The organism is Methylobacterium sp. Leaf85, from assembly GCF_001422125.1.
Classification (GTDB): domain Bacteria; phylum Pseudomonadota; class Alphaproteobacteria; order Rhizobiales; family Beijerinckiaceae; genus Methylobacterium; species Methylobacterium bullatum.
This window is the reverse complement of the sequence record NZ_LMME01000005.1, coordinates 113,319-168,259: the sequence shown is the minus strand read 5'-3', so window position 1 is coordinate 168,259 and position 54,941 is coordinate 113,319. Positions and strand designations below refer to the sequence as shown.

General features: G+C 66.9%; 59 protein-coding genes, 1 tRNA gene, 2 pseudogenes and 1 other annotated feature (2 of these 63 cut by a window edge). Of the genes and pseudogenes, 31 read left to right on the top strand and 31 right to left on the bottom strand.

Features of this window, described 5'->3' with window-relative positions; genetic code table 11:
* From ASF08_RS05690 to ASF08_RS05680, 3 genes are all read right to left on the bottom strand, one after another.
* On the bottom strand, positions 1-805 hold the 5' portion of the coding sequence (locus ASF08_RS05690; RefSeq protein ID WP_156629470.1) for a TRAP transporter substrate-binding protein. It extends 293 nt beyond the left edge of the window; only the first 805 of its 1,098 coding nucleotides appear in the window; its start codon is at positions 803-805; its stop codon lies off the left edge, out of view.
* A gap of 121 nt (positions 806-926) precedes the next feature.
* Positions 927-2,018 carry a branched-chain amino acid ABC transporter substrate-binding protein gene (locus tag ASF08_RS05685; protein WP_018044054.1) on the bottom strand — a complete coding sequence of 364 codons (1,092 nt, stop codon included), beginning with the start codon at positions 2,016-2,018 and terminating at the stop codon, positions 927-929.
* 277 nt (positions 2,019-2,295) lie between these two features.
* Positions 2,296-3,465, bottom strand: a complete 1,170-nt coding sequence (locus ASF08_RS05680) for a polysaccharide biosynthesis/export family protein (protein WP_056142397.1) — start codon at positions 3,463-3,465, stop codon at positions 2,296-2,298.
* 290 nt (positions 3,466-3,755) lie between these two features.
* Between ASF08_RS05680 and ASF08_RS05675 the strand changes: the two genes are divergently transcribed.
* The 8 genes from ASF08_RS05675 to ASF08_RS05640 all read left to right on the top strand — a co-directional run bounded on the left by ASF08_RS05675 (position 3,756) and on the right by ASF08_RS05640 (position 10,889).
* Complete coding sequence (locus ASF08_RS05675) at positions 3,756-5,057, top strand: alpha/beta hydrolase (protein ID WP_443136803.1); 1,302 nt, start codon at positions 3,756-3,758, stop codon at positions 5,055-5,057.
* A gap of 41 nt (positions 5,058-5,098) precedes the next feature.
* Positions 5,099-5,611, top strand: a complete 513-nt coding sequence (locus tag ASF08_RS05670) for a gluconokinase (RefSeq protein WP_056142555.1) — start codon at positions 5,099-5,101, stop codon at positions 5,609-5,611.
* Entirely contained in the window at positions 5,611-6,435 is an 825-nt protein-coding gene (locus ASF08_RS05665) for a Cof-type HAD-IIB family hydrolase (protein ID WP_056142552.1), read from the top strand. Before ASF08_RS05670 ends, ASF08_RS05665 begins: the two co-directional genes overlap by 1 nt.
* 227 nt (positions 6,436-6,662) lie before the next feature.
* Entirely contained in the window at positions 6,663-7,574 is a 912-nt protein-coding gene (locus ASF08_RS05660; RefSeq protein WP_056142394.1) for a transglycosylase SLT domain-containing protein, read from the top strand.
* A gap of 435 nt (positions 7,575-8,009) precedes the next feature.
* Complete coding sequence (locus ASF08_RS05655; protein ID WP_081612664.1) at positions 8,010-8,966, top strand: helix-turn-helix transcriptional regulator; 957 nt, start codon at positions 8,010-8,012, stop codon at positions 8,964-8,966.
* Between the two features lie 217 nt (positions 8,967-9,183).
* Entirely contained in the window at positions 9,184-10,044 is an 861-nt protein-coding gene (gene cysE, locus ASF08_RS05650; RefSeq protein WP_018044046.1) for a serine O-acetyltransferase, read from the top strand.
* A gap of 121 nt (positions 10,045-10,165) precedes the next feature.
* Complete coding sequence (locus tag ASF08_RS05645) at positions 10,166-10,378, top strand: DUF3126 family protein (protein WP_018044045.1); 213 nt, start codon at positions 10,166-10,168, stop codon at positions 10,376-10,378.
* A gap of 184 nt (positions 10,379-10,562) precedes the next feature.
* Positions 10,563-10,889, top strand: coding sequence for a DUF6949 family protein (locus ASF08_RS05640; RefSeq protein WP_056142390.1), 327 nt, complete (start codon positions 10,563-10,565; stop codon positions 10,887-10,889).
* Positions 10,890-10,992: 103 nt separating this feature from the next.
* Here the strand turns inward: ASF08_RS05640 and ASF08_RS05635 are convergent, their stop codons facing one another.
* From ASF08_RS05635 to ASF08_RS05620, 4 genes are all read right to left on the bottom strand, one after another.
* A complete protein-coding gene (locus tag ASF08_RS05635; RefSeq protein ID WP_056142388.1) occupies positions 10,993-11,676 on the bottom strand; it encodes a transglutaminase-like cysteine peptidase in 684 nt (227 codons plus the stop codon).
* 153 nt (positions 11,677-11,829) lie between these two features.
* The gene (locus ASF08_RS05630) at positions 11,830-12,426 is read right to left on the bottom strand and encodes a transglutaminase-like cysteine peptidase (protein ID WP_147832148.1); all 597 of its coding nucleotides are present in this window, start codon (positions 12,424-12,426) and stop codon (positions 11,830-11,832) included.
* A gap of 420 nt (positions 12,427-12,846) precedes the next feature.
* On the bottom strand, positions 12,847-13,473 hold the full coding sequence (locus tag ASF08_RS05625; RefSeq protein WP_018044040.1) for a PilZ domain-containing protein: 627 nt from the start codon (positions 13,471-13,473) through the stop codon (positions 12,847-12,849).
* 112 nt (positions 13,474-13,585) lie between these two features.
* Positions 13,586-14,203, bottom strand: coding sequence for a PAS domain-containing protein (locus tag ASF08_RS05620; RefSeq protein ID WP_056142383.1), 618 nt, complete (start codon positions 14,201-14,203; stop codon positions 13,586-13,588).
* A 317-nt stretch (positions 14,204-14,520) separates the two neighbouring features.
* On the opposite strand from ASF08_RS05620, the gene ASF08_RS05615 reads away from it, so the two are divergent.
* On the top strand, positions 14,521-15,306 hold the full coding sequence (locus ASF08_RS05615) for a rhomboid family intramembrane serine protease (RefSeq protein ID WP_056142379.1): 786 nt from the start codon (positions 14,521-14,523) through the stop codon (positions 15,304-15,306).
* Between the two features lie 127 nt (positions 15,307-15,433).
* Positions 15,434-15,865 (top strand): CBS domain-containing protein, encoded by a 432-nt coding sequence (locus ASF08_RS05610; protein ID WP_026175981.1) that lies wholly within the window; start codon positions 15,434-15,436, stop codon positions 15,863-15,865.
* Positions 15,866-15,893: 28 nt separating this feature from the next.
* Here ASF08_RS05610 and ASF08_RS05605 read toward each other — a convergent pair whose 3' ends face one another.
* Genes ASF08_RS05605 through folE form a run of 3 tightly spaced genes read right to left on the bottom strand, consistent with a single transcriptional unit; the run spans position 15,894 to position 18,240 of the window.
* The gene (locus tag ASF08_RS05605) at positions 15,894-16,958 is read right to left on the bottom strand and encodes a patatin-like phospholipase family protein (protein ID WP_156629469.1); all 1,065 of its coding nucleotides are present in this window, start codon (positions 16,956-16,958) and stop codon (positions 15,894-15,896) included.
* Positions 16,955-17,395 carry a phosphoribosyl-AMP cyclohydrolase gene (hisI, locus tag ASF08_RS05600; RefSeq protein ID WP_018044035.1) on the bottom strand — a complete coding sequence of 147 codons (441 nt, stop codon included), beginning with the start codon at positions 17,393-17,395 and terminating at the stop codon, positions 16,955-16,957. The genes ASF08_RS05605 and hisI overlap by 4 nt, the downstream gene beginning before the upstream one ends.
* A gap of 17 nt (positions 17,396-17,412) precedes the next feature.
* Positions 17,413-18,240 (bottom strand): GTP cyclohydrolase I FolE, encoded by an 828-nt coding sequence (folE, locus tag ASF08_RS05595; protein ID WP_026175978.1) that lies wholly within the window; start codon positions 18,238-18,240, stop codon positions 17,413-17,415.
* A 222-nt stretch (positions 18,241-18,462) separates the two neighbouring features.
* On the opposite strand from folE, the gene ASF08_RS05590 reads away from it, so the two are divergent.
* Genes ASF08_RS05590 through ASF08_RS05580 form a run of 3 tightly spaced genes read left to right on the top strand, consistent with a single transcriptional unit; the run spans position 18,463 to position 19,754 of the window.
* A complete protein-coding gene (locus tag ASF08_RS05590; RefSeq protein ID WP_027173118.1) occupies positions 18,463-18,906 on the top strand; it encodes an iron-sulfur cluster assembly scaffold protein in 444 nt (147 codons plus the stop codon).
* A 4-nt stretch (positions 18,907-18,910) separates the two neighbouring features.
* Positions 18,911-19,243, top strand: a complete 333-nt coding sequence (yidD, locus tag ASF08_RS05585) for a membrane protein insertion efficiency factor YidD (RefSeq protein ID WP_056142375.1) — start codon at positions 18,911-18,913, stop codon at positions 19,241-19,243.
* Between the two features lie 40 nt (positions 19,244-19,283).
* Positions 19,284-19,754 (top strand): OsmC family protein, encoded by a 471-nt coding sequence (locus ASF08_RS05580; protein ID WP_056142372.1) that lies wholly within the window; start codon positions 19,284-19,286, stop codon positions 19,752-19,754.
* On the opposite strand, the gene ASF08_RS05575 is transcribed toward ASF08_RS05580, so the two are convergent.
* Positions 19,741-21,102, bottom strand: coding sequence for a 2-hydroxycarboxylate transporter family protein (locus ASF08_RS05575; protein ID WP_056142368.1), 1,362 nt, complete (start codon positions 21,100-21,102; stop codon positions 19,741-19,743). The genes ASF08_RS05580 and ASF08_RS05575 overlap by 14 nt on opposite strands.
* 350 nt (positions 21,103-21,452) lie before the next feature.
* Here ASF08_RS05575 and thrS point away from each other — a divergent pair, with 350 nt between their 5' ends.
* Entirely contained in the window at positions 21,453-23,480 is a 2,028-nt protein-coding gene (thrS, locus tag ASF08_RS05570) for a threonine--tRNA ligase (RefSeq protein WP_056142365.1), read from the top strand.
* Positions 23,481-23,775: 295 nt separating this feature from the next.
* Here the strand turns inward: thrS and ASF08_RS05565 are convergent, their stop codons facing one another.
* From ASF08_RS05565 to ASF08_RS05540, 6 genes are all read right to left on the bottom strand, one after another.
* Entirely contained in the window at positions 23,776-24,903 is a 1,128-nt protein-coding gene (locus ASF08_RS05565; RefSeq protein WP_373321233.1) for a branched-chain amino acid ABC transporter substrate-binding protein, read from the bottom strand.
* A gap of 70 nt (positions 24,904-24,973) precedes the next feature.
* Positions 24,974-25,330, bottom strand: coding sequence for a DUF6867 family protein (locus tag ASF08_RS05560; RefSeq protein ID WP_018044027.1), 357 nt, complete (start codon positions 25,328-25,330; stop codon positions 24,974-24,976).
* A gap of 190 nt (positions 25,331-25,520) precedes the next feature.
* On the bottom strand, positions 25,521-26,291 hold the full coding sequence (locus tag ASF08_RS05555) for an ABC transporter ATP-binding protein (RefSeq protein ID WP_056142363.1): 771 nt from the start codon (positions 26,289-26,291) through the stop codon (positions 25,521-25,523).
* Positions 26,288-27,100: an ABC transporter ATP-binding protein gene (locus ASF08_RS05550; protein WP_051074405.1), complete on the bottom strand. Its 813-nt coding sequence runs from the start codon at positions 27,098-27,100 to the stop codon at positions 26,288-26,290. The genes ASF08_RS05555 and ASF08_RS05550 overlap by 4 nt, the downstream gene beginning before the upstream one ends.
* A gap of 104 nt (positions 27,101-27,204) precedes the next feature.
* Positions 27,205-28,557, bottom strand: a complete 1,353-nt coding sequence (livM, locus tag ASF08_RS05545; protein ID WP_443136802.1) for a high-affinity branched-chain amino acid ABC transporter permease LivM — start codon at positions 28,555-28,557, stop codon at positions 27,205-27,207.
* 1 nt (position 28,558) lies between these two features.
* Entirely contained in the window at positions 28,559-29,476 is a 918-nt protein-coding gene (locus ASF08_RS05540) for a branched-chain amino acid ABC transporter permease (RefSeq protein WP_056142360.1), read from the bottom strand.
* A 314-nt stretch (positions 29,477-29,790) separates the two neighbouring features.
* On the opposite strand from ASF08_RS05540, the gene ASF08_RS05535 reads away from it, so the two are divergent.
* The 3 genes from ASF08_RS05535 (at position 29,791) to ASF08_RS05520 (ending at position 31,604) form a co-directional block, all read left to right on the top strand.
* Positions 29,791-30,417: an acyl-homoserine-lactone synthase gene (locus ASF08_RS05535; RefSeq protein WP_018044022.1), complete on the top strand. Its 627-nt coding sequence runs from the start codon at positions 29,791-29,793 to the stop codon at positions 30,415-30,417.
* 120 nt (positions 30,418-30,537) lie between these two features.
* Positions 30,538-30,687, top strand: coding sequence for a hypothetical protein (locus ASF08_RS05530; protein ID WP_244474465.1), 150 nt, complete (start codon positions 30,538-30,540; stop codon positions 30,685-30,687).
* 284 nt (positions 30,688-30,971) lie between these two features.
* Entirely contained in the window at positions 30,972-31,604 is a 633-nt protein-coding gene (locus tag ASF08_RS05520; RefSeq protein ID WP_056142354.1) for a PRC-barrel domain-containing protein, read from the top strand.
* Positions 31,605-31,873: 269 nt separating this feature from the next.
* On the opposite strand, the gene ASF08_RS05515 is transcribed toward ASF08_RS05520, so the two are convergent.
* Positions 31,874-31,958 (bottom strand) — tRNA-Leu (locus tag ASF08_RS05515).
* A gap of 115 nt (positions 31,959-32,073) precedes the next feature.
* Complete coding sequence (locus tag ASF08_RS05510) at positions 32,074-32,379, bottom strand: FliM/FliN family flagellar motor switch protein (RefSeq protein WP_018044018.1); 306 nt, start codon at positions 32,377-32,379, stop codon at positions 32,074-32,076.
* Between the two features lie 137 nt (positions 32,380-32,516).
* Between ASF08_RS05510 and lipB the strand changes: the two genes are divergently transcribed.
* Together lipB and ASF08_RS05500 are read left to right on the top strand one after the other, a co-directional pair.
* Positions 32,517-33,170 (top strand): lipoyl(octanoyl) transferase LipB, encoded by a 654-nt coding sequence (gene lipB, locus ASF08_RS05505; protein ID WP_056142350.1) that lies wholly within the window; start codon positions 32,517-32,519, stop codon positions 33,168-33,170.
* A 386-nt stretch (positions 33,171-33,556) separates the two neighbouring features.
* Entirely contained in the window at positions 33,557-34,717 is a 1,161-nt protein-coding gene (locus tag ASF08_RS05500; protein WP_056142348.1) for a PepSY-associated TM helix domain-containing protein, read from the top strand.
* 84 nt (positions 34,718-34,801) lie between these two features.
* Here ASF08_RS05500 and ASF08_RS26165 read toward each other — a convergent pair whose 3' ends face one another.
* Entirely contained in the window at positions 34,802-35,314 is a 513-nt protein-coding gene (locus ASF08_RS26165; protein ID WP_443136801.1) for a hypothetical protein, read from the bottom strand.
* A gap of 60 nt (positions 35,315-35,374) precedes the next feature.
* Here ASF08_RS26165 and ASF08_RS05495 point away from each other — a divergent pair, with 60 nt between their 5' ends.
* The 7 genes from ASF08_RS05495 to ASF08_RS05465 all read left to right on the top strand — a co-directional run bounded on the left by ASF08_RS05495 (position 35,375) and on the right by ASF08_RS05465 (position 42,380).
* On the top strand, positions 35,375-37,069 hold the full coding sequence (locus ASF08_RS05495; RefSeq protein WP_338011743.1) for an O-linked N-acetylglucosamine transferase, SPINDLY family protein: 1,695 nt from the start codon (positions 35,375-35,377) through the stop codon (positions 37,067-37,069).
* Complete coding sequence (locus ASF08_RS05490) at positions 37,050-38,351, top strand: DegT/DnrJ/EryC1/StrS family aminotransferase (RefSeq protein ID WP_244474464.1); 1,302 nt, start codon at positions 37,050-37,052, stop codon at positions 38,349-38,351. The genes ASF08_RS05495 and ASF08_RS05490 overlap by 20 nt, the downstream gene beginning before the upstream one ends.
* Positions 38,348-39,163 carry a WbqC family protein gene (locus ASF08_RS05485; protein WP_244474463.1) on the top strand — a complete coding sequence of 272 codons (816 nt, stop codon included), beginning with the start codon at positions 38,348-38,350 and terminating at the stop codon, positions 39,161-39,163. Before ASF08_RS05490 ends, ASF08_RS05485 begins: the two co-directional genes overlap by 4 nt.
* Positions 39,097-40,059, top strand: coding sequence for a hypothetical protein (locus ASF08_RS05480; protein WP_056142345.1), 963 nt, complete (start codon positions 39,097-39,099; stop codon positions 40,057-40,059). Before ASF08_RS05485 ends, ASF08_RS05480 begins: the two co-directional genes overlap by 67 nt.
* A gap of 282 nt (positions 40,060-40,341) precedes the next feature.
* On the top strand, positions 40,342-41,022 hold the full coding sequence (locus ASF08_RS05475) for a hypothetical protein (protein WP_244474462.1): 681 nt from the start codon (positions 40,342-40,344) through the stop codon (positions 41,020-41,022).
* 5 nt (positions 41,023-41,027) lie between these two features.
* A complete protein-coding gene (locus tag ASF08_RS05470; RefSeq protein WP_056142339.1) occupies positions 41,028-41,483 on the top strand; it encodes a GNAT family N-acetyltransferase in 456 nt (151 codons plus the stop codon).
* 141 nt (positions 41,484-41,624) lie between these two features.
* A complete protein-coding gene (locus ASF08_RS05465) occupies positions 41,625-42,380 on the top strand; it encodes a class I SAM-dependent methyltransferase (protein ID WP_056142337.1) in 756 nt (251 codons plus the stop codon).
* Between the two features lie 98 nt (positions 42,381-42,478).
* Positions 42,479-42,579, bottom strand: a sequence feature (AL1L pseudoknot).
* Here the strand turns inward: ASF08_RS05465 and ASF08_RS05460 are convergent.
* Positions 42,511-42,880, bottom strand: a pseudogene (locus ASF08_RS05460) (transposase); the annotation flags it as partial. It overlaps the preceding feature by 69 nt.
* A 292-nt stretch (positions 42,881-43,172) precedes the next feature.
* Here ASF08_RS05460 and ASF08_RS05455 point away from each other — a divergent pair.
* Positions 43,173-44,609: an 8'-apo-carotenoid 13,14-cleaving dioxygenase gene (locus ASF08_RS05455; protein WP_056142335.1), complete on the top strand. Its 1,437-nt coding sequence runs from the start codon at positions 43,173-43,175 to the stop codon at positions 44,607-44,609.
* 35 nt (positions 44,610-44,644) lie between these two features.
* On the opposite strand, the gene ASF08_RS05450 is transcribed toward ASF08_RS05455, so the two are convergent.
* Both ASF08_RS05450 and ASF08_RS05445 read right to left on the bottom strand, forming a co-directional pair.
* Entirely contained in the window at positions 44,645-46,120 is a 1,476-nt protein-coding gene (locus ASF08_RS05450) for a protein adenylyltransferase SelO (RefSeq protein ID WP_056142332.1), read from the bottom strand.
* Positions 46,121-46,284: 164 nt separating this feature from the next.
* Complete coding sequence (locus ASF08_RS05445; RefSeq protein WP_056142532.1) at positions 46,285-47,271, bottom strand: cation diffusion facilitator family transporter; 987 nt, start codon at positions 47,269-47,271, stop codon at positions 46,285-46,287.
* A 443-nt stretch (positions 47,272-47,714) separates the two neighbouring features.
* Between ASF08_RS05445 and ASF08_RS05440 the strand changes: the two genes are divergently transcribed.
* From ASF08_RS05440 to ASF08_RS05435, 4 genes and pseudogenes are all read left to right on the top strand, one after another.
* Positions 47,715-48,341, top strand: a complete 627-nt coding sequence (locus tag ASF08_RS05440; protein WP_056142329.1) for a hypothetical protein — start codon at positions 47,715-47,717, stop codon at positions 48,339-48,341.
* Positions 48,292-48,609: pseudogene (locus tag ASF08_RS23795) on the top strand (DUF3768 domain-containing protein); the annotation flags it as partial. The gene ASF08_RS05440 and the pseudogene ASF08_RS23795, both read left to right, overlap by 50 nt.
* 102 nt (positions 48,610-48,711) lie before the next feature.
* Complete coding sequence (locus ASF08_RS25150) at positions 48,712-48,858, top strand: SHOCT domain-containing protein (protein ID WP_162238941.1); 147 nt, start codon at positions 48,712-48,714, stop codon at positions 48,856-48,858.
* A complete protein-coding gene (locus ASF08_RS05435) occupies positions 48,855-49,112 on the top strand; it encodes a superinfection immunity protein (RefSeq protein ID WP_056142326.1) in 258 nt (85 codons plus the stop codon). Before ASF08_RS25150 ends, ASF08_RS05435 begins: the two co-directional genes overlap by 4 nt.
* 338 nt (positions 49,113-49,450) lie before the next feature.
* On the opposite strand, the gene ASF08_RS05430 is transcribed toward ASF08_RS05435, so the two are convergent.
* The 8 genes from ASF08_RS05430 to ASF08_RS05395 all read right to left on the bottom strand — a co-directional run.
* A complete protein-coding gene (locus ASF08_RS05430) occupies positions 49,451-50,125 on the bottom strand; it encodes a glutathione S-transferase family protein (RefSeq protein ID WP_056142323.1) in 675 nt (224 codons plus the stop codon).
* A 118-nt stretch (positions 50,126-50,243) separates the two neighbouring features.
* Positions 50,244-51,014, bottom strand: a complete 771-nt coding sequence (locus ASF08_RS05425) for a molybdopterin-dependent oxidoreductase (protein ID WP_056142319.1) — start codon at positions 51,012-51,014, stop codon at positions 50,244-50,246.
* Positions 51,011-51,655, bottom strand: coding sequence for a cytochrome b/b6 domain-containing protein (locus ASF08_RS05420; RefSeq protein WP_056142318.1), 645 nt, complete (start codon positions 51,653-51,655; stop codon positions 51,011-51,013). The genes ASF08_RS05425 and ASF08_RS05420 overlap by 4 nt, the downstream gene beginning before the upstream one ends.
* 60 nt (positions 51,656-51,715) lie before the next feature.
* Positions 51,716-52,192 (bottom strand): peptide-methionine (R)-S-oxide reductase MsrB, encoded by a 477-nt coding sequence (gene msrB, locus ASF08_RS05415; protein WP_056142529.1) that lies wholly within the window; start codon positions 52,190-52,192, stop codon positions 51,716-51,718.
* A 72-nt stretch (positions 52,193-52,264) separates the two neighbouring features.
* The gene (locus ASF08_RS05410; protein ID WP_056142315.1) at positions 52,265-52,978 is read right to left on the bottom strand and encodes an NrsF family protein; all 714 of its coding nucleotides are present in this window, start codon (positions 52,976-52,978) and stop codon (positions 52,265-52,267) included.
* On the bottom strand, positions 52,971-53,561 hold the full coding sequence (locus tag ASF08_RS05405; protein ID WP_056142526.1) for a sigma-70 family RNA polymerase sigma factor: 591 nt from the start codon (positions 53,559-53,561) through the stop codon (positions 52,971-52,973). The genes ASF08_RS05410 and ASF08_RS05405 overlap by 8 nt, the downstream gene beginning before the upstream one ends.
* Before the next feature lie 103 nt (positions 53,562-53,664).
* Positions 53,665-53,907: a pentapeptide MXKDX repeat protein gene (locus ASF08_RS05400; RefSeq protein ID WP_056142311.1), complete on the bottom strand. Its 243-nt coding sequence runs from the start codon at positions 53,905-53,907 to the stop codon at positions 53,665-53,667.
* Positions 53,908-53,989: 82 nt separating this feature from the next.
* On the bottom strand, positions 53,990-54,941 hold the 3' end of the coding sequence (locus ASF08_RS05395; RefSeq protein ID WP_162238942.1) for a protein-disulfide reductase DsbD family protein. It continues 1,070 nt past the right edge of the window; 952 of the gene's 2,022 nt are visible here — the last part of the coding sequence; its start codon lies off the right edge, out of view; the stop codon is at positions 53,990-53,992.

The window sequence follows — 54,941 nt, the reverse complement described above, 5'->3', positions numbered from 1 at the left end:
CCTGTATGATCGCGCGATAGGCCTTCGGCAGGGCCTTCCACGCCTCGGCGCCGATCCAGAAATGCAGCATCGCGCTACCCTCCCAGAAGCCGGGGTAATGGTAGGTCGGCGCCACCTTCTGCAAGCCGAGCTTTTCGTCGTCGTAGGGGCCGATCCATTCGGCCGCATCGAGGGCCTTCGATTCGAGGCCGGCATAGATCTCCGGCCCGGGCGTCGTCTGGGGCACCGCGCCGAACTTCGCCAGAACCTGACCCCCGAGACCCGCGATGCGGATCTTCATGCCCTGGAGGTCGGCGGCGCTCTTCACCTCGCGGCGGAACCAGCCGCCCATCTGGGCACCGGTATTGCCGCCGGGAAGGCTCACGAGACCGTGCTTGGTGAAGACCTCCGCGAACAGGTCGGCCGCGCCACCCTGGAGCCACCATGCATTCTGGCCGCGGGCATTGAGGCCGAAGGGAAGGGCGGAGGCGAGAGCGAAGGTCGGGTCCTTGCCGCTGCCGAGGGTGGCCGGCGCATGCCCCATCTCCACCGTCGCGGCCGAAACCGCATCGATCACGCCCTCGGCCGGCACCGGCTCGCCCGGCGGAAGCACCTGGATCTGGAAACGACCATCCGTCGCCTCGGCCACGAGACGCGCAAGCGTCTCCGGCGCACCGAACAGGACATCGAGGGATTTCGGGTAGTGGGAGGCCAGCCGCCAGCGCGTCTCGGGCATCGTCTCGGCTCTGGCCGCCCCCATCGACAGGGCGGCGGCACCGCCCAATCCGGCGGCGAGCAGGCTGCGGCGCGCTGGGTGTGAGGCCATGACAACTCGCTTCAAAAACTCGCTTCCCCCGTCTCTCGGTCCGTTCACGAACGGGGCAGGAGGCAAATCGATCCGATATTCCTTCGGGCGCCGTCGTTTCCGCTTCGCTGGCCGGTTTCCGTCAGGGAGGAGGCGCGTAGGTGAAGGTCCCGTCCTTCCAGACATAGAGCACGTAGCCCTGTGCGGTGACGTCGCCCTTGCCGTCGAAGCCGACCGAACCGAGGACGAGATCGAACCGCTCCGTGTGCAGGGCGGAGGCGATGCGGCGCGCATCCGTGCTGCGGGCGAAGTTCCCCGCCTCCACCAGGGCCTGGAGAGCGGCGTAGCCATAGATCGTCGAGCCCTCCACGTCGCCGCCCTGCGCCTTGAGCGCCTGGACCACGGCGGCCGCCTCCGGCTTGCGGCGCGGATCGAGGTAGAAGGTCATCAGCACGCCGTTGCTGGCCGGTCCCGCCGCGGTGGCGAAATCCTGCGTGGCGATGGCGGAGGTGCCGAACCATTGCGGCCGGAAGCCCCGCTCGGCCGAGATCCGCACGAGGCGGCCCATCTCCTGGGCGTCCCCGCCGTAATAGGCCACCGCGATCCCCGCCTCCTTCAGCCGGTCGGCGAGGGCCGCATCGTCCGCGTCGCTGGCGACGAAGGCGGTCGCCAGGGCTTCGTTGATGCCGATCCGGTTGAGATTGTCCTTGGTGGCGGCGGCGAGCGCCCGGGAGCCGGGGCTCTGGTCGTTGAGGATGGCGATCTTCTTGTCGCGGAAGCGCTCGGCCAGCACCGTGGCCGAGAGCTTGGCCTGATCGTCGTCGCGCCCGCAGACCCGGAACACGTTCGCCAGGCCGCGATCGGTGAGCTTGGCGGCGACGGACGCCGCGGTGACCATGGTCATGCCGTTGGCGGCATAGACTTCCGAGGCGGCGAGCGAGGCGTTGGAGCAGACATGGCCGACGACGAGGCGCACGTCGCTCAGGGCGTAGTGCTTGGCCACCGCCACGGCCTTGTTGGAATCGCAGGCATCGTCCTGGACATCGAGCTGGATGGTCTGGCCGGCGAGGCCGCCCTTGGCGTTGGCGTCCCGCACGGCGGCGCGGACCCCGCGAAGGACCTGCTCGCCGACGGCGACATACGCGCCCGATTGCGGCACCGCCACGCCGACCGTGACATCGGCTCGGGCGGAGGAAACGACGGAGAGGACGATCAGGAACCCGGAAGCGAGCATGCTCGGCGCGCCGCCCGTCCGCCCCGGCAGGGACCTCCGAACGCCCCCGCTCGCCGGCCCGAAGAAGCGGGCCACCCGTCTCATCCTCATGTCGCCCCGCCCCAACGCCCGTCCGGCCCACTGAAAGACAAGCGAGCCCCGCGAGTGCCCCCAGGCCCTCGTGGCATCGCGGATGCCGTGCGGCAAGGCCAGCGAGAACGCAAGTACCCCGGCCCTTCGGCCCGACCCGGCGGCTCCATCGAAGGGCCTATCCCGATCCGTGAGGATCGGGACGGCTTCAGTCAAACGCGCTGCCCACGCGGACGCCGGTCGTGATTGGCTGAGACGCGGCGGCGAAGACGGACAGGACCTTCTTGATCTCGGTGAACGGCGCATTCGAGACGTAGATCATGTCGCGGTTGCGCATGCGGAAGGCCTGGGTGAGGAACAGGCTGTTCGGGTCGCGCATGTCGACCCGGTAGACCACGGGGACGAGCGGCGTTCCGAGAAGGGGGCTTCCCGGCTTCAGGCGACGGACCACCGCCGCCGGCTCGAAGCGGAAGATGAATGTCCCGGTCGGGTCGGCATCGGCATCGCGCTGACCGCGCGCCTTGGCCAGTGCCTGCGCCAGGGTGATGCCCTCGGCCTGGAACGGGATTTCGGTCGCCTGCCCCAGCGCGCCCACCGCCAGGAAGGTCTGGGGATCGCGCACCAGGGTAAGGTTGTCGTTGGGACGCAGGTAGATGTTTTCCTTGGGGTTCGACACCACGGTGGTCAGCGGAACCGTCGCCGTCGTGCCGCCCCGCGACAGGCGCACGAAGGTCTCGTTGACGGGCGTCTTGACCCCGCCCGCGGTGGCGATGACGTCGAGAATGCGATCGCCCTGGGTGCCGAGCGGGACACGGGCACCGCCGATGGATTCACCACCGACCGTCACCGATTGCGAGACAGGCCGGGTCACGGTGACGATCACCTGAGGCTGGATCGCCTTGCCGGCGAGCTCGGTCTCGATCAGCGACTGGACGTCCTGCGTCCGCCGTCCGGCCACCTGGATCCGGCCGGCATAGGGCACCGAGATCGCGCCGTCGCGCGAGACGATCTGCTCGGGCAGCTGTGCCGCCTTCGAGCCGGCGGAGAACGAATTGACCGTGAGCGGGCCGGAGAACAGGCCGCCCGAACCGGCTTCGAACACCGAAACGGAGACGGCATCGCCGACGCCGATCACGGATTCGGCCGGAGCGCGACGATCGCCGAAGGATGCGAACAGGCTATCGAGGGAGCGCCCGCGCAGGGCCTCGACCACGGCGGAGTTCATGTCGATGAGTTCGTAGCGGGCGAAGGTCCCCTCGCTCGTCGCCTGATCCGCGCCGTCGACGACGGCCGAGGTCGACGGACCGGCGGCGGGCAGGAAGGCGCCGCATCCCGACACCGAAAGCGTGGTGATAAGGACGATAGGCAGAGTGCGCATGCAGTTTCGCCTGTCGGTTTCTCTCATCCGCTGCCTAAACCAAAGCCTTGTCACTGTCCGTGGCGGGTTGGACACAGTGCCGTCCCGTCGGGACGCGTGCAACGGATCGTCCCCGATACCCACATGCCGGCCTTCTGGACTTGCCGTCGTGGCTCCGCAACGGACGACGTACGGGGCTAATTGGCCGCATCCGCCTCGTCTTGCTGCCGAAATCGCTCGACGCTGGGCGGATCGGCATGCGAATTTCCCGACTTACGAGCAGGGGGCACCTGCGAGGACAGCCGAGCAGGATGCCTTTGTCTGACACGATCCCCGACCGCCCTCCCGGAGCGCGCGCAGCACGGACCCACGATGACGGCGCACGAGGCCCGGTGCGGCGCCGGCACGTCTTCTATGTGCCGGGCTACGATCCGGAAGGGCGCACCCGCTACCGCATGCTGTTCGTGCGGGAGCTGACGCTCCATGCCAAGAGGTTCGGTGAGCCCAAGCGCCGCCCCGGACGCGCGGTCATGGGAGCGGACGGGCTTTCCCAGCGCTGGACCGTGGCCGCCGAACCGGAAGTCGGCGGAGCGGAGACGAGCTACGACGTCCTGCTCTGGGACGACATCGTGCTCAAGGACTTCGCCCGCTGGCGCATCGTCAGCGTCCTCTTGCTGTTCGCCGGCAGCCTCCAGGCCATCGTCTCGGGCATGGCGGTCAAGTTCTACCGGCTGAACTGGAAATACGGCAACGTCATCCTCTATCCGCTCGGCCTCATCCTCCTCCTCACCCTCGTGAGCGGCCTGATCGCGCATCAGATCCATGCTCATCTGGGCGACGGGTTCGGGCACAGCATGCAATGGCCGACCTGGGTGACGGTGCCGCTGGGCCTCGTGGCCGGCCTCGTCTGGATCAAATCCCTCGATGTGCTGCTGGAACGCGCGTTCTTCTGGCAATTGCTCAACGACTGGGTCTTCAACTGGCAGCACGGCCAAGGCTGGCGGCGCGACTACGAAACCCGCGTCGACGCCTTCGCCGCCCTGGTGGTGGACCGCCTCGCGGCATTCCGGACAGAGGGCACCGAACTCGACGAAGTGCTCATCCTCGGCCATTCGACCGGCGCGCTCACGGCGGTGGAAGTCGCCGCCCGCGTGCTCGCCGCCGATCCGGTGATCGGCACGGGAACGACGGCCTTCTCCTTGCTGACCCTCGGCTCGGGCCTGCCCATCGTAGCATTGCAGAAGGAGGCGCGCCGGGTGCAATCGGACATCGCGAGCCTTGTCGTTTCGGAGCGGATCGTCTGGGTCGATTATTATGCTCCCCAGGACTGGATGAACTTTCCCGATTTCGATCCGGTGGAGCGCCTCCCCCTCGACCTCGGCGGCCGCCCCCCGCGCAACCCGCTGGTGCGCTCGGCCAAGTTCCGTGAGATCATCGACCCGGAGACCTACCTCAAGGTGCGATGGCGGCCGTTCCGGATGCATTTCCAGTTTCTCTTCGCCAACGATCGTCGCGGCGAGTACGATTTCTTCGCCATGGCGCTCGGTCCACAGCGCCTGGGGGAGCGGGTGACCGGACCCCGGATCGGCACCGCCACGGCGACCGGGCCTTGAGCGCGGAACCGGAGACGGGGCTGCCCCGAATCATCATCGTGATGGGCGTCTCGGGCTCGGGCAAGAGCACGGTCGCCGGCTTGCTGGCCGAGCGCCTCGGGTGGGATTTCGTCGATGGCGACGCTTTCCACAGCCCGGAACACGTGGCCAGGATGCGGGACGGCCACGCCCTCGACGATGCCGACCGCGCCCCCTGGCTGGCAGCGATGGCGGCCTGGATCGGCACCCGCCTTGAGACCGGCAAACCGGGCGTTCTCGCGTGCTCGGCCCTCAAGCGGGCCTATCGCGATGCGCTCATCCAGGGCCAGGCGGGCATTCGCATCGTCTATCTCGACGGCGACCGCGACCTGATCGCGGCCCGCATCGCCTGCCGGACCGGCCACTTCATGCCGGCCGCCCTCCTCGACAGCCAATTCGCCACGCTCGAACCGCCGCGTCCGGAGGAGGGGGCGCTGGCGGTGCCGATCGTCGGCAGCGCGGAGGCCATCGTGGCAACGATCCTGGACCGATCGGGTTTGCAGCCCGACGATCCCGTCAGACAGGACACGGCATGATGGCGGACCCTCCCTCCGGCGACCGGACGATCGCCTTCGTGATCTCCGACGTGGACGGAACCCTCGTCACCTCCGACAAGAGCCTGACACAGCGCAGCCGGGATGCGGTCCGGCGGCTCGACGCGGCCGGTATCGGCTTCACCATCGCGTCCGCCCGGCCGCCGATGGGGCTCACCTCGCTGATCGCCGACCTCGGCCTGCGTCATCCGATCGGCGCCTTCAACGGCAGCACCCTGCTCGCCCCGGATGGGCACATCCTCGCCGAACATCTCATCCCGGAAGAGACGGCCCGGCAGGCCGTGCGGCTCCTCGACGGGTTCGGTCTCGATATCTGGGTTTTCGCGCGGGGGCAGTGGAACCTGCGCGACCCCCATGGGTCTTACACCGATCTCGAACGCCGGACCCTCCAGGCCGAGCCCACCCGTGTCGAGGATCTCGGCCCCCTCCTCGTGGGCGCATCGAAGATCGTCGGCGTCAGCGCCGATACCGATCATCTGGCCGCATGTGAGAGCCGGGTCGCCGAGGCGCTGGGACACGGCGCCGACGTCCATCGCTCGCAGGCCTATTATCTCGACGTGACGCCGTACGGGCGGGGCAAGGGGACGTTCGTCGACGAGATCGCCCGTCGCCTCGGGATTCCCCGCGCGCGGATCGCGACCCTGGGCGACGCCGCCAACGACGTGGCGATGTTCGCGCGCAGCGGGTTCTCGGTGGCCATGGGCAATGCGACGGAGGCCGTGAAACGGGCCGCGTCGGCGGTCACGTCGGGAAATGACGACGACGGGTTCGCAAATGCGGTGGATGAATTTCTCTTGACGCGTTGACGGGCAAACTCCGCCGATCCTCGTCCCGTACAGCTCAGCTCCTTGGCATCGTTCGCGAATCTTTCGGGCCGACGCGCGGGCTCGCGTTCCGCGCCTGTGCCATGTGCGCCACAGCACGCGGAGAAACGGCTCCGCTTCCCCGCAATCATGGCAGTGGAGCCGCCTTCCGGCCTCAATTGGCCTCGACCCTGAGCGTCAGATCAAGAACGACGCCACCGGGTTTCCGAATGAATCAGCGCCTTCTGCTCCTCGCCGTGGTTGCGGCCGTCCTGCCGGGTCCCGTTCTCGGCCAGGGAACCCCGGCCCGCGACAACATCGATGCGCTGATCGAGGAGCAGGCAAAGGCAAACGGCGTCCCGGCGAGCTTCGTCCACCAGGTCGTCAAGCGGGAAAGCAACTACAATCCCAATGCGAAGGGCGGCAGCGCCCTCGGCCTGATGCAGATCAAGCATGCGACCGCACGCGGCATGGGATATCGCGGGGATGCGGCGGGTCTCTACGATCCGAAGATCAATCTCCGCTATGGCATTGCCTATCTCGCCGGCGCCTATCGCACCGCCAAGGGCAACACCCACCAAGCCTATACGTATTACAACCGGGGCTATTACTACGCCGGCAAGCGCCAGGGCACCCTGGTCGCCGGCCTCGAGGACACCACGGCCGCCTCGCCGCAATCGAGCGCGGCCTTCAGCGACGTGTTCACCCGTGGCTTCGGCACGCAGCGCAAGGCGCAGCCCGATGCGAACGTCACCGCTGCCGGAACGGCCCTGGCCTATGCTCCGAGCCTGACCACACCGCCTGTGCTGACCGAGCTGGTGGAAGTCCCGCTGCCGCCGCGCCGCCCGGCCGCCTTGTCCGGCCTCGCGCCCGCCGTGGCGGAGATCGGCCCCGCCCATGCGCCGGCCATGACCCCCCAGGCCACGGCTTTGGCCGCCCTGTCGGTCAATCCGGCAATGCCGCAGCCCGCCGCCGTTACGGCCGCCGCCGAATTCTCCGTGACGGAGAAAGTGGAAGTGCCGCTGCCGCCGCGTCGTCCCTCGGCCATCGTCCTCGCCTCGGTCGGCCGGCCGATCGTGGCCAAGAAGGCGCCGACACCCGGTACGATCATGGAAGCCTCGGCTCTTCCGCCGAGCCAGTAGGGTTCCCAAGGGTCCTCTGCACCCGACGCATCGCCTCACCGGGCCGGTCGATCCTCCCCACCCGAACCGGCTGTGTGTCTCAGACCCAGACAAGCGAATATCGTTTTTCGAAACCACGCCACGCAAAAGCTCCCTCGGCCACGCTGATTGCGGCAAAGCCAACACATGTTTCGCTTGCGTATGACGCAAGCCCACATCACATGGTGCAGTGCGGCATTCAGAGACCACGGTCTTGCAAGATCGGGCTTCCAACGTGAAGCGTGAAGTGCAAGTCTTGGACATCAAGCCCAACGCCGACGATAGTGAAGCGTAGTCGCGAGCCTGATCTTGGTCGAACGACCATGGAACAAAGGACCGCGACCGGCGCTCGGGAGCCCGCTGCAATCGATCTCGCCAGCACGAACTTCGTGCCGAGTGAGGATCGCGTGGCGGGATATGGTGAGGTCATCAGCCTCCGGGACGGTCAGGTCCGGGACGCGAACACGGAAGACGGACGACGGCATGGCCGGCGCGGCTGAACAAGAATCGATTTTCCTGGCCGAACTCGGTCGGCGTGTCAGGCACGCGCGGACGGTGCGTGGCCTTTCACGAAAACTCCTCTCCCAGACCTCGGGGCTGTCGGAGCGCTACATCGCCCAGCTCGAGAGCGGGCAGGGCAACGTCTCGATCATCCTGCTGCGCCGAGTGGCGGATGCGATGGGCGTGCGGCTCGACGACATGATCACCGTGCAGGACACCCCGCCGGACTGGCACGTGATCCGCGATCTCCTCGCGACCGCATCGGCGGAACAGATCACGCTGGCGAAGGGCATCCTGTCCGGCCACGCCACGGCCAACGGCGAGACCCCGATGCCGCGGGTGGCCCTGGTCGGCCTGCGCGGAGCGGGGAAATCGACCCTCGGCCGCCGGGTAGCCGAACGCCTGGGCTGGACTTTCATCGAGCTCAACGCCGAGATCGAGCGCGAGAATGCGCTGTCCGTGAAGGAGATCTTCGCGATCTATGGCCAGGAGGGGTATCGCCGCCTCGAACAGGCCGCCCTGCGGCGGCTGACCGAACATCCCGGCCCGATGATTCTCGCCACGAGCGGAGGCATCGTCGCCGAGCCCCTGACATACGACCTCCTCCTCCAGGCCTTCTTCACGGTCTGGCTTCGGGCCAAGCCCGAGGAGCACATGCAGCGCGTGCGCGACCAGGGAAAACTCGCCACCACGGGGGATCATGCCTCGGCCATGCAGGAGCTGCGCGCCGTGCTGCTCAGCCGCGAGCCGCTCTATGCCCGTGCCCCGGCGGTGGTGGACACATCCGACGTCGCCTTGGAAGAGATGATCGACCGGCTCGCCGCCGTGATCGACGCGCGTTTCGGATCGGCGGATTACCGGCGCAGTGCCTGACCGGCCATCGGTACGGGCGAGAACCCCTTGATACCGGGGATGCCTTTCCCCACGCTATGGGGAGAGCCCGAGGGAACGGAGTGCTCCGTCCGCCCTTGACCTCGGGGGAGAGCGTTCTCCCGTATCGGTTCCCGACAAGGCCGTCCGGGCCTGGACGAGGCGATCCAGCCGTCCGGGCCGCGCCGTTCGCCTCAGATTCCGCATTGCGGAGGAGTCCATGTCCGCCAGCCCACTCTCGAATCCCGCGATCGGACACGAATCCATCGCCGGGACCGTCGATCCGGTCTGGTCGCGCCTGCGCGGCGAGGCCGAAGCCGTGGTTCGCGAGGAGCCTCAACTCGCCTCGTTCATCGTGGCGACCATCCTCAACCAGGCGACGCTCGAAGCCGCCGTGTCCCACCGCGTCGCCGCGCGTCTCGGCCATCCCTCGCTGCCGGCGGAACTCGTGGCGCATGGCTTCCACGAGGCCATCGCCGCCGATCCACGCATCGGTGACAGCTTCCGCGCCGATATCGGGGCCGTGCTGGATCGCGACCCCGCGGCGGCGCGGGCCATAGAACCCGTCCTGTACTTCAAGGGCTTCCACGCCATCCAGGCCCATCGTCTCGCGCACTGGTACTGGACCAGCGGGCGCCGCGACCTCGCGCTCTACCTGCAGAGCCGCTCGTCCGAGGTCTTTCAGACCGACATTCATCCCGCCGCCCGCATCGGACGTGGTATCTTCCTCGATCACGCCACCGGCGTCGTCGTCGGCTCCACCGCCGTGATCGAGGACGACGTCTCGATCCTGCACGCCGTCACCCTCGGCGGCACCGGAAAGCAGGGCAGCGACCGCCACCCCAAGATCCGCCGCGGCGTCATGATCGGTGCCGGCGCCAAGATCCTGGGCAACATCGAAGTGGGCGAGTATGCCCGCGTGGCCGCCGGCTCCGTGGTCCTGCGCCCGGTTCCGGCCCATACCACGGTGGTGGGCGTGCCCGCCCGCGTGGTCGGCACCGCCGGCTGCGCCGAACCGGCCCGCGCCATGGACCAGTTCGTCAATATCGACCAGTTCATCCACATGGCCGAAGGCATCTGAACCCGTTTGCCCGCGCTTGCCCGGCGCGAAGCGGCATGGCAAGCGGTGCCCATCCCGAGGCGCTGGACCGCTCGAACCGGTCCCGCCTCCACCGACCACCGACGAAGCAAGAGGCGAAAGCGTGAACAAGACCGACATCGCGAAGGTCCAGGATTTTATGCGCCGGACGTTCGCCAACACGAATATCCGCCTCGTGGCCCGCCCCAAGAAGGACGATTCGGCCGAAGTCTATATCGGCGAAGAGTTCCTCGGTGTGGTCTCCGTCGACGACGAGGACGGCGATCGCTCGTTCAACTTCGCCATGGCGATTCTCGACATCGATCTCGAAGACTGAAGCTGGCCGGCCGAGAGGCCTCGCACCTCGATCGCGGGCTCTCCGGAGCCGCGATCCGCATGACGCTGGAATCCGCGTAGTTCTCCTTGTGCGTCGGCCAATCCTGACGCCGGGAAATCCTTAACAACTCGTAAACGCTCTGGCAGAGTGCACGCTCAATCCGTCGTCAACGGTCGAGCGCGCCATGGACATCAGCCCCTCCGCCATCGAATCGATTCGGACCCTGTGTGTCGGTCTCGCCTTGTCGGGCCTCCTCGCCAGCGCCTTCGAGCTCGTCTCCGACCGCCGCGCGAGCTTCAGCCTGCTGGAACGCGGCGGTGTCGGGGCGGTGGCGGCTCTGCCGATCCTGGCCTTCGGTGCTCCCTTCATCATCCTGCGCAACACCGTCCGCGGTCGCCGGATCGAGGGCCGTCCGATCCCCTTCGTCATGATCGCGACGATCATCGCCTGCGGCTGGAGCCTGCTCTCGGGCCGGATCGCCCTCAATCTCGCCCACATGATCACCGGTTGAGCGGAACGAGCCGCGCCAGCGGCTCAATGCGAGACGTCGCGGAGCCTCGCGTTTCGTCCGTCCGGGTCAGGACCAGCGAAGGGCGGATCGAGGCCACGATCGATCAGCGGTTGGCGGTGGCCACCGGCGAGGCGACGCCGTTGAGCGAGACCCAGGCCATGCTGTCCTGGCCCTCACGCTTGACGTAGGTGTAGCCGGTGCGGGGCGCGGACAGGATCGCGGTGGTCTTGTTGTCGAGGATGAGATCGCCCTTGTCGGTGCGGACCATCAGGACCGCATGGCCTTCGCCGATATCGTCGATGACGACGGTCATCCGTAGGGCACGACGGGGGAGGCCGCGCTCCACCAGCATCCTGCGCTTCAGAAGCTGGAAATCCTCGCAATCGCCGAAACCGTCATCGGGAAAGTCCCACCGGTCGACGACGCCCCAATGGGCCATGTCGGTGATCGGATGGATACGTGCGTTGACACGACGGTTGACGCTGGTGAGCGTACGCCAGATCGCCGGGTTGAGGGCGATGATCGCTGGCTGCGACGTGTCGACGATGCATTCGGCGGGGTATTTGGCGCAGAACCCGTTCCAGGCCGCCACCGGCCGGGCGCCGCCATTCTCGTTCACGGCCGGCGCATTGGGGAGGGCGGCGACCGGGCGCGCTTGCGTGGCGGCCCCGCCGAGGAGCAGGATGGAGCCCACCAGGGAGACCCTGGCCGCACGGCCGACCCGTCTCAACAGCCCGCTTCCCGAGAAGCTTCCGCCGTCGACGCCTCGCAGAATCGCGTGCCGCATTCCGGTCGCCCTGCCATTCGTTGCCGAAGGCAAGAAACTGGCACGCCCTGAGCTGGGGCTCAATCCAAAAGTTAAACCGGAATTAACTTCCCACTGGCTCGGGAGTTCCAGGGCAGAAATGTGATGTTTTCCGGCAACCCCGGAGAATCCGGTTCAGCGGTTCGCGGTGGTCACCGGAGACGTGACGCCGCCCAGGGACACCCAGGCCACGGAATCCTGGCTCTCGCGTTTGATGAAGACGTAACCGGTCCGATACCAGGGCAGGATCTCGCTGGTCTTGTTGTCGAGGATGAAGTCGCCACGGTCGGTCAGGAGCGTCAACACGGCATGGCCCTCGCCCTTCTCGTCGATGACCACGGTCATCCGCATGGCGCGGCGGGACAGGCCGGCATCGGCGAGGCGCTTGCGCTTGACGAGCTGGAAATCCTCGCAATCTCCCATTCCGTCCTCGGCGAGGTCCCAGCGGTCGGCTTCGCCCCAATGCTCTGAATCGGTGACGGCGCGCAGACCGGTATTCACCCGACGGTTGACCGAGACGATCAAGCTCCAAGTGGCGGGGGTGAGGGCGATACGGGACGGCTCATTCGCGTCGATGGCGCATTCGGCCGGGTAACGCTGGCAAAACGACACCCAGCCGACGATGGGGCGGGCGGCACCGAGAACATCGGCGGATTGCGAGGGCGAGGGCAGGGCGGCCATGGTCTGGGCCTGTGACGCCCCGGCGCCGAACATCGCCAGCGCCGCGAGCATCCCCAGCAAGAATGTTTTCGTCCGTGCCATCGCGACCACCTCGTCCAACGAGGACCACGATGCCGCCACGCTTCCTGTGCTGCGCTGAAACGGATCGGCGCAATTTTATCGATCCGACCTCGAAGCCTAGCCGCTGGCGGACAAAGCCAACCGGCGGCTGAACCAAGGACTCGCATTGGCGCGATCGCGTCAGGCAAACCGTAACCATGACGAGGCGGATGCGATCGGCGAGGATCTCATCCCCACCTTGCCCGGGCGCCGTGGATGTCGGAACGAACGACGAGGAAAGCCGGCACGGCCATCCCGAGCCGGGAGGATCCGACCTGTTGGACCGTATCTCGCCGACGCCAGGACGACCGAACTGTCGGCAGAACCCGAAGAGGCGGCGCTCTCAAGCCGAGGCGAGGCGGGGGGACGCTCTCAGAGCGTCAGGCCCTCATGGAACAGGTCGGGCGAGATCGGGAGCATGAAACCCACGCCGATGCCGCCCTCGAAGTAGCGCACCACGCGACCCGGCGTCCGCCCCACCATGACGCTTGTTCCAATCGGTGGCTGCGCCTGGGTCGAGAGGGCGACGCCGGACAGGGAGACGTCGATGATACGGGCGGCGACCTCGCGCCCGCCCTCGAGCTTCACCGTCACCCCGGTTTCCTGGGGCGTGAGACGCTCGTGGTTGCGCCCTTCGGGCAGGCCGAGGGCCTCGCGGTTGGAGATCCAGGTGAGCTGGGACGCGATCTTGTCGCGCTTGCGTTGAGTCGCATTCAGGCGAACCGCGATGCCGCCGCTGGGGAACCGGGCGATGGTCCCCTCGATGCGGCCGATACTCTCGAGATACAGCACGACGCGCTCGTCGAGTTCTCCCAGTACCGCGCAGGTCAGGCGGACGCCGCCCGGTGACATGTCGACGGTCTGGCAGGGAAATTCGCGGCGGTCGGCCAGCATGTAACGGCCGAGGAGGGCGACCTTGACCCGCTGATGACGACGCAGATCCGACGGCCGCAGCAAGCGAACCGGCTTCGCTTCAGTCTGCGCGAGAGCCTCGATCATCGCGGAATCCGCACTCGGGTTGGATCGTCGTCAGCACAATCGTACAGGTCTCTTGGTTACGAAAATCTTTGCCGGGATAGACGCGTCCCACGCACCATCCGTCAAAAGCCGATCAGACCCGCCCGCCGGGATGCACCATCAGGTGGCCGCGACGCACCGGCAGGCTGTCATTGGCGGGTTGCGGCAGGTTCCTGAGATTTGACGCGGCGTCGCTCCTGGCGAGGTCGATGACGTCGTAAGTCGGATCGAGGACGCGCAGGGACACGGATTCGAGCCGTTCCACGGGGCGCAGCCCCAGCCATTGCGGAACCACCTTGGGGCTGAGCGCTCCGAGCAAGCGGACCTGGGTTTGCCCACGGTGGCGCAGGGGAAGGAGCAGGAGTTCGAGGTCGATCTGCTCGTCCCGCTGCGTTATCCCGCGCAGACCCGCGACGATCCCGACCGTATCGACCGCCACCGTCTCCACGAGACGCCAGGGATCGGCCTGCCCCTCGCCCCAGATGGCGGCGAAGGCGCTGCCGCGCAATTCACGCCCGAACAACGCGCAGACGCGGGTTCCCGCAAGCCTGACCGTCGCGGCGGAACGCGCCATGTCGAGTTCCAGAATGAGGCTCTCGGACAGGAGGTTGCGGATCTCGCCGGGCTCGATCTCGCTCCTCTCGGGCGCGGCCCGCGTACCACGAAGCCGGTCCCAGTAATGGTAGAGCATACGGCTGGTCGGATGCTTCATGGTGTCCCGTCGTGGCACGGCCCCCGGGGGGACCTGTTCGAAATCGGCCCGATCCGCGCAGCGCTGGACACAGCGGACGGTTCGGTTAACAAGCCTGCGCACACCTTATGCCCGTCCAAGGCGGCACGCTCGCTTAAGCTTTGATTAGGGTTAACGCGCCAGGCTCACGCTGCCGCCGGGCAGCCATCGCGGCGATGTCCAGCAGGGTCGAAGCGTTCGGGTAGGGTCGGCGCTTCGCCCAAATCGCGCGCCGCTCGCCTGAATTTGCATGGACCGAGGGCTTGCGGCGGCAGCATCCGCGCCGACATGGTGACGCCATGGATGCCATGCCCGATCTGCCGCGCCAAAACCGCGTCCCCGTCTTCAACATGCCCGGCGCGGTGACGGCATCGATCGCCCTCCTGCTCGGCCTCCATGCCCTACGGGACTTCGTCCTGCCGGACGAATGGGACATCAGGCTTCTCCTGGACCTGGCCCTGATCCCAGGGCGCTGGCTGGCCTCGGTAGACCCGGATCGGGTCGCGGAGATCCTGTCTAAGGCAGCTCCCGCCTCCGCTGATGCGGTGGTCAATCCTTCGGCGAGCCTTTGGACCTTCGCCACATATGCGTTGCTGCATGACTCGTGGATGCATGTCATCATCAACGTGGTCTGGCTCGCCGCCTTCGGCTCCCCCGTGGCGCGGCGATGCGGCCCCTGGCGCTATGGTCTGCTCGGACTCATCGGCGCGGTGGCCGGAGGCATCCTGCACGTAGCCATCGATCCGCTCAGCACCGCCCCGCTGATCGGCGCCTCGGCCGGGGTCTCGGCCATGATGGCCGCCGCCGCGCGCTTCGTGTTCCAACCGCCTCCATCCTTCCTTGCCGGCCACCCCTGGCAGCGCGTGGCACATCCGCCCCTTCAGACCATTCCCGAATTGCTGAGGAACCGCACGGCGGTGATGTTCCTGGGTATCTGGCTCGTCACCAACTTCGTCTTCGGGATCATTTCACTGCCGCTGGGAGCCGAATCCTCCACGGTGGCGTGGGACGCCCATCTGGGCGGGTTCTTGGCAGGATTTTTCCTCTTTCCGATGCTTGACCGATCAAGAGGCGCAAAAGCGTAATTTTTCCGCATGTTTCGGCATCGGAAGGGCGGTCCCGTGGGTTGTCACGTCAGAGATGACGTCACACAATTCCGTGATGCGCCGGGATCAACCCGGCCCGCGTAACAGCCTATGGGAGATCATGGTCATGACCGTCGCACGCATCCTTTCCGAGAAGGGCGGCTCAGTCGTCACTGTGGAGCCGAACCGGACCTTGGACGACGCCATCCATCTCCTCGCCGAGAAGCGGATCGGCGCCATCGTCGTGAGCAATGACGAGGGTGCGGTCCTCGGCATCCTGTCCGAGCGGGACATCATCCGGGCTCTGTCCCGCCAGGGCGCGGGGGCGTTCGATGCGCCGATCTCGCAGCACATGACGGCGTCCGTGACCACCTGCACCCGGTCGAGCACCGTCGAGGAGGTCATGCAGCTGATGACCGACGGGCGCTTCCGCCACGTGCCGGTGGTCGAGGATGGGCGGCTCGCCGGCCTCGTCTCCATCGGTGACGTGGTCAAGCGCCGGATCGCCGCCGTGGAGGCGGAGCATCAGGCCATGCGCGACTACATCACCATGGCCTGACGCGGCGTCGATCGCGCCAGCTGGGGTCTCAGACCCGTTCGGCCGCAAGGGCCACGAGTTCCCTGATGCGCGGCAGCGCGGCCTTGGCCGCGTCCCGCCCGAGAAGGATCGCCTCTTCGGCGCGGTGGAACTCGAACAAGCCCATCTCCGCGAGGCGTGGGGACAGCATGAGATCCGGCGGGTCCCGCTCCAGCCTCGCCCGCGAGATCCGGTCCTGGGTGATGTTGAACGCGTCGAACATGACCCGCCCCATGCCGGGAGGGCCGGGTTCGCGGGGCGGGGCAGGGCGTGGCGCCGGCCCGCGCCGACCGGTGCCGCGCATGCGGTTCAGCAGGTTCCACCCCCGGCGCGACGTGGTGAGGGGCAGGGCCGGCGAGGCGGCCCCGTCGCCGTCGGGCCCGATCACCAGACCGGGCTCGGTCCGCGGATCGCCGTTGAGGTTCACGCAGATCACCAGTTCGGCCCCGAGCCCGCGCGCGAGCTTGACCGGCACCGGATTCACCAGCGTTCCGTCCATCATCAGGCGCCCGTCGAGACGCACCGGGGGAAACAGGCCGGGGAGGGCGTAGGAGGCCCGGATCGCCTCCACCAGGGAGCCACGGGTCAGCCAGACCTCGTCGCCCGAGCCGAGATCCGTCGCGACGCTGGCAAAGCGAATCGGCAGGTTCTCCACCCGCCGCGTGCCGAGATCGCCTTCGAGGCGGCGCTTCAACCGCTCGCCGGCGATGAGGCCAGACCCCAGGCGCAGGTCGAGGAGCCCCATGACCCGCCGCCGCGTCAGCGACAGGGCGAAATCCTTGAGCAGATCGAGCTTGCCGGCGGCGTAGCATCCCCCCACGACGGCACCGATGGAGCAGCCGGCCACCATGTCGGGGTGGATGCCGGCCTCTTCCAACACCTCGATGACGCCGATATGCGCCCAGCCTCGCGCGGAACCGCCGCCCAGAGCGAGGCCGATTCGCGGTCGCGGCGGCGGCTGTTCGGCTACGGGCTCGACATTGCCCCGTGGAAAGACCGGCTTCTGCGACAGGGTAGACAGCATGCCCTGGCGGTAGAGGGCGACCCCGCGAAAGGACAGCCCATCCCAGGTCACGGCCCGGCGGGTCCGAGCAGGGCCTCGCCGGATACCGGATCGAGGGAGACGGCGCGGTAGAAGCAGGAGCGTCGCCCGGTATGGCAACATCCGCCGTCGCCCCCGACCTCCACCGAGATCAGGAGCGCGTCCTGGTCGCAATCGACCCGCATCTCGACGACGCGCTGGACCTGCCCGCTCGTGGCGCCCTTGTGCCAAAGCTCGCTCCGCGAGCGCGACCAGTACCAGGCCTCGCCGGTCTCGAGGGTGAGCCGCAGGGATTCGGCGTTCATGTGGGCGAGCATCAGAACCCGGCCGTCATGGGCATCGACGGCGATGCAGGCGACGAGACCGTTCGCGTCGAAGCGCGGGGTCAGCGTTCCGCCTTCCTCCACATCCTTGCGCGAACCGGGCAGGGAGAACCCACCGGGCGCGGCGGAAGCTTGGCTCACCGTCATCGCGTGGAATGCCCGCGTCAGTTCTTGTTGTTGCGGACGAGGGTCAGGAACCGGACCTGCTCGTTGGCATCGTCCTTGAACACGCCGCGGAACTGCGTGGTCAGGGTAGAGACGCCGGCCTTCTGCACGCCGCGCATGGCCATGCAGAGATGCTCGGCCTCCACCATCACGGCGATGCCGCGCGGCTTGAGGATGCTCTCGATCACGTCGGCGATCTGGGCCGTCATGGTCTCCTGCGTCTGCAGGCGGCGGGCGAAGGTGTCGACCACGCGGGCGAGCTTCGACAGGCCGACCACGCCCTTGGTGGGGTAATAGGCGATATGGGCGAGGCCCATGAACGGCACCATGTGGTGCTCGCAATGGGAATAGAACGGGATGTCGCGCACGAGGACGATGTCGGAATAGCCCTCGACCTCTTCGAACACGCGCTCGAGCAGGGCATCGGCATCCTGCTCGTAGCCGCCGAAGAGCTGGCCATAGGCCTTCGCCACACGGGCGGGCGTGTCCTTGAGACCCTCACGACTCGGGTCGTCACCGGCCCAGCGCAGCAGGGTGCGCACGGCGGCCTCGGCCTCCTCCCGGCTCGGGCGGCCGGTGGCCACGGCATCGGGCACGCGCTTGGCCGAAGCGGGCAGGGGGGCGACCTCGGCGGGGGCCTCCACGGGGCGGGAATTGTCGTTGCGCATCCCGTTCAGGGGCGCGGGTACAGCCTTGGCAGTCGGGTCCATTCCCTGATGATCCGTCTCGGTCAGCCGGTAGGAAAGGGATTTGAGCGCGGCATCCATGGCATCTCCCGCACGGGCGACACGTGCGTTCATCGTCGAACTATCTGGTTTTGCGTACATCGTCGAACCATCTCGGTCGCGTTTTCAGCCGCGTTGCCGCAGGCCGGCGCCCGAACGATGAGAATTTCCTTGGCCGTGGGCGCGACCCTGGTCGACGAACCGCCTCCTCGCGAAACGGTACGCTGGCGCCTATATCGTCGTTATCGCGCCGCCGCGCAATGCGGGGAATGCGGATCAGACCATCGTGATCGGAAGCCGGCTCCATCCGGCAGGACGCCCCCCATGCTCGACGATATCTACAACCGCCGCATTCTCGAACTCGCCGCCGACATCCCGCGTCTTGGCCGGCTCGACGCACCGGATGCCAGCGCCACCGCCCATTCCAAGCTCTGCGGCTCCACCGTCACCGTCGATCTCTCGGTCAAGGACGGCACGGTGACGGACTTCGCCCATGAGGTGAAGGCCTGCGCCCTGGGCCAGGCGTCATCCTCGCTCATGGCCCGCCACGTGGTCGGCGCAAAGGCGGACGAGTTGCGGGAGGTGCGCGACACGGTGCGGCGCATGCTCAAGGAGAACGGGCCGGCACCGCAGGGCGAGTGGGCCGACCTCGCCGTGCTCGAGCCGGTGCGGGACTTCAAGGCGCGCCACGCCTCGACCCTCCTTACCTTCGATGCCGTGGTGAATGCCCTCGATCAGGTCGCCGCCAAGGCCCAGGCCGCCGAATAGAGCCATGGTCCGCCGCGCGGCCCATTGGGCGATCCGGGGCTACCAGCTCACCCTGTCGGGCCTGATCGGCCGGCAATGCCGGCACTGGCCGTCCTGTTCGGACTACACCGACGAGGCGATCCGCCGGCACGGATTGTGGCCGGGCGGCTGGATCGGGTTCTCGCGCATCTGCCGCTGCGGCCCGTTCGGCACGCATGGCATCGACATCGTGCCCGAGACCCTGCCGCCGCGCTCGGCCTGGTACGCCCCCTGGACCTATGGGCGCTGGCGCGGAGTGAACGCGCCGCCATCGCCGTTTGCGTGCGAGGCGGTGGAAGACGAGCGCGCGGGAGGGTAGCGTTGCCCCATCACCGGCGATGCGACGGAAGAAACACTGCATGTCGACCCATATCGCGGATGTCGCCTGGGCCCTGAAGCCCGGGGAGGATTTCGCCGCCGGGCGTTACGGCCGGGGGCACACAGTGACGTTCGATGGCGGCGTGACGCTCGCCGGCACCGCATCGGAGCACGTGGTCGGGAAATGGGCCGCTCGCGAGGCCGTCGACCCGGAGGAGATGCTGGTCGCGGCGCTGTCGAGCTGCCACATGCTGACCCTCCTCCATCTCGCGCGCCTCGCCGGATTCGGCGTCACCGCCTATCGGGACCATGCCGAGGGCGTGCTGGAGGAGACGAGGCCCGGACGTCGTGCGGTGACGCGGGTCACGCTCCGCCCGGACATCGACTGGGCCGGCACCGCCCCGGATGCCGAACGGCTCGCGGCGCTCCACGAGGCCGCGCATGAGGAGTGCTTCATCGCGAATTCGGTAAGGACGGAGGTCGTCGTGGCCGCTCCCCTCAGCCCCCGCTGACCCAGCGCATCACCACCAGCGTCCCCGTCACCGTCAGCGCGCCGCCGATGCGGGTGGCGATCTGGGCGAAGGGCATCAACGCCATGCGGTTGGCGGCGGTGAGGATCGCCACGTCCCCGGTGCCGCCCTGGCCGCTGTGGCAGGCATTCACGATGGCGGTCTCGATCGGGTACATGCCGAGGCGGCGTCCCACCAGGAAGCCGGTGGCCATCAGCGTCACCACCGTCGAGACGATGGTGATGAGGTTCGCCAGCGTGAACGCCGCCACCAGCTTGTCCCAGGGGGTCATCGACACGCCGATGGCGAAGAGCAGCGGATAGGTCATGCTGATCTGGACGAACTTGTAGGCGACGAAGCCGCCGGCCTGGAGGCGTGGCGAGACGGCGCTGGCGAGCTTGGCGAGCACGGCGAGGAACAGCATCGCCACGGGAGCGGGGAGCCCGGTGAGGTGGTGCATCATCACGCCGAGGAGGTAGAGCGTCACGGCGGTGAGCGCGGCCGCTCCCACTGTCGCCGCATCCACGGGCGCGTCCTCGACCTTGGCGGCGGTGACGTCGTTGTCCCGGTCCGGCTGGAGCCGGCCCTCGCCGGTGAGATGCGGCATCCGCTTGCCCACGGCATTGAGGGTGCCGGCCAGCACGATCGCCGTCAGGCTGCCGAGCATGACGGGAGGCAGAACCTGCGCGAACACGTCGCCCTGGCCCTGGCCGAGGATGGCGGCGTAGCCGATGGAGAGCGGGATCGCCCCTTCGCCGACGCCGCCGGCCATGATCGGCACGACGATGAAGAAGAAGGTGTGATAGGCGCCGAGGCCGAGCAGGGTGCCGACCAGCGTGCCCACGCAGGCCGCCGCCACGGAGCCGGCCGCCAGGGGCACGAAGATCTTCAGGAAGCCCTTGATCAGCACGTCCCGGTCCATCCCCAGGATGCTGCCGACGATGATCGTGGCGATATACAGGTAGAGGAAGTTTGTGAACTTGGTGAAATCCGTGATCGCCTTCACCAGCGGCGTCGGGATCAGCATGTAATAGACCAGGGCCGAGGGGATGAAGGTCGCGAAGATCGCGCCCGCCCCGATATTCTTCAGGACCGGCAGCCGCTTGCCGATCTCGGCGCAGGTGAAGCCGCCGAGCGCCAGCACCGCGATCATCGTCGGCGCATCGGGCTTGATCTCGCCCTCCGAGGTCAGGACGGCGAGGAGGGCGACGAGGATGAGATAGACCGGCAGGGGAATGATGCCGATCTTGACATCGACGATCCGCCACCAGCCCTGCGGCCAGAACCGGCGCGCGGGCGTCTCCGCCGCCGGGACGGGCTCGGCGGCAGCGGCGGAAGCTGGATTCGCCATCGATACTCTCCCTTCGGCCGGTCGCCTTTCGGGCCGGCCTGCTTGATCGGACCTTCTCGGCGAACCGGCACGAGCATCCGCCCGCTGCCGGCCATCCCGGTTCCGTGATGCGTGAATGGGCGGATGGGGCCGGAAGCTTGTCAATCGCAGCTTGTATCAACCGACCCGGATCGTCTCGGAAGTGCGTTCACGTCCGCGAGAGCCCGTAAAAGGCCGGTCGATGGCCCGCGCGGATTTCTTCCTCCTGCGAAACGGTCTAGACCGCGCCCCTCGCGCCGAGCGCGCGCCATCCGAACACCAGCCGCTTACCTGCCTCGTTCGCAGGAGTGAGCGCAAGGAGACCCGATCCGATGCCCATCCTGACATTCCCAGACGGCAACACCCGCAGCTACGACGCCGCGGTGACCGGCCGTACCGTGGTCGAGGGCATTGCCAAGAGCCTCGCCAAGCGCACCGTGGCGATGGCCCTCGACGGGCGCGTCCGCGATCTCGACGACCTGATCGATTCGGACGTGCGCATCGAGTTCCTCGACCGCGCCGACCCGCGCAGCCTGGAACTGATCCGGCACGATTGCGCCCACGTCCTGGCGGAGGCCGTGCAATCCCTGTGGCCGGAGACCCAGGTCACCATCGGCCCGGTGATCGAGAACGGGTTCTACTACGATTTCGCCCGCGACCAGCCGTTCACGCCCGAGGACTTCCCCAAGATCGAGGCGAAGATGCGCGAGCTCATCGCCCGCGACGCCCCCTTCACCAAGGAGGTGTGGAAGCGCGACGACGTGCGGGCGCTGTTCGAGTCGAAAGCCGAACGGTACAAGGTCGAGCTCGTCGACGCGATCCCACCCGGCGAGGACCTGAACATCTATCGCCAGGGCGAATGGTTCGACCTCTGCCGCGGCCCGCACATGACCTCGACGGGCAAGGTCGGCACCGCCTTCAAGCTGATGAAGGTGGCGGGCGCCTATTGGCGCGGCGATTCCAACAACCCGATGCTGACCCGCATCTACGGCACCGCCTGGGCCACGAAGGAAGACCTCGACGCCTATCTCCACCGGCTCGAGGAGGCCGAGCGCCGCGACCACCGGCGCCTGGGCCGCGAGATGGACCTGTTCCACTTCCAGGAGGAGGGGCCGGGCGTCGTGTTCTGGCACGCCAAGGGCTGGACCATCTTTCAGGAGCTCATCGCCTATATGCGCCGGCGCCTGAAGGGCGATTACGCCGAGGTGAACGCGCCGCAGATCCTCGACAAGTCGCTCTGGGAGACCTCCGGCCACTGGGACTGGTACCGGGAGAACATGTTCGCCGCGCAAAGTGCGGGCGACGAGGCTGAGGACAAGCGCTGGTTCGCGCTCAAACCCATGAACTGCCCCGGCCATGTGATGATCTTCAAGCACGGCCTGAAATCCTACCGCGACCTGCCCCTGCGCATGGCCGAGTTCGGCATCGTCCACCGCTACGAGGCCTCGGGCGCCATGCACGGGCTGATGCGCGTGCGCGGGTTCACCCAGGACGATGCCCACGTCTTCTGCACCGAGGACCAGCTCGCCGACGAATGCCTCAAGATCAACGACCTGATCCTCTCGACCTACAGCGATTTCGGCTTCGGCGACATCGTGGTGAAGCTCTCGACCCGGCCCGAGAAGCGGGTCGGTTCGGATGCCCTGTGGGACCATGCCGAGGAGGTGATGACCCGCGTCCTGGCACAGATCGAGGAGCAGTCGGGCGGCCGGATCAAGACCGAGATCAGCCCGGGCGAGGGCGCCTTCTACGGGCCGAAATTCGAATACGTGCTCCACGACGCCATCGGCCGCGATTGGCAGTGCGGCACGACCCAGGTGGATTTCAACCTGCCGGAGCGCTTCGGGGCGTTCTACGTCGATGCCGACAGCCAGAAGAAGGCTCCGGTCATGGTCCACCGGGCGATCTGCGGCTCGCTGGAGCGTTTCACCGGCATCCTGATCGAGCATTTCGCCGGCCATTTCCCGCTCTGGCTCGCGCCGGTTCAGGTGGTGGTGGCGACGATCACGCAAGATGCCGACGGCTACGCCCGCGAGGTGGTGGCCGCGCTCAACCGCGCCGGGCTCCGGGTCGAGTCGGACCTGCGCAACGAGAAGATCAATTACAAGGTCCGCGAGCATTCCCTGGCCAAGGTGCCGGTCATGCTCGTGGTCGGCCGCAAGGAAGGCGAGGAGCGCACCGTCTCGATCCGGCGGCTCGGCAGCCAGCAGACCCGCACCGCCGCCCTCGACACGGCTCTCGCCGACCTCCTCGCGGAAGCGACCTCACCGGACATCCGCCGGGCGCAGGCCGTGAACGAGAGCGTGCCCAGCGCCGACGTGGCGCTCGACGGCCAGCACGGGGAAAGCCCGACGCCTTGAGGCAGTCTCGGTGAGCACTGCCTTTCCCCGCACGCGGGGAGAGGCGGAAGACTATGCCCTACGGGTTCTGTTCCGAAAGGCCGGCGCGCACTCCCTCTCCCCGCACGCGGGGAGAGGGAAGCGACACCCCTGTCGTCAGCGCGGCGAGGCGGCAGCCGACGGTGAGGGGGCTTGGCTGGAGGAGCCATACCCGGAGTCACCCCCTCACCCTCGCCCTGCCGGGCTCACGCCGCCTCCCGACAAGGGGAGGACGACGTCCTCTCCCCGCCCGGCGGGGAGAGGGGTAAGCGTAGTTCTACGGGACCTCGTTGCCAGCGTAGTTGATGGCGCCGTCGGCGCCCTTCTTCCACATGTACATGACGTAGTCGGGCCGGGTGATGTCGCCCTTCTTGTCGTAGGAGATGTCGCCGATCACGGTGTCAAACGGCTTGCCCTGCTGCATGTAGGTGGCGATCTTCTGCCCGTCGCTCGACTTCGTCGCCTCCATCGCCTGTTTCAGGATCTGCACGGCGGCGTAGGAATAGAGCGTGTAGCCCTCGGGATCGAAGTTCATAGCCTTGAAGGAGTCGATGGTGGCCTTGGCCTTCGGGTTCTTGCGGGCGTCGGGCGAGAAGGTCATCAGGGTGCCGTCCGAACCGGGACCGCCGACCTGAGAGAATTCCCGGTCGGCGATGCCGTCGCCACCCATGAGCGGGGCGGCGAGGCCCTGGTCGCGCATCTGGCGGATCAGGAGCCCGGCCTCGGTATAGAGGCCGCCGAAATAGACCACGTCGATGCCGGCCTGCTTCAGCTTCGAGACGAGGGAGGAGAAGTCCTTCTCGCCGGGGTTGATGCCCTCGAAGATAACGTTGGTGCCGCCCTTGGCCTTGAGCGCCTTCAGGGTCTCGTCGGCCAGCCCGCGTCCGTAGGGGGTCTTGTCATGGACGAAGGCGATCTTCTTGCCCTTGAACTTGTCGGCGAGGTAGGCGCCCGCCACCGCGCCCTGCTGGTCGTCGCGACCGCAGGTGCGGAACGTGTTCCAGTTGCCGCGCTCGGTATACTTGATCGCCGTCGAGGCGGGGCTGATCTCGATGATGCCGGCCTCCTGCAGCACGTCGGAGACCGGAATCGAGACGCCGGAATTGAACGCGCCGACCACGGCCTTCACGCCCTCGGAAGCGAACTTGTTGGCCACCGACACGCCCTGCTTGGGATCGGAGGCGTCGTCGCCCACGGTCATGACGAGCTTCTCGCCGTTGACGCCACCGGCCTTGTTGATATCGGCGATCGCCTGGGTCGCGCCGGTCTTGATCTGCGCGCCGAAGGCCGCGTTGGGGCCGGTGACCGGGACGACCACGCCGATCTTGATCTCGGCCTGCGCGGCACCCGCCAGCATCAGCGCACCCAGCGCCACGCTCATCGCCATCAGTGTCTTCATGGTCATTTCCCCTCGATCAGCGCGGCGGATTGAACGTGTCCCGCTTGGCGCATGGTTGCACGAAGATGTGTCGGGCTCACGTCCCTTGCCGGTCCCGCCAGGATAGCGGGCCGGTGCGCTCGTAGAGCCAGCGATACTGGGTGGTCATCTGCCGGGTGCGGGTGACCCGGTAGCCGAGCGCGCCGATGGCGAGGATCACCACCGCGTCGAGGGCGTAGCCGGCCGGCGAGAGTAGCGTACCCGAGAACAGGGCGTAATGCAGGAAGCGCGAGACCGCAGCGATGGCGAGCCCCGCCAGCACGCACTGCCAGAACGGACGCCATCCCCTGGCGAAGCTGCTGCCCGCCATCCAGGCCGCGCCCCCGCCCATCGCCAGGGTGACGAGGAGGAAGATGCCGAGATTGGGCGTGTCGAGGGACAGGGTCTCGGTCATGATGCCTTGCCTACCGATGCCATCCGAAGCGGGACGCGCTTTCCCTCCCCCCTCAGCGGGGGAGGGTGGCCCGCGAAGCGGGTCGGGAGAGGGGAGCGACGGCTCCGGAGAGGGCGCCCCCTCTCCCGCCTGCTCCGCAGGCACCCTCTCCCGCAGGGGGGAGAGGGTGGGGGCGTCATTGCCGACCCGCTCAATGCTGGCCCCCTTCGAGATAGGCGGCCTTCACCTGCGGGTTGTCGAGGAGTTCGCGGCCCGTGCCGCTCATCGTCACCGCGCCCGTCACCATGACGTAGCCGCGATGGGCCAGCTTGAGGGCGTGATAGGCGTTCTGCTCGACGATGAAGACGGTGAGCCCCTCGCGCTCGTTGAGCTCCCGCACGGCCGAGAAGATCTGCTTCACGATGAGCGGGGCGAGGCCGAGCGACGGCTCGTCGAGCATGAGGAGCTTCGGGCGGCTCATCAGGGCGCGGGCGATGGCCAGCATCTGCTGCTCGCCGCCGGACATGGTGCCGCCGCGCTGGTCGAGCCGCTCCTTCAGGCGCGGGAACAAGACGCACATGCGCTCGAGATCCTCGGCGAAATAGCGCCCGTCATGCAGGGCCGCGCCCATCTGCAGGTTCTCGCGCACGCTCATGCGGGAGAAGATGCGCCGCCCCTCCGGCGACTGGGCGATGTTGAGGCGCGCGATCTCGTGCGTCGCCATGCGGGTGATGTCGCGGCCCGCATAGGTGATGCTGCCGGTCCGTGCCTGCGGCTGGCCGAAGATCGTCATCATCAGGGTCGACTTGCCGGCCCCGTTGGCGCCGATCAGGGCGACGATCTCGCCCTCGTTCACGTGCAGATCGACGCCCTTCAGGGCCTGGATGCTGCCATAATAGGCAGAGACGCCGCGCACATCGAGGAGCGGCGCCTGAAGCGCGCGGGTCTCCTCCACGAGGACGTTGATGCCGGCGACACTCATGCTTGCGTTCCCGTCAGGCCGACCTCGGCCTCCACCGCCGCCACCTCCTCGTCGTCGACGCCGAGATAGGCGGCGATGACGCGGGTATCGGTGCGGATGTCGTCGGGCGTGCCGTCGGCGATCTTGGTGCCGTAATCGAGCACGACGATCCGGTCGGAGATCTGCATCACCACCGACATGTCGTGTTCGATGAGGAGGACGGAGGTGTCGTACTCGTCCCGGATCAGCCGCAGCAGGGTGTTCAGCTCCGAGGATTCGCGCGGGTTGAGGCCGGCGGCGGGCTCGTCGAGGCAGAGCAGCACCGGATCGGTGCACATGGCCCTGGCGATTTCGAGCCGGCGCTGATCGCCGTAGGGCAGGTCGCCGGCGGCATCGTCGGCCCGCGCCGTGAGACCGATCCGGTCGAGCCAGGCGGCGGCCTTCTCGATTCCCGCCTTCTCCGCGCTGCGATAGGCCGGCAGGCCGAGAATGCCGAGGATCGAGAAACCCGAGGCGCGCATCAGCGGCTTGTGCATGGCCACCAGCAGGTTCTCCAGCACGGTCATGCGCGGGAACAGGCGGATGTTCTGGAAGGTGCGGGCGACGCGGGCGAGCCGGTTCACGTCATGGCCGGGCAGGCGCTCGAGGAGGTAGGTCTCCCCGCCCTTCTGCACTAGGCGGATCATGCCCTCGCTCGGCTTGTAGAAGCCCGTGATGCAGTTGAAGACCGTGGTCTTGCCCGCGCCGTTGGGGCCGATCAGGGCCGTGATGTCGCCGCGCCCGACCTTGAACGAGAGGTCGTTGACGGCGGTGAGGCCGCCGAACCGCATGGTCAGGTGGTCGACGATCAGCACCGGATCGGCGGGGCCGCCGGGAATGGCGGCGGGGGGCTCGTCCTGCACCGTCGCGAGCCGGTTGATGCCTGTGGCGAGGGTCATCGGCCGCGCTCCGCGATGGTGACGGAGGGCGTTCGCTCGGAGATGAGGCCGCGCGGGCGGAACACCATCATCGCCACCATGGCGAGGCCGAACAGCAGAAGGCGGTACTCGTTGGGGTCGAACCCTTCGCCGAACACGGCCTTGAGGAAGCCGAGATTGCGCAGGAGTTCGGGGCCGCCGATCATGACGATGGCGGCGATGGCGACGCCGATCTGGCTGCCCATGCCGCCAAGCACGACGATGGCCAGGATGATGGCGCTCTCCAGGAAGTTGAAGCTCTCCGGCGAGACGAAGGCCTGCCGCACGGCGAAGAACGATCCGGCGAAGCCCGCGAACATCGCCCCCAGGGCGAAGGCGGTGAGCTTGGTGATGGTGGTGTCGATGCCGAGCGAGCGGCAGGCGATCTCGTCCTCGCGCAGCGCTTCCCAGGCCCGCCCGAGGGGCAGGCGCCGCATGCGCAGGGTCACGAGGTTGGTGACGAGCGCCAGGACCAGGATCAGGTAATACAGGAAGACCAGCCGGTGCATGGCGTTGAAGCTGAGCCCGAACGTGGCGGCGAACCCGTTCTCACCCGCCGTGAAGGGCAGGCCGAAGAAGCTGACGCGCGGGATCGAGGAAATGCCGGCCGCGCCCCCCGAGAAGTCCGTCCAGTTGATGAGGACGAGGCGGATGATCTCGCCGAAGGCCAGGGTCACGATGGCGAGGTAATCGCCCCGGAGCCTGAGGACGGGAAAGCCCAGCAGCACGCCGAAGGCGGCGGCGAACAGGCCGGCGAGGGGCAGGCAGATCCAGAAGGACAGGCCGAACACCGTGGAGAGCAGGGCGTAGGAATAGGCCCCCACCGCGTAGAAGGCGACGTAGCCGAGGTCGAGGAGGCCGGCGAGGCCGACCACGATGTTGAGCCCCCATCCGAGCATGACGTAGGTCAGGATCAGGATGCCGAGATCGATCCAGTAGCGGCCCTCGCCGAGGGACCCGGTGAGGAGGCTGGCGAGGAGCGGCAGGGCGAGGGCGACCACGAGGGTGATGGGCGCGAGGATCGCGGCGAGGCGGCTCGCCCCTTCCACCACCGGCGCACGGGCGGCCCGCCGCCGCGCCCGCCCGGTGAGGTAGAGCTGCTGCACGAGGCGCAGGACGAAGATGGCGGCGCAGAGGGCGAAGACGGTGCCCCAGCGGCTGGTGATGACAAGGCCGATGCCCTGGCCGAGATCGGTGCGGTAGCTGACGATGGGCACGCACAGGCCCAGCGTCACCAGGGCGAACAGCCCGGCATCCTTGATCAGGCCGGGCAGGGGAGAGGCCTCGGCGCGGGCGGTCGCGGCGATGGGGGTGGTCGAACCGGATGCCACGTCAGACCTTCTCCACTTCGGGCCGGCCGAGGATGCCCGAAGGCTTGAAGATGAGCACGACGATGAGGATCAAGAAAGCGGCCACATCCTTGTACTCGATGGAGAAATAGGCCGACCAGAAGGTCTCGATCAGCCCGATGATGATCCCGCCTATGACGGCGCCGGGAAGCGAGCCGATGCCGCCGAGCACGGCGGCCGTGAAGGCCTTCACGCCGGGCACGAACCCGTCCGAGAACGAGACCACGCCGTAATAGAGCAGGTAGAGCGTGCCCGCGACGGCGGCCAGGGCGGCGCCGAGGACGAAGGTCAGGGAGATCGTGCGGTCGACGTTGATGCCGAGCAGCGCCGCCATGCGCCGGTCCTGCTCCACGGCGCGCTGCGCGCGGCCGAAAGGCGTCTTCTGAACGAGGTACCAGAAACCTGCGAGCAGCACGGCCGTGGTGATCATGATGATCGCCTGCTTGTAGGACAGGGTCACCGTGTACTGCTCGTTCTGGTAGAGCACGACAACATCGCGAACGAGGGGCGGCACCGGCTTGTTGCGGGCGCCCTGCACCACCTGGACGAAGTTCGACAGGAAGATCGACACGCCGATCGCCGAGATCAGCGGTGCGAGGCGGAACGAGCCGCGCAGGGGCCGGTAGGCCACCCGTTCGATCGCCCATCCCCACAGGGCGGTCAGCGCCATGGCGATGACGAGCACGATCAGGAAGACCAGGGCCACCGAGGACAGGCCGAGCCAGGTGGTGAGGATGAGGAACGCGATGAGCGCGATGAAGGCCGAGACCATGAAGACGTCGCCGTGGGCGAAATTCACCATGCCGATGATGCCGAAGACCATCGTGTAGCCGATGGCGATCAGGCCGTAGATCGACCCGAGGGTCAGGCCGTTGATGAATTGCTGGGCGAAGAATTCCATCGATGGGCTTTCGCGAATGGCATGCCAGATGGCCGCCCGGGGCTTTCCCGCGGCGGCCCACCGCCAGGATCGAGCGTGTTCGGCGCGGGCGAGTGTCTGCAAGAACGCTTCGGGGTCAATGCGGAAATCGCCACGGTCCGAAGGGATTGTCAGCCCTCGTCACGGTGCCGTCCCCGGAAAACGACGGCACGAAGAGACGAATACGCTCCGCCAGCACCCTGGCGTGGAGCAACTCGCCATCGACCCTACGGTTTCCCGTAGTACGCAGCGTCGCCCGGCACTGCCAGACATGCTCCGAAGACGGAGAGGCTGGCATGATCCACATCGTTACACCCGCCAACGAGACCATGTATCGCGACGAGATGGAACAGGCTTGGCGCCTGCGCCACGACATCTTCGTGACCGAGAAGGGATGGACGGACCTCGCCAAGCCGGATCGTCGCGAGATCGATCAATTCGATACGCCGCATGCCATCCATTTTCTGGCGATCGAGGAGAGCAGAGTCATCGGCTATAGTCGGCTTCTCCCGACGACACGCCCGCACCTGCTGTCGGACATCATGCCCCAACTGTGCGAAGGCGAACTCCCGCGCGGCAGCGATTGCTGGGAATGGACGCGGCAGGCGGTGGCGCGCTCGCACCGGGCGCGGGGCAAGGCGGTCAACCCGGTCTCCCTCGCTCTCCTCACCGGCATCGTCGAATGGGGGATGCATCACGGTGTGAACCGTCTCGTGCTGCAGATGCCGACGCTTTACCTGCTGCATGTGGTGCAGCTGCATTTCCGCGCCCGCCCGCTCGGCCTGCCCCACGCGATCAGCGGCGAGGACATCATCGCGGCGACCGCGGAATTCGACGAGCGCACCCTGGCGCGCCTGCGCAACGTCAGCGGCAATCCGGATTCGGTGCTCGCGCCGGCCTCCTATGCCTATCTCGCCGCCTGAGCGAAGGCCGCTGGCCGAACCATCCAGACCATTTCGAAGAGGGGGCTCTTCGATAAGAGAAGAACAAGGGCTGACATCATGTACGCATCGGTGATCGAGAGAGACGAAAGTCTCGACTCGTTGGCAGGACATTGCATCGCGGCACGGACCATCATCGAGGCTTCGGGCACATCGGTGATGCGCCAATTGATCGACCTCCTTCTCTTCGAGATCGGCGTGGCCATGGCGAAGGCGACGGAGACCGAACAGCAGCCGGCACGCAGCAACTGACGCGGTGGAGGGTACGATCCCGCTCGGATTCGTGCCGTCTTGGTCCCGGCATCTCGAACCTGCTCCCTCGAACGAGGCGAGGACTCTGCCGACGGGCGCGGCCTCGCCATCGACATGGGGGACATGCGCACGGGCCCACCGCTCTCCTGGCGGAGCAATACCGACCGCATCCATGCCGGCGAAGGCGAGGGCGCCATCGTCGGGGGCAGGGCAGGGATGAACCAGTATCCGTCCGCGCGTGTTGAGCCCCGGTAGATCGCTCCGGATCGCACGGAAGAACCCACATGCCGACACTAGCCCGCACCCTTGCGCTCATCCTCGCAGTCTCCGCGGCGCCGGCACTCGCGCAGGAGGGACAGGCGGCCGAGGGGCGGCAGGCGGCAAAGCCTGCCTTCCTCACGCAGGCTCCGCTGGGTAGCGTCAAGGTGTCCAGGATCATCGGCCTGCGCGTGGTCGGCCAGGATCACGTCAAGGTCGGTGCGATCGAGGACGTGATGGTGGACGGCAGCGGCCGCGCTCAGGCCGTGGTGATCGATGTCGGCGGCTTCCTCGGGGTCGGTGGCAAGAAGGTCGCGGTGCCCTTCGACCAATTGGTGTGGAACAGCCACGCGAAGGCGGGGCAGGCACCGGACCCCTCCATCGTCAAGCCGAAGGACGCCCCATCCGAGGCCCGGGCGGCCGAGGTGACCCCGGAGACCATGCCCGGCGCAAAGTCCGGCAACGCCGTCCTCAACGCGGAGACCACCGGCGACACCAACCAGGCCACCGGCCCAGCCGGCGCCGCCGTCACGACCGATGCCACGAAGGACCGGGCGACGGTCCAGATCGGAGAGCCGGTCGAGGCAGAGATCCGCCGCACGAAGGCGGAGCTGGAGGCAGCACCGGTCTTCACCTATCCGACACAGACGGCGCCGTGATGCGTGGTTCGGGAATGGCCGCGACGATGTGGTCCGCTGGTTGAGGCACCCGTTTGAGGCGCAACGGGAAGCCTCCGGTCAGTCACGACCGGGCGCCATGCGGGTCAGACCGCCCGTAGAATCTCGCGAAGCGCGCCCGACATCATCGGCCCCTAGCCGGGATCGAGTCAGCGCAGCGATATTCAGACCGATTTCGATGTAACGAGCCCGGAGGCACTCGAGCCTTCATCGGGCATCAGACGCTTCGGGGTACATCAACTCGAAAGAGTTGGTGCGGCCAAGAGGACTCGAACCTCCACCCCTTGCAGGACTAGCACCTCAAGCTAGCGCGTCTACCAATTCCGCCATGGCCGCATCGGTACCACCCGTTCCGCCGCGCTCTCCGCCGGAGGGCGGTGCGGGGCGTTTCGTGTGGCGCGGCGCAGCGGATAACAGATCGAATCTGCCACGACAAGCGCCGTCATGCGTCTCAGATGAGATCCACCGGTCCATCGAGGATCTGGACCGCCCCGTCGCCGATGGTCACGCCGGGCGTGCGCACCACTTCCGCCTTGCGGATCAGTTCGGTGATCTCAACCGAAATCCGGTTTCCCGTCACGACGATCTGGCCGCGGGCGATCGGGTGGTCGTTGGCGAGAATCTCGACCATATCGGTTTCCGTGGATTCGAGTTCGATCACGGCGCCGCGTCCCATGCGCAGCAGCATGTGGAGCGGCATGTGGCTGCGCCCGAGCACGACCGAGAGATCGACCTTGAGGTCTTCGAAAACTGCCACGCGCCACGAACTCCATCGGCCCATATCGGGCCTCACTCGACAGAGTGTTCCTGAGATATGGTGAAGCCTTGGTAAACGATGCCCCCCGCAGCGCCCGGCTTTCCGCCTCGACGGCCGATTTTCGACCGCGATCCGGCATGCGGCCGGTCCTGTGGCGGATCAGCGACACCCTCGTCCCCTACGACGAGGCGGTGGCGGCAATGGAAGCACATGCCGGGCGGATCGCGACCGGGGAGGCGGCCGAGATGGTCTGGCTGCTCGAACACCCGCCGCTCTACACCGCCGGCACCTCGGCAAAGACCGCAGATCTCGTCGAGCCCGACCGGTTCCCGGTCCACGCCACGGGGCGGGGCGGCCAGTACACTTATCACGGGCCGGGGCAGCGGGTGGCCTATGTGATGCTCGACCTCAACCGGCGCAGACCGGACCTGCGCGCCTACGTTTCCGCCTTGGAAGCCTGGATCATCGCCACCCTCGGCGCCTTCAACGTGCGCGGCGAACGGCGCGAGGACCGCGTCGGCGTCTGGGTGCGCCGGCCCGAGAAAGGGGAGGGGGTGGAGGACAAGATCGCAGCGATCGGTATCCGCGTGCGGCGCTGGGTGAGCTTCCACGGCATCAGCCTCAATGTGGAGCCCGACCTGTCGCATTTCACCGGCATCGTCCCCTGCGGCATCAGCGGCCACGGCGTGACCAGCCTCGTCGATCTCGGCCAGATCGTCACCCTGCCCGAAGTGGACATGGCGCTGCGTGCCTCGTTCGAAGCGATATTCGGAGAGACGCAAGACGGATGAGAGCGTGTGCAACACGGACACAGGGCCCGACATGGGATCGACGGGGGTTGCGAAATACTGCTTTTCGCCGATTCAATGCCCCGGCGATCCAGCCAACATATTGAATTATAATTTGTTTTATCGGATCGTCGCCGACAAAGCCTTCAGATAATGACCGTCGGCGCCCGGGCCAACACAATAAAACCATTCTCAATCAAGCATCGATTCGCTGTGACTTGACGACGGACAATTGACAGGCCCGTGGTCGCGTTTGTAGCCCCTGACTGAGCGTGGTCAGGCAGAGCGGCGATCCGTCTCGCGTAGCGCCACCCGGCTCCGGTATCGAGCGTTGGGCGATCCGTTCCACGCGATCGTGACCGCACGGCTGTTCTGATAGGCGCCCGCTCATGACGATCCGCACCGTTCTGTTCCGCCTGCATTGGCTGCTCGGCCTCACGGCCGGACTGGTCCTCGCCCTCGTTGGCGTGACCGGCGCGATGCTGAGCTATGAAGAAGCACTGACGGAATGGGCGAACGGCGACCGCGCCTTCGTCGCCGCGAGCGATGCGCCCCGCCTCTCGCCGGCCGCCCTCAAGGAAAGGGTCGAGACGCAGCGGCCAGGCCTCACGGTGAGTTCCCTGATTCTTTGGGCCGATCCGGAGCGAAGCCCGCGCATCCGCTTCGCTGGCGATGCCAAGCTGAGCGTGCGACCGCCGACACTCTATCTCGACCCCGTCGACGGCCGCGAACTCGGCGAGATGCGGCTGGAGGGCGCTTTCGCCACGATCCGCAAGCTGCATCGCTGGCTGCTCCTGCCGGGGGACGGCAAGGGCTGGGGCCGCAGCATCACCGGCATCTGCACCATCGCCCTGCTCCTATTCCTGGGAACGGGGCTCTACCTGCGCTGGCCCAGGATCCATTCCTGGAAAATCTGGCTGAAGCCCTTCCTCAAGCGGCCCGGTCGGCCGCGCTGGTGGTCGCTACACAGCATCGCCGGGACCTGGCTCATTCCGTTCTACGCCGCCATCGCCCTGACCGGGCTATGGTGGTCCTACGACGCCTATCGAAACGCCGCGACCTGGCTGCTCACCGGCGAAACCCGAGCCGCACGGGCGCCGCGCAGTCCGGGCGCACCCCCGCAGGTCCACGCGTCGGCCCTGGATATGGCCTGGGCGACCTTCAGCGCCGGGGAGGGGGCGGGCGCTCACATGGCGCTCATCGCACTCCCTGGGCCGGAACTGGCGACGATCCGCATCCGCTTCCTCGCCGCTTCCTCGGATCTGCCGAAGGCGCGCGACGAAGCGACGTTCGATCCCGTCACCGGCGCCCGCCTCTCTCAGACCCGATTCTCCGACAAGCCTTTGGGCCAGCAGATGGCCGAGAACATGCTGGAGGTGCATCGCGGGCGTTTCTTCGGCGGCATCGTCGCCTTCCTGTTCTTCACCGCGGCCCTGGCGATGCCGCTCTTCGCGGTCACCGGCCTGGTCCTCTACGTCCTGCGCCGCGGCGCCCGGCGCCGTAGATCGATGGCCGCGGCACCTGCCGGCGCAACGACGAGTCGCGCCTGAGCTGATGGCTGGTCCCGGCGCGGTGGCCTGCAGAGGATCTCTGCGTCCGTTTCACCGACACCGGGGTTCCGATTTCACGGGGCACTAAGAGGCATCGCTCAGGTCATATCCACGTCTGACAGATCCTGGCAGGCACTTGCACTTTAACGAGTTGTTAACTGCGAGCTTCATATCCTCCCCCCATGTGAAGGGGTGGATATGCTCGAACATCGCAGGATGCGCACGGTCGAGAGCCCTCGCTCCATGGAGCCCATCGGGCGCTAAGTTGCCAAGGCGGCCACGCATATCGCTGCCGGCCGCTTCCAGAAAGCGCATCTCAATCTTCAACGCGCCCTGGAATTGGCACCCGCCGATGCGAGTGTGCATTACCAGTTCGGTCTCCTGACCTGTAAAGTCGATGCCCCGGGGCCGGCGATTCCGCACTTTATAAACGCTCTCAGGGCAGCCCCCGAACGATCCGCCTATTGGTTCGCCCTCGCGGGTGCGCTCCTGGAGGTCGACCGGATCGGAGAAGCGCGTGCGCTGATGGAGCGTTTCCGGGATCGAGGCGTGTCCGACGAGGAATCGCGCGCCGCCCTCAAAGACGTCGTCGACCACGCATTCTCCCTCGCACAGGCACGTTTCAAGGAGGGCGCCTTCCCAGTTGCGGAAGCATCGTTGGACCTCATCCTCTTCCTCGATGAGACGCATTCCGGCGCGACCTATCTCGCGGCCGCCATCGCCGCCCAGACCGGCCGCCTTCAGCAGGCGTTCGATCTCTTCAGCATCGTGATCGACCGGGAGCCGGACAACGCCACCTACTTCGCCAGCCTCGGCGCACTCCTGATGACAATGGGGGATAACGGGGGGGCCGTCTGGGCGCTGGAGAAGTCGGTCGGCCTCGACCCGGATCTCGCCATCGCTCATTCGAACCTGTCCGGCGTACTCCAGAAAGTCTCCCGACATGGCCTGGCGATGAGCCATGCGCAGCAGGCCATCGCGCTCGATCCCGCCTGCGTCGGCGCTCACATCAATCTCGGCTGCAGCCAGAAAAGCCTCGGCCAACTGACCGACGCGATTCGGAGCTTCGACCGGGCGCTCGCTCTCCAGCCCCTCAACGTAATCGCCTATTCCAACCGGCTGTTCGCGAAGCTCTATGCCGAGGCCATTCCGGCCGCCGATTACGTCTCGGACGCCCGGATGTTCGGTACGCGCTTCGCCGATCCGCTCCTGCGGCTGCGGCCATTCGCCAAAGACCGGGATCCCGAGCGCCGGCTGCGGATCGGGCTCGTCTCCGGCGATCTCTGCACCCATGCCGTCGCCCGGTTCATCGAGCCTTTCCTGGAGCATCTGGACCGCTCCTCGATGGATGTCTACGCCTACATGACCCATGCTCATGAGGACGACGTATCGAGACGCCTGAGCACCATGTTGGACGGCTGGCGCAACATCTCCGGCCTGGACGACGACGCGGCGGCCGACCTCATCGAGGCGGACGCGATCGACGTTCTCGTCGATCTGTCGGGCCACAGTTCCGGCCACAGGCTGCTGCTCTTCGCTCGCAAGCCGGCACCCGTTCAGGTGACATGGATCGGCCATCCCGCAACGACGGGCCTGCGTGCCATCGACTACCGTCTGACCGACGCCGTGCACGACCTGCCCGGCGTGTCGGAGGATCTGCACACCGAGACAGTGTGGCGCTTGCCGGGTGTATCGGCGACGTATCAGGCGCGCGGCGACATTCCCGCGGTTCGGGGCCGTCCGCCTTTCGAGGATAACGGATACGTGACCTTCGGAGTCTTGAACCGCTTCGAGAAGATCAGCGACCTTGCCCTGGAGACATGGGCCGGCATCCTTCATACCCTTCCCGATGCGCGACTGTTCATGGTTGTCGCCGATGTCGGCGAGTCCGACATCCTAGCGCAGGTCGAGGAACGCCTCGCGAGAGCAGGGTTACCCCTCGATCGGATTCGCCTGCACCCGCGCGTCTCGACGGGCTACTTCGAGCTTTATCACCAGATCGACATCGCCCTCGATTCCTTTCCCTACAACGGCGGAACCACGAGCTGCGACACACTCTACATGGGGGTTCCCTTCGTCGCCCTGCAGGGCGCGAGCGCGGTCGCGCGCACGGGGGTTGCTGTGCTGACGGCCGTTGGGCTCGAGGAATTGGCGGCCGAGACGCCGGAGGCATACGCGGCCTGCGCACTGTCCCTCGCGCGTGATCCAGATCGGTTGCGAGAGGTCCGATCGGGGCTGCGGGAACGCATGATCGCCAGCCCTCTCATGGATCACGCGCGCTTGGCCGCCCATGTCGGCGAAGCCTTTCGCACCATGTGGAGGCGTTGGGTCGATGCGAGTCGCGCTGCATAATTCCCCACCCGATCCCGACGGTGTCGCTGAGCCCGTTCCCCAGGACACGGGGAACGCTTCAGTGCTCGCGACCCTGCAACGGCTCGATCAGGAATTCGCCCGCATCCTCGACATACCCGCGGATACCTCCACCGCAGCGGAGGAGCTTGGGCAATGCGGTGACATCGGGACGGCGGCAGCCGAACCGATCTTCGTCACGCGACCATTCCTACCGCCGTTCGAGGAGTTCGAACCGCTCCTGCGGCGCATCTGGCAGACCCGGATCCTAACCAATGGCGGCCCCTTCCACCAGGAATTGGAGGCGCGCCTCCGCGGCCATCTCGGCGTCCCGCAGGTGGCCCTTTTCAACAATGCCACCACGGCACTGATGGTAGCGCTACGGTCGCTGGACCTGTCGGGTGAAGTGATCACGACGCCCTACTCCTTCGTTGCCACGTCCCATGCCCTGCTCTGGAGCGGGCTCACCCCCGTCTTCGTGGACGTCGATCCGCGGACGCTGAACCTCGATCCCGCCCGCATCGAAGCCGCCATCACGCCGCGCACGACTGCGATCCTGCCCGTCCACTGCTACGGGCATCCCTGCGATGTCGAGGCCATTGACGCGATCGCCCGGAAGCACGGGTTGAAGGTCATTTACGACGCGGCCCATGCCTTCGGCGTGCGCTACAAGGGCCGTAGCGTCCTGAATGACGGCGATCTCTCGGTCCTGAGCTTTCACGCCACGAAGGTGTTCAATACCTTCGAGGGTGGTGCCATCATCTGCGCCGACCCGGTTCAAAAGGACCGGATCGACAAGCTCAAGAACTTCGGCCACGACGGCGAAACGTCAGTGATGGAGGTGGGCCTCAACGGCAAGATGAGCGAGATGAACGCCGCCCTCGGCCTCGTGCAGCTCAATTACGTCGATGCGGCCCATGCACGTCGGCGGGACATCGATGCAGCCTATCGGAAAGGGCTGCGCGAAGTCCCCGGTGTCCGCTGTCTGGAAAATTGCGGCGAGGATACCGCCAATTACGCGTACTTTCCGATCCTCCTCGGTCCCGACTACCCGATCAGCCGGGACGCGCTCAACGAAGCGCTCAAACGCGACGGAATCCATCCGCGGCGCTACTTCTACCCCCTCATCTCCGAACATCCGATGTATCGGACACTACCGTCCGCTCTGCGCGAGCAGCTTCCCGTCGCTGCGGCGGCGGCCGACAGTGTGCTATGCTTGCCGATCTATCCGGACCTGGACGAGGCCGTCGTTGCACGCGTCGTCCGGCGGATCGCGAACCTGTGACCGTCGCCATGAGCCGTGCCGTGAAAGCCGCGCCTGCGGTGGCGATCATGCAACCGTACCTGTTTCCCTATATCGGCTACTTCCAGTTGATCGCCGCCGTCGACCAGTTCGTTATCTACGATACCGTGAAATACACCAAGAAGGGTTGGATCAACCGCAACCGCTTCCTGCGCGATGGTGAGCCGGTAGTCTTCACCTTGCCCCTCGACAAGGATGGCGACCATCTTGACATCCGCGAGAGGCGGGTCGCGGCAAGTTTTAATCCGGACAGGCTCTGCGCCCAAATTGCTCAGGCCTATCGGCGCGCCCCGCATCTCGACGAGACGATGGGGCTCGTCGAGACCGTGCTACGCATCGAATCGACGAACCTGTTCGATCACCTTCGGCGCGCCCTGGCGCTGACCTGCGCACATCTCTCGATCGACACGCCGGTCCGTACCGCGTCCGAAATCGAAGGCGTGACGGATCTGCGCCGGCAGGATCGCGTACTGGACATCTGCGAGCGTCTGGGCGCTTCCACTTACATCAACCCGATCGGCGGTACGGCGCTCTACGACCCTGCTGCCTTCGCTCAACGAGGGATCGCCTTGCGCTTCTTGCGCAGCCGGCCCTTCGCCTATGGTCAGGCCAACCACCCGTTCGTTCCGTGGTTGTCGATCCTCGACGTCCTGATGTTTAATCCTCGCTCGTCGCTCCGGGCCGTGCTGACGGGCGGCTACGACCTCATCGAGCAGGAGGACAACCTTTGCCCCGCTGGCGCAAGCTCGGACGCGTCTTCGATCCCGCGACCGTCACAGGCCGTCCCTGGCTGAAATCTTTCGCCCAGGCGCCGGCCGCCCTCGTCTGCGACGATGTCGTGAGAATGTACTTCTCCTGCCGGCCGGATCCCGATGCCGACGGCCGCTACGTCAGCTACAGCGCCTATGTCGATCTCGACCGGAGTGACCTGTTCAAAATCCGTAGCGTTGCGGACGAACCGATCCTGCCGCTTGGCGGCACCGGCACGTTCGACGAGTTCGGGACCTATCCCGTCTCGGTCATCCGGACGGGATCGGAGGTCCGCGCCTATTATGCGGGATGGACACGCTGCGTCTCGGTTCCCTTCAACACGGCGATCGGCTGCGCCGTGAGCCGCGATGGCGGACGCCGCTTCGAACGTCTGGGACCCGGCCCGATCCTGCCCTACTCGCCGGACGAGCCTTTCGTCATGAGCGGACCGAAGGTGCGCCGCTTCGACGATGCTTGGTACCTGTTCTACATCGCAGGCCGCTCGTGGAAGCTGGTCGACGGCTGCCCGGAGCCGGTCTACCGGATACGGATGGCGACCTCGTCCGACGGCCTGTCTTGGGCGAAGGCGAACCGCGACTTGATCCCGCCGCGGATCGAGGCGGACGAAGCCCAGGCCAGCCCCGACGTCTTCGAGGCTGGCGGTCGCTACCACATGCATTTCTGCTACCGCTACAGCGCGGGCTTTCGCAGCCATGAGCGCGGCTACCGGATCGGCTACGCCTGGAGCACGGATCTGCTCCACTGGACTCGCGACGACACCCGGTGCGGCATCGACGTTGCGGCAGAGGGCTGGGACTCACAGATGATCAGCTACCCCCACGTCTTCGCCGTGGACGGCCGTATCTACCTCGCCTATCTCGGCAACGAGGTCGGCCGCGGCGGCTTCGGTCTGGCGGTGCTCGACGGCTTACTCGACTGAGCCGCCATGCGTTGGAAAAAACTCGGCCAGATCTTCGATCTTCGGCAGCATCCGATCCCATTCGGATGCGGTGCTTTCGCACAATCTCCACAGGCCCTCGTCCTAGACGATCGTGTGCGGATCTTCTTCTCGACCCGCAGCCGGGAACCGGATGGCCAGTATCTCAGCCATGCCGCCTTCGTCGACATGCGGAAGGATCTGAGTGCGGTCTTGCAGGTCTCGCCTCGACCGGTCCTTTCACTTGGCGGTCTTGGGACGTTCGACGAGCACGGGATATTCCCGTTGAACGTGCTACGTCATGGCAGTCTCGTCTATGGCTACACCACAGGCTGGAGCCGGCGCGTCTCGGTTCCGGTGGAGACCGGGATCGGGCTCGCGGTGAGTTCCGACGAAGGCCTTTCCTTCGAGCGCCAGGGAGCCGGGCCTGTCCTCTCCGCCTCCCTCGGCGAACCGTTCCTCGTCGGCGACGGCTTCGTCCGCGTGGTCGATGGCCTGTTTCACATGTGGTACATCTTCGGCGTCATGTGGAGCGTCCCGGAACCCGGCGCGGCACCGGAACGCGTGTACAAGATCGGGCATGCGACCTCGACCGACGGCGCCGTCTGGACGAAGGAGGAGGGCCGCCGGATCGTCCCAGACCGGCTCGGTCCGGACGAATGCCAGGCGCTCCCCTGCGTGTTCGACCTCGACACCCGCAGACACATGGTGTTCTGCTATCGGGAGCAACTCGACTTCAGGACGAATCCCGATCGCGGCTACCGGATCGGGCATGCTTGGTCGGACGATGTCGTTCATTGGACGCGCGACGACGCGATGCTACGCCTCGATGGATCGTCGGGCACCTGGGACGCGGAGATGCAATGCTATCCGCACGTCTTCACCTGCGACGGCGCGACATACCTGCTCTACAACGGCAACGCCTTCGGCCGGTTCGGTTTCGGCGCCGCGCAACTCGAACCGTGACGGCAATGCGTGTCGAGCGGAACCGATCCAGGCCCGAGGACGTCCTGGCGCACCTCACCATCTGCGACGCGGCCTTCACCCCGCCGCTCGGCTTGCGCGTGGCGCTTCCAGATTATGCCGCCAAACTCGTGGCGCGGGCGGAACGGTTCGAGATGTGGGAGAACCAGACCCTCGTCGGACTGGTCGCGGTCTATTGCGACTCTGCCGAACGGGACTGCGCCTTCGTCACGAGCGTCAGCGTGTTGCCGAACCTCACACGTGCCGGTCTCGGACGCCGCCTCCTTGAGGAGGCAATCACGCATGTCCGCGATCTCGGGTTTCGCCGGCTTGCTCTCCATGTCGATCGCAGGGCCGCCGCGCTCCGTCTCTACGGCAGACTCGGTTTCACGGCCGATGCCGGGGCGGGAGAGGTGCTGTACCTGTCACTCGATTGCCTGCATTCACCAGAACAGAGGCCCTGACGGGTCGCCGGAATCGATGAAGGACAAAATACTCTCGCACATCGGCGTCGATGCCCGACGGCCGGCCAGGATAGTCTGGCCGATGGGATCCCGACACGGTGGTGAACGTGGGGCGAGAGGGCACTTTGGAGGGAGTCAGCCATGACCGGGCCGCGGGATTTTGACAGAGAAACGAAGGATGTGGAGGGGCACCGCTACGCCTACGATTTCGACCTCGAGGTCATGCACAAGTATATGGTGCGCGCCTTCGAGCCGTTCTTCCGTACAGGCCGATTGCTCGAGTTGGGCAGTTTCCGGGGCGATTTCACGCGGCGCCTGACGCCGTTCTTCGCAGACGTCACCTGCGTCGAGGCTTCGGGCGAGGCGATCGACGCGGCACGGAAGCGGCTGAATCCGAGTGTGAGCTTCGTCCACGCAACCTTCGCCGAGGCGGCCCTGTCCGTTCGCTACGACACTGTGATCCTGACCCATGTTCTCGAACACCTCGACGACCCGGTAGGTGTCCTGAGGCGCGTCAACGACGAGTGGCTGTCGGACGGCGGCCGGCTCTTCATCGCATGTCCGAACGCGAATGCCCCGTCCCGGCAGATCGCCGTGAAGATGGGTCTAATCCCCCACAACACCGCCGTGACCGAGGCGGAACGTCAGCATGGTCATCGGCGCACCTATACCCTCGACACCCTCGAGCGTGAGGCTGCGGCGGCGGGCCTTCGTGTGCTCCATCGCTCAGGCGTCTTCTTCAAGGCTCTCGCCAACTTCCAGTGGGATGCCCTGCTCAAGACCGACATCGTCTCCCCTGCCTATTTCGACGGATGCTATGAACTCGGTCAGGTCTACCCCGACTTATGCGCGAGCATTTTTCTGGTTTGCGAGAAGGGGCCTCGGGATCGGGCGTAATAGGATTGGCGCATGTCGTGAGAACCGCTCACGTGCTCCATCGTCCGCCCCGATGTGAACCGCTCCGAGCCCCCCGAAGGCCATTGGGTTCGGGTCAGGCGGCCAAGGTGTGCACCCTGTTGAGAGCCTTTCGGTGATCGTCGATAAAGGCGATCATCTCCGCGACCGGCGGTCGAGCTCCGCCATCGCAAAATACGCGCTGGCCTTGCGCAGGATCTCGCTGCGCGGTCCGTCGGTTCGTTGGCCTGACGCAGTTCGCGATTCTCGCGCTCCAGTGTCTTGATCCGCTCGCGTTCGTCCGTGCTCGGGCCACCCCGCTGACCCTTGACCCGTTCGGACTACCGGATCCAGTTCCGGAGCGTCTCCCCCGAACAGCCGATCTTGGCCGCGATCGAACTGATCGCCGCCCATTGCGAGCAATGCTCGCCTTGGTGGTCCAGCACCATCCACACCGCGCGGGCACGGACCTCACGAGAATACGGTGGGGTTCGCTTCGTCATGGCCCCATCCTCTCAAGAGGTGGAGCCTCCGGGAAACCCGGAGCGGTTCAGGTTCCAGGCCCTTAAATCGAGACCTAGTTTGCAGAGATGCCCTTGGGCGATGACGCCCAAGGCGGACATTTGCACCCGGTCAAGCGGACACATGGCGCGTGGGTCCACAGTAGGGTCTTGTACACAGATCCGCGACGGAGCCTTCTCTATAGGCAGGGCCGTCGTCCTCGTCCGGTGACGGAGGATCCCCCGCGTTAAGACGCCCCCCCCGCCGCACTGCACCGCACCGAGAATGCGACCGATGCCGAACCCTTTCGAATCCAGCCTGCGTGTCGCCGCCGAGGGCCTCGTCGCGCTGGTGGCGGCCTGCAACCGGCTACGCCTGCCGCAGACGCCGCACCCGTTCGTGGTCGGCGTGCACGCGCCGATGCGTGAGGAACTGACGCTGTGGGACCTGCCCGTGACCGGGGCGATCCCGGCTGGGCTCGACGGACGCTACTTCAAGATGGGCGCCAACCCTGCCAGTCCGACGCCGCGCGGCCACGACTGGTTTCTAGGCGACGGCATGGTGCACGGCTTGCGTATCGAGGGCAGCAAAGCCCTGTGGTACCGCAACCGCTGGATCGGCTCGCGGACGGCAGCCGCGGCACTCCGCCGGCCCGCTGCGCCTGGACCACGCCGGGGCGATGATACCGTCAACACCAACGTCGTCGAGATCGGCGGCCGCGCCTTCGCCGTGGTCGAGGCCGGCAGCTTTCCCGTCGCTCTGTCCGACGATTTGGAAGTGCAACGCTACGATCCGTTCGACGGCACGCTCACCGGCTCCTTCAGCGGCCACCCCCACCGCGACCCGGAGACCGGGGAGACACATGCCATCGCCTATGACGGCCGCGTCTGGGACAGCGTGCGCCACGTCGTCGTCTCGCCCGCGGGCCGGGTCGTGCGCGACGTGTCGATCCCGGTCGAGCACGGCCCCTGCATCCACGATTGCGCGATCACGGCGCGTTTCGTCGTCGTGCTGGACCTGCCGGTCACCTTCTCAATGCGGGCGGTGCTGGCCGGCCACCGCTTTCCGTTCCGCTGGAATCCCGCCCACCACGCCCGCGTCGGCCTGCTTCCCCGGCACGGCACGGCCGCCGACATCACGTGGTGCGCGGTCGAGCCGTGTTTCGTCTTCCACGTCGCCAATGCCTACGACGACGCGGATGGGCGGGTGGTCCTCGACGTCGTCGCCTACGAGAGGGTGTTCGCCTCGGCCGGTGGCGGCCTCGATACGCCGGGCCAGCTGGAGCGCTGGACCGCCGACCCCGCGACGGGGCGGGTCGACCGGCGGGTGATCGACCCCGCGGCACAGGAGTTCCCCCGGATCGACGAGCGCCGCTTCGGGCGGCCCCACCGCTACGTCTACACGGGCTCGGTCCCCGCCGACGGTAACACGCAACTCGTGGGCGCGACGCAGATCTACAAGCACGACCTGGCGACGGGGGAGCGGCGCGTGCACGAGTTCGGCGCCGACCGTGTCCCGGGGGAGTTCGTATTCGTGCCGACGGGGCCGGAGAGCGGCGAAGACGAGGGGTGGCTTGTCGGGCTCGTCATCGACACGGTGAGCGACACGACGGACTTCACAATCCTCGACGCACGCGCGTTCGAGGCGCCGCCCGTCGCCAGGGTCCGGCTTGGGCACCGGATCCCGCCGGGCTTCCACGGGAACTGGTTTCCGAATTATAGGGCCGAATGACGATCGTGGGGTGACGCGGACGCCGACGCGCGCGTTCACGTGCCGCAGAACGTGCGGTAGTCCGCCCTGCCGCCCTGGGGCGCCTCGGCGTAGCGGGCATGGGCGGGCTGGTCGTCGTAGGGCCGCGACAGCACCGCCAACAGCTCTTCGAACGGGCCGAAATCGCCTTGCTCGACCGCCGCCGCGATCATCGCCTCGACGTGGTGGTTGCGCGGGATGAAGGCCGGGTTGACGGCGCGCATCGATGAGGCCGTCGCCGCGGGGTTCCGTCCCCCCTCGGCCAACAGCTTCCGCCAGCCTACGGCCCAGGCGTCGTACTCGGTCGGGTCGACGAACAGGTCGCGCACCCCGGCATCCGCCTCCGGCCGCTCGGCCGCGTCGCACAGGCGGCGGAAGGTCAGGGTAAAATCGGCCCGGTTCTCCGTCATCCGCGCCAGCAAGTCGTCCGCGAGCGCGACGGCTCCGTCCCGTTCCGCGGACAGCCCGAGCTTGTGCGCAAGGCCATCGTGATACGCTTTCTCGAAGCGCGGGCCGAACCCGGCGAGCGCCGCCTCGGCCGCGGCGACCGCCGCCTCCTCGTCTTCGGCAAGAAGCGGCAGAAGAGCCTCGGCGAGACGGGTGAGGTTCCACAGGGCGATCCCGGGCTGCTGGCCGTAGGCGTAGCGCCCGTGCGCATCGATCGAGCTGAAGCTCGTGCGCGGATCGTAGGCGTCGAGGAAGGCGCAGGGACCATAGTCGATCGTCTCGCCGGCCACCGACATGTTGTCTGTGTTCATCACTCCGTGGACGAAGCCGACCAGCAGCCAGGCCGCCACGAGGTCGGCTTGGCGGGCCACGACGCCGTCGAGCAGCGCCCGGTAGGGATGCTTTGCAGACAATGCTTCTGGATAGTGCCGGGCGAGGGCGTGGTCGGCGAGCGCCCGCACCGCCTCTGCGTCGCCCCTGGCGGCGAAGTACTGGAAGGTGCCGACCCGGATATGGCTGGCCGCCACGCGGGCGAGCACCGCCCCGGGCAGCCGGGTCTCACGCACGACCAACTCGCCGGTGGCGACTGCCGCCAGCGCCCGTGTGGTCGGGATGCCGAGCGCGGCCATGGCCTCGCTCACGAGGTACTCGCGCAGCACCGGCCCGAGCGCCGCCCGGCCGTCGCCGCGGCGAGAGAACGGGGTCGGGCCCGCGCCCTTGAGCTGGATGTCGTGGCGCTGCCCGTCACGGTCGACGACCTCGCCGAGCAGAACGGCGCGCCCGTCACCGAGCTGCGGCACGAAGTTGCCGAACTGGTGCCCGGCGTAAGCCGTCGCGATCGGCTCGGCACCTTCAGGGACGCTGTTCCCCGCGAGCATCCCCACCCCGGCGGGGCCGGCGAGCCAATCCGGGTCCATGCCGAGGTTCGCCGCCAGCGCGCGGTTCAAACGGATCAGGCGCGGGCCTGCGACGGGTGTCGGGGCACGGCGGGCGAAGAAGCGGTCCGGCAAGCGGACGTAGCTGTTGTCGAATGGGATCGTAGTCATGGTCAGGAGTTATGGGCGACCACGCCGGCGGACAAGCACCTTCCGGGGACCGGTCGGCCATCCGGGTGATGTAGCGGGGTGAGCGCATACAAAACTACGTGCGCCGGTTTAGATGCAGCTTCGAAGGCCCGCCGTGTCGGGCACCACCGCCCCGCGCCCCCACCTTAGACGACGTGGTCGGGTTCGAGCGCGCAGTTCGCGTTCGCGCTGGTCTCGACCTGCAGGGTGGTGTGCCCGATCCCAAACTTCAGCTTCATCTCGTCGGCCGTCCGCATCAGGAAGTCGTCGCCGGGATGGCCTTCCGGGATGACGAGGTGGGCGGTCAGCGCTGTCTCGGTGGTGCTCATCGGCCAGATATGGAGGTCGTGCAGGCCGACGACCCCCGGCATGCCCCGGAGGTGTCCGTCCACAGCCACGGGGTCGATGCCGGGCGGAACGGCGGCGAGGGCCATCACGACGCTGTCGCGCAGGAGTCCCCAGGTGCTCCAGACGATGACGGCCACGATGGCGAGGCTGATGACCGGGTCGATCCATTCCCAGCCGGTGAACAGGATCGCGAGGCCGGCCAGGACCACGCCGGCCGACACGGCGGCGTCCGCGGCCATGTGCAGGAAGGCGCCCTTCAGGTTGATGTCGCCCTTGGCCCCGGCGACGAACAGCCAGGCCGTCACGCCGTTCACGATGATGCCGATGGTGGCGACCACCATCACGGTCGTTCCAGCCACCGGCACCGGCTGGCCGAACCTCTGGACCGCCTCCCACGCGATGGCGCCCGCAGCGACCAGCAGGAACACCCCGTTGAACAGGGCGGCGAGGATCGAGGAGCCCTTCAGCCCGTAGGTATAGCGCGAGGTCGGGGCACGCTTCACCAGTACGCTGGCGCTCCATGCGACCAGCAGGCCAAGTACGTCCGACAGATTGTGTCCGGCATCCGCCAGCAGCGCCACCGAGTTGGCGAGCACGCCGTAGGTGGCCTCGACGGCGACGAAGCCCACGTTGAGGGCGATGCCGATTGCGAACGCCTTCCCGAAATTTGCGGGTGCGTGAGTGTGGCCGGATCCATGAGCATGCTCAGCGTGGCTGTGACCCGCATGTGCATCGTGATCGTGCGCATTCTGACCTTGGCCGGCATTTTCATCGTGCGAGGTCATCATAGTCCCGTTCCGTTCTTCGTTACTTAGTAGCTGGTTCCGGGCATATGGCGACGGTCGATGCGGCGCCTTCCCATGAGGCCAAATCGAACCTACAACCTCTAGTGACTAGAGGTGCAAGCCAAAAGATTTCGGCCATTCTCATGAGAGAATTGTCACCTCGGTACACCTGAAACGTGCTGACTATTTGCTGTCACGAGCCGGTAGGGCTGATGCCTAGACCGAACGCCCGTCTCAAACTTGAGCTCGATATTAGGACTATAATCTTATAATATGATGGTCGCTGCGGGCCTTTTCGCAGCCTACTGGATGCCCCCGATGACCCTGCCGTTGCACCGCTTACCGACACCCGAGCCTTACCGGCAGCAGGTGGGTGCATCCTCCCCCTCACGCTCAACGCAAGGCGGCCTCCGGGCCGCCTTCGTCGTTTCTGGAGCCCTTTGATGACCCTAAACATCGCAATCAGCACAGCCGCCACCATACCGCACGGCCTGATCCTGTTCGGCCGCGACGAACGACAGCGCCCCCACTCCTCGCGCTTTGCCGCTGGCGAGAGGGCCGAGGCCGAGCGTGCCGCTGGGCTGATGGGCATGCACGTGATCGAGATCAGCGACGATACCCAACACAGCCTTGCCGCCGGCCTACCGAAAGGACGCTTGTTCGGGAGCGGCAAAGCCTTCGTGCCGTTCGTCAAAGCCGAGGTGTTTGACCGGCTCGTCGCGGCGGCCGGCCTGCCCGACGTTGCCGTGCCCATTAGGGCTTCAGGCAAGGCCGCCAGCGCCCCTCCGGCGTCAAGGGGCGGGGCAAGTGGCGACGCAGGCGCAGGAGGCCCTGGCGGCCGTTTCAAGGCACCCGTCGATTGGCCTGAGATCGAACGCGGTTGCCTTGTGCTCGCCTGCGCTGGCCCCCAGCAGGGCTGGTTCGAGGCAATCATCATGTACACCACGGCCGACGACGCGTTCGAGCTTCAGTGGCGCGACTGGCCGGACGATGGGCTGATCACCCGGCACCGCAGCGAGCTTGGTTTGCTGCCGCCCGGCGCGGTGCAGAGCGCAAAGCCAGGGGCATGAGCCGCCCGGCCCCCATCAGCGTCGAGGCGGATCCCGCCTCGACCACCCACACCAACCGGGTGCGTCCCATCGACGATGCCTTCCGCCGGAGCTTTGTCGGCGGCCATGTGATGCTGTCGCGTGGGGGCGCCAACCCTGCCCGTGGAGCGCCGGCGCGAAGCCGGGGCGGCGGTGCCAAGCGTTCGAAGCCTTCAGCGTCGCCGACGACCCTTATAACGAGCACGATTTCGGCGCTTTCGACCTCGCTGGGCCGCGTTGCTTCTGGAAGATCGATACCTACGACCGCTCCATGGTCGGGCATTCGACCAACCCGGCTGACCCTGCAGCCGGTGCCGTGCCCGCTTCAATTGGCGCTGCCCCCTCAGGCCCTGTGCCGGCTCAACCCCTCGCGCAGCCACAGCGTGACGTGATCGCCGAGATCGAGGGGCTGGCGCAGCTTCGCGCCAACGGTAGCCTGTCGGAAGCCGAGTTCGAAGTGATGAAGGCGCAGGCCCTGTCGCAGGCGCGCGGCGCGTGAACAACGACACAGCCTGGGTGTTGGTCGCGGTCACCGTTTGCATCGCGATCTACGGCCTGCCGTCGATCATCGCCTTCCACCGACGCCATCCCAACCGCTGGGTCATCCTGGCGGTCAACGCCCTGTTCGGTGGGACGCTCGTGGGCTGGGTCTTGGCGTTGGTCTGGGCGCTGCACGCGGTGCATCGGCGGGAGCAGCCCGGCGCCTCGCAGGGAGGGGAGTCGGGGTTGAACCTGTTCGTCAACGACACTTAGCTGGCGGCCCTCGTGGCAGCCCCTCACAGGGATAGTGGCGGACTCGAACGGCCCCCCTTTCGCCGGCCGATGCAGTGCGGGAACTCGAACGCCTCGGCGATCTCCGCACCGCCGGTCACATCGATGACACTGAACACCGGATGCTCAAAGCCATGATCTTTCGAAAGATGTAGGGCGAATGGCTCTTATCGACCCAACATTGCCGAACAGGCGGATTTGCGACATTCCCGGAAGCGGACGTTCGCTGGTTGAACGTTCCGGAGTTTCCCTCGCGGCGGCGAGACGACAGAGACGGCGCGACGACCAGCTATGGGGGCGTTCCAGGGCGATGACGATCGTCAGGACTTGAGGTGTCGGAACATGTTGGCGCGGGCCTCGTCGTCCATTTCTGGCTTGAAGGCGAAGCGGTCCTTGAGACCGACCGCACGCACCGCAGCCGGGCGAGCGGCGATCTCATCGTGGTGGCGCTTGAGGTGGGGCAACTCCGCCCAGGCCGTTTCGCCGAGAACGAAGGGGATCATTCGGGCCCATCCCCAGGCACTCATATCTGCGATGGTATACTCGTCGCCCACGAGATAGCGGCGCTGCGCGAGGTGTGCGTCTAGCACGTCGTAGTGACGGCGTGCCTCGAAGCTGTAACGCGCCTGGGCATAGGGCACCTGCTCCGGGGCGAAGTGCCGGAAATGGACCGCTTGGCCGGAGAACGGCCCGACGCCCGTCGCGACGAACATCAGCCAGGACAGGAGCGGAGCTCGGTCGCTACCCAAGGGCGGCAGGAATCGTCCGGTCTTCTCGGCCAGGTAAAGCAGTATAGCATTGCTGTCGAAGATCACGTCCGCGTCGTCGACGAGGACCGGCACCTTGCCGTTCGGATTGAGGGCCAGGAAATCAGGCGCGAACTGGTCACCCTTGCGGGTGTCGATCGGGATGGGCTCGTAGGGCAGTCCGAGCTCCTCCAGCAGCAGCGCGACCTTCGTCGGGTTCGGAGAGCCATTGAAAAAAAAATTCAGCATTTCAAAACCTCATGCCGTTCCGGGAGCCGGTGGCCGCCAAACCGCTCGGCAACACCCGTTTAGCTGCGATCCACATGTCATCGATCGATGGATGTCGGGCGATTCACGTTCAGACTCACTACAGCCCGGAAAACCAGTTGTAGCCCTGATCTTCCCAGTAACCGCCCGGATAATCGTTCGTCACCGTAATCGCCATGATGTGCTTCGGGTTCTTGAACCCGAGCTTCGTCGGGATGCGCAGCTTCACTGGGAAACCGTATTTCGGTGGCAGGGGCGCGCCGGCGTAGTCGAGCGCCAGGATCGTCTGGGGGTGAAGCGCGCTCGGCATGTCGATGCTTGTCCAGTAGTCGTCGCCGCAGGCGAAGCGGACGTAACGTGCGGTCGTGTCGGCCCCGATCCGTTCGAGGAAGGTGCGGAACGGGACCCCAGACCATTGCCCGATGGCGCTCCAGCCCTCCACGCAGACGTGGCGGGTGATCTGCGCTTCCTGCGGCAGGGTCCTCAGCCGGTCGAGCGTCCACGGTGTCTTGTCGGAGACGAGACCGGCGAGTTCGAGCTTCCAGGTCGAACCGTCGATCACCCGGATCTTGCTCGCCGGATAATAGGCGTTGAAGGGAAAGTCCGGGGTGATGTCCGCGACATCGAAGGTCGGGGCAAGACGCGTGCTTCCGAATAGGGCGCCCTGAACGCGATCGTTCAGCCGCGAGATGCCACCGAGGATGCTCTCCACCTGCGGGTTGTCCGAGAGGTCGCACCCGCCGAGTGCGAGGCTTCCCGCCGCGACGAGGCCGCCGCGGAGGAACAGGCGTCGGTCGGCCCGAATAAGGTGAGTCTCGGGAATCGTGATATCCGGACGTGGACGGCGGAGAAGGCGATCGAGGGGCTTCATGGCTTCACCACGTGGTTGCGGCCGAGATGGAGCTCACGGCCGATGATCATCGTCGGAAGCGTCTTCGGAACCAGGAGCACCAGGGCGAGGTGCACCGCCACGAAGCCAGCGATGCCGGTCATGGCGAGGAAATGGACGATCCGGGCCGTGTCGTAGCCGCCCAGCAGCGCTGTCAGTGGCGCGAACTGGACCGGCTTCCAGATCGCGAGACCGGAGAGCACGATGACGATCCCGATGAGCAGGACCGCGACGTAAAGGAGTCGCTGCACGGCGTTGTAGACGCCCGGGTCGTGGGGGAGCCGGAATTTCAGGGCCGCGACGAAGTCATGCGCGATCTCGCGCGGCCGCAGGGGCATGAGGCGCCGGCGCAGGTGGCCCGAGGCGAGACCATAGGTCAGGTAGACGAGGCGGTTGGCGACGAGGAGCCACATTCCGGCGAAGTGCCATTGCAGGGCCCCGCCGAGCCAACCGCCGAGGGTGATGGCCTTCGGGAACGCCCAGTCGCCGAAGATCGGTGAAGCGTTGTAGATGCGCCATCCGCTGGTGATCATGATCAGCATGGCCAGAGCGTTCACCCAATGGGTGATCCGGACGACGAGGGGGTGGATCGGGCGCTCGGCCCGTGGCGAAGGGGGATGCATCGGGACCGTCCTGAAGGGTTGCTGGCTTGCGGAGCGTTGGACCCGAAAAGCGGGATCGTTTCAGGCGGGCTCGAAGCGCAGCGCGATGCCGTTCATGCAGTAGCGCTGCCCCGTGGGCTTCGGTCCGTCGTCGAAGACGTGGCCGAGATGGCCGCCGCAGCGGCGGCAATGCACCTCCGTCCGGCTCATCCCCAGGCTGGAATCCGTCGTCGTGCCCACGGCCTCCACGAGGGGGGCGGTGAAGCTCGGCCAGCCGGTTCCGCTCTCGAACTTCGCGCTGGAGGCGAAGAGCGGCTGGTCGCAACCGGCGCAGACGAAACGACCGGCGCGCTTCTCGGCGTTGAGCGGGCTCGAGCCGGCGCGTTCGGTACCGTGCTGGCGCAGAACCGCGTAGCCGGCGGACCCGAGTTGGGCCCGCCAGGCGGCCTCGCTCTTCACGACGGCGAAGGTTCCGGCCAGGGCCCCTCCGGCGGCGCGAAGGAATGTCAGGATGCCGAGCGCCGAGACGCCGGCCGTGAGGATCTGTCTGCGGTCCATGATGCCGAGCTCCATGATGGCGAGTTCCTTGCCGAGGCCCTGGACTGTCATTCGCCCTGTGGATCGAGCAGGTTACAGGTCGGCCTCGCGGTGCCGGCCTCGCGACCCTGCGGTTCTGTCGAGAAGGCGCCCGCCGAAGAGACCGTTCAGGCCGACGACCATGAGGACGGCGACGAGGTGAACCAACAGGTCCGTCGCGGTGGCGTCGTGCGGATGAAACGGCACCAGCAATGCCGCGGCAGCCGCTGCTGCGGCGAGTCCCCCGAGGGCCGCCGTTAGATTGGGGCGTAACGGACAGGCCCGCCGCAGCATCAGCACCAGCAGGACGGACAGCGGCAGCGAGACCCCCATCAGGAACACGAAGCAGCCTCGCATCTCCTCCGGCTCGGCGAGGTTGGCGGCCGGCGCGAGCCAACCGCGAAGGCAGCCGAGCCCACTGGCGCCGAGCCAGAGGACGAGCGGGGGAAGCGGGAGCCATGACCAGGCCGCGCTTCGGCCGGGCACGCTGCTCTGGAAGGCGGCAAGGGCGGCCGCGATAGCCGTGAGGATCGCGCCGACGGCCGCCCAGTGCAGGTCCGGCACGGCGAGGCGCGCCCGCAATCCCGAAAGGTCGGACATCGGCACGAGGAGGAGCCCCACCGTGAGCACCGCACCGGACCAGATGAGGGTCCGGCGCCCCGGGCTCGGGAGCCGGCGGACCGGCGTGAGCGATTGAGCCAGATCCTCGACGAGGTCGTGGGTGGACGGGACTTGAGTGGATCGGTCATGGGTGGCCGGATCAGGCATCCGTGCCCTCCTTACGGGATGAGAGAGAGACGCGGAGGGCCTTCAGACCGCGATGGAAGTTGACCTTGAGCGCACCCTTGGTCCGCCCTGTGAGCGTTGATGTCTCGTCGAGGGACAATTCGCGTAGGGCGATGTGCTCGATCGCCTCCCGCTGTCCTTCGGGGAGATGCGCGACGGCCGTAGCGAGGATCGCTGCGCGCTCGCGACGCTCCAGGTCGTCACCCGGCATGGGACCGGCGTCGGCACGCGCCTCATAGGCGAGCGGCTCATGCACTTCCTTCGGACGACGCCCCTTGCGGCGCAACGCGTCGACCGCCCGCCGCTGTGTAATGGCGCGCAACCACGGCAGGAACGGGCGGGCCGGATCGTAGGTCGCCCGTGCCTGATGGAGGGTAAGCAGGGTGTCCTGCACAACGTCGTCGAGAGCTGCGCCCTGAACCCCCTTGGCCCGTGCCATCGCGGAGATCACCGGCACGCAATCGCGCAGGAGCGCCCGGTAAGCGGCGGCATCGCCGACCTGCGCCGCCTGCATCGCGGCGGACAGGGACGCCTCGCCGGACAATGCCGCTGATTGAACAGGCATGGGAGCAGGGATTCCGGACGCTGCGGGGAGAGCCGGCGAGAAACCCGGCATGAGGAACGGGCGGCCCGGAAGGCCGACCCGCGCCGTCCGCATGAGTCCGAACTTACTTCTTCATAGAGTCCTTGGCCATGCTGTCTTTCGCCATCGAGTCCTTGGCCATGCTGTCCTTGGCCATGGAATCCTTGCTCATCCCGTCCTTCTTCATGCCGTCCTTGGCCATGGAGTCTTTCGCCATGCTGTCCTTGGCCATGCTGTCCTTGGCCATGGAATCGACGGCATAAGCCGGGGCCCCGGAGACGGCGGTGGCGAGGACGAGAGCAGCGGCGACGCGGAAGAGAATGCTCATGTGAGGTTATCCTTCTGGGATGTACCGAACATCTTGGCGGTACTGGACTGTGTTTCGGCGGGGCGCCGACGACGGTTACAGGTCAGGGCAAAAATTCCGTCGTTGTCTTGTTTGCGTTCTCGCGCTCCGCCCGCACGATGGCAGCCCGCATCGTTGCCGGCGTCAGCAATTCCGGCAGGGCTTCTCCGCGCGGCAGACCGGGCCCGTAGACGGCCACGAGCGGAATCCCGAAACGTCCGAAGTGGCGCAGGAAGGCGAGGATGGCCGGGTCGGCCTGCGTCCAGTCCGCCCGCATCGCGACCGTGTCCGGCGCCGACAGGCGCGCACGGTTCTCCGCGCGATCGAGGGTGGTGACATCGTTGAGCCGGCAGGTCAGGCACCAGGACGCCGTCACGTCCACGACGACGACCTTGCCCTCCGCCACCAGGGCCGCGATCGCCTCGGGGGCGAAGGCGCGCCAGGGTCCACCCTCCGTCCGAGCCACCGGGGAGGGTCCGAAGCCGGACGGCCACACCGTGACGGGGACGAGCGCGAGGACGAGGGCCGCCGTGACCAGGCTTCGGCGACGATCGGGAACGCGCGGCGGTCGGCTCAGGGCGAGCCAGCCGAGGAGAAGGGTCAGGATACCCGCCAACCCCATCGCCCGAGGAATGCCGGCCAATTCGGCGAAGACCGTCATGAGCCACGCGGCCGTTCCGAGGAGAAGCAGGCCGAACCCGCTCCGAAGCCGGATCATCCAAAAGCCCGGTCGCGGCAGCAGGCGCGTCCAACCCGGTTTCAGCGCGAGGAGCGCGAAGGGGAGCGCCATTCCGAGGCCGAGCGTCGTGAAGACCAGCAGGATATCGACATGTCCCCGGGTCAGCGCGAAGCCCACCGCGCTTCCGACGAACGGGGCCGAGCAGGGCGTGGCCAGCAGGGTGGCGAAGGCGCCGGTGAGGAAGGCCTCCGACAGGCGGCCGGACCCGCGCAGCGATCCGAGCGCGGCGATCGGACGGGGTAGCCCGATGGTGACCCATTCGAACAGGCTCGCGGCG

Coding starts and splice junctions, on each gene's coding strand:
- ASF08_RS05500 (WP_056142348.1), top strand. CDS start 33,557: ATGACGATCCGCACCGTTCTGTTCCGCCTGCATTGGCTGCTCGGCCTC.
- ASF08_RS05420 (WP_056142318.1), bottom strand. CDS start 51,655: ATGCATCCCCCTTCGCCACGGGCCGAGCGCCCGATCCACCCCCTCGTC.
- thrS (WP_056142365.1), top strand. CDS start 21,453: ATGCCCATCCTGACATTCCCAGACGGCAACACCCGCAGCTACGACGCC.
- ASF08_RS05580 (WP_056142372.1), top strand. CDS start 19,284: ATGTCGACCCATATCGCGGATGTCGCCTGGGCCCTGAAGCCCGGGGAG.
- ASF08_RS05610 (WP_026175981.1), top strand. CDS start 15,434: ATGACCGTCGCACGCATCCTTTCCGAGAAGGGCGGCTCAGTCGTCACT.
- ASF08_RS05405 (WP_056142526.1), bottom strand. CDS start 53,561: ATGCCTGTTCAATCAGCGGCATTGTCCGGCGAGGCGTCCCTGTCCGCC.
- folE (WP_026175978.1), bottom strand. CDS start 18,240: ATGTACGCAAAACCAGATAGTTCGACGATGAACGCACGTGTCGCCCGT.
- ASF08_RS05620 (WP_056142383.1), bottom strand. CDS start 14,203: ATGAAGCATCCGACCAGCCGTATGCTCTACCATTACTGGGACCGGCTT.
- ASF08_RS05615 (WP_056142379.1), top strand. CDS start 14,521: ATGGATGCCATGCCCGATCTGCCGCGCCAAAACCGCGTCCCCGTCTTC.
- ASF08_RS05430 (WP_056142323.1), bottom strand. CDS start 50,125: ATGCTGAATTTTTTTTTCAATGGCTCTCCGAACCCGACGAAGGTCGCG.
- ASF08_RS05670 (WP_056142555.1), top strand. CDS start 5,099: ATGGGCGTCTCGGGCTCGGGCAAGAGCACGGTCGCCGGCTTGCTGGCC.
- ASF08_RS05640 (WP_056142390.1), top strand. CDS start 10,563: ATGGACATCAGCCCCTCCGCCATCGAATCGATTCGGACCCTGTGTGTC.
- ASF08_RS05560 (WP_018044027.1), bottom strand. CDS start 25,330: ATGACCGAGACCCTGTCCCTCGACACGCCCAATCTCGGCATCTTCCTC.
- ASF08_RS05450 (WP_056142332.1), bottom strand. CDS start 46,120: ATGACTACGATCCCATTCGACAACAGCTACGTCCGCTTGCCGGACCGC.
- msrB (WP_056142529.1), bottom strand. CDS start 52,192: ATGGACCGCAGACAGATCCTCACGGCCGGCGTCTCGGCGCTCGGCATC.
- ASF08_RS05470 (WP_056142339.1), top strand. CDS start 41,028: ATGCGTGTCGAGCGGAACCGATCCAGGCCCGAGGACGTCCTGGCGCAC.
- ASF08_RS05400 (WP_056142311.1), bottom strand. CDS start 53,907: ATGAGCATTCTCTTCCGCGTCGCCGCTGCTCTCGTCCTCGCCACCGCC.
- ASF08_RS05440 (WP_056142329.1), top strand. CDS start 47,715: ATGACCCTAAACATCGCAATCAGCACAGCCGCCACCATACCGCACGGC.
- ASF08_RS05445 (WP_056142532.1), bottom strand. CDS start 47,271: ATGACCTCGCACGATGAAAATGCCGGCCAAGGTCAGAATGCGCACGAT.
- hisI (WP_018044035.1), bottom strand. CDS start 17,395: ATGACGGTGAGCCAAGCTTCCGCCGCGCCCGGTGGGTTCTCCCTGCCC.
- ASF08_RS05680 (WP_056142397.1), bottom strand. CDS start 3,465: ATGCGCACTCTGCCTATCGTCCTTATCACCACGCTTTCGGTGTCGGGA.
- ASF08_RS05565 (WP_373321233.1), bottom strand. CDS start 24,903: ATGACCATGAAGACACTGATGGCGATGAGCGTGGCGCTGGGTGCGCTG.
- ASF08_RS05655 (WP_081612664.1), top strand. CDS start 8,010: ATGGTGAGGTCATCAGCCTCCGGGACGGTCAGGTCCGGGACGCGAACA.
- ASF08_RS05425 (WP_056142319.1), bottom strand. CDS start 51,014: ATGAAGCCCCTCGATCGCCTTCTCCGCCGTCCACGTCCGGATATCACG.
- ASF08_RS05625 (WP_018044040.1), bottom strand. CDS start 13,473: ATGATCGAGGCTCTCGCGCAGACTGAAGCGAAGCCGGTTCGCTTGCTG.
- ASF08_RS05455 (WP_056142335.1), top strand. CDS start 43,173: ATGCCGAACCCTTTCGAATCCAGCCTGCGTGTCGCCGCCGAGGGCCTC.
- ASF08_RS05660 (WP_056142394.1), top strand. CDS start 6,663: ATGAATCAGCGCCTTCTGCTCCTCGCCGTGGTTGCGGCCGTCCTGCCG.
- yidD (WP_056142375.1), top strand. CDS start 18,911: ATGGTCCGCCGCGCGGCCCATTGGGCGATCCGGGGCTACCAGCTCACC.
- ASF08_RS05685 (WP_018044054.1), bottom strand. CDS start 2,018: ATGCTCGCTTCCGGGTTCCTGATCGTCCTCTCCGTCGTTTCCTCCGCC.
- ASF08_RS05555 (WP_056142363.1), bottom strand. CDS start 26,291: ATGAGTGTCGCCGGCATCAACGTCCTCGTGGAGGAGACCCGCGCGCTT.
- ASF08_RS05535 (WP_018044022.1), top strand. CDS start 29,791: ATGATCCACATCGTTACACCCGCCAACGAGACCATGTATCGCGACGAG.
- ASF08_RS05630 (WP_147832148.1), bottom strand. CDS start 12,426: ATGCTCGCGGCGCTGGCGATGTTCGGCGCCGGGGCGTCACAGGCCCAG.
- ASF08_RS05675 (WP_443136803.1), top strand. CDS start 3,756: ATGCCTTTGTCTGACACGATCCCCGACCGCCCTCCCGGAGCGCGCGCA.
- ASF08_RS05590 (WP_027173118.1), top strand. CDS start 18,463: ATGCTCGACGATATCTACAACCGCCGCATTCTCGAACTCGCCGCCGAC.
- ASF08_RS05575 (WP_056142368.1), bottom strand. CDS start 21,102: ATGGCGAATCCAGCTTCCGCCGCTGCCGCCGAGCCCGTCCCGGCGGCG.
- lipB (WP_056142350.1), top strand. CDS start 32,517: ATGCGGCCGGTCCTGTGGCGGATCAGCGACACCCTCGTCCCCTACGAC.
- ASF08_RS05465 (WP_056142337.1), top strand. CDS start 41,625: ATGACCGGGCCGCGGGATTTTGACAGAGAAACGAAGGATGTGGAGGGG.
- ASF08_RS05635 (WP_056142388.1), bottom strand. CDS start 11,676: ATGCGGCACGCGATTCTGCGAGGCGTCGACGGCGGAAGCTTCTCGGGA.
- ASF08_RS05665 (WP_056142552.1), top strand. CDS start 5,611: ATGGCGGACCCTCCCTCCGGCGACCGGACGATCGCCTTCGTGATCTCC.
- ASF08_RS05540 (WP_056142360.1), bottom strand. CDS start 29,476: ATGGAATTCTTCGCCCAGCAATTCATCAACGGCCTGACCCTCGGGTCG.
- ASF08_RS05490 (WP_244474464.1), top strand. CDS start 37,050: ATGCGAGTCGCGCTGCATAATTCCCCACCCGATCCCGACGGTGTCGCT.
- ASF08_RS05520 (WP_056142354.1), top strand. CDS start 30,972: ATGCCGACACTAGCCCGCACCCTTGCGCTCATCCTCGCAGTCTCCGCG.
- ASF08_RS05410 (WP_056142315.1), bottom strand. CDS start 52,978: ATGCCTGATCCGGCCACCCATGACCGATCCACTCAAGTCCCGTCCACC.
- ASF08_RS05550 (WP_051074405.1), bottom strand. CDS start 27,100: ATGCGGTTCGGCGGCCTCACCGCCGTCAACGACCTCTCGTTCAAGGTC.
- cysE (WP_018044046.1), top strand. CDS start 9,184: ATGTCCGCCAGCCCACTCTCGAATCCCGCGATCGGACACGAATCCATC.